The sequence below is a fragment of the Marinibactrum halimedae genome, from assembly GCF_021234875.1.
In the GTDB taxonomy this organism is placed as follows: Bacteria; Pseudomonadota; Gammaproteobacteria; order Pseudomonadales; family Cellvibrionaceae; genus Marinibactrum; species Marinibactrum halimedae.
Genome location: NZ_JAJQVM010000035.1, coordinates 1 through 46,692 on the forward strand (window position 1 = coordinate 1; position 46,692 = coordinate 46,692).

Annotated in this window: 38 protein-coding genes; 23 read left to right on the forward strand and 15 right to left on the reverse strand. The window is 47.8% G+C overall.

From position 1 onward, the window contains the following. Together LU351_RS17160 and LU351_RS17165 are read right to left on the reverse strand one after the other, a co-directional pair. On the reverse strand, window positions 1-305 hold a 305-nt coding region (locus tag LU351_RS17160; RefSeq protein ID WP_232595322.1), incomplete at its 3' end, for a hypothetical protein. Window positions 306-452: 147 nt separating this feature from the next. Next, the gene (locus LU351_RS17165; protein WP_232595323.1) at window positions 453-593 is read right to left on the reverse strand and encodes a hypothetical protein; all 141 of its coding nucleotides are present in this window, start codon (window positions 591-593) and stop codon (window positions 453-455) included. A 120-nt stretch (window positions 594-713) separates the two neighbouring features. Here LU351_RS17165 and LU351_RS17170 point away from each other — a divergent pair, with 120 nt between their 5' ends. Next, complete coding sequence (locus tag LU351_RS17170) at window positions 714-1,802, forward strand: Gfo/Idh/MocA family protein (RefSeq protein WP_232595324.1); 1,089 nt, start codon at window positions 714-716, stop codon at window positions 1,800-1,802. Window positions 1,803-1,994: 192 nt separating this feature from the next. On the opposite strand, the gene LU351_RS17175 is transcribed toward LU351_RS17170, so the two are convergent. After that, the gene (locus LU351_RS17175; RefSeq protein ID WP_232595325.1) at window positions 1,995-3,383 is read right to left on the reverse strand and encodes a glycoside hydrolase family 26 protein; all 1,389 of its coding nucleotides are present in this window, start codon (window positions 3,381-3,383) and stop codon (window positions 1,995-1,997) included. 1,226 nt (window positions 3,384-4,609) lie between these two features. On the opposite strand from LU351_RS17175, the gene nfuA reads away from it, so the two are divergent. Both nfuA and LU351_RS17185 read left to right on the forward strand, forming a co-directional pair. After that, window positions 4,610-5,188, forward strand: a complete 579-nt coding sequence (gene nfuA, locus LU351_RS17180; RefSeq protein WP_232595359.1) for a Fe-S biogenesis protein NfuA — start codon at window positions 4,610-4,612, stop codon at window positions 5,186-5,188. Between the two features lie 178 nt (window positions 5,189-5,366). Next, a complete protein-coding gene (locus tag LU351_RS17185) occupies window positions 5,367-5,720 on the forward strand; it encodes a VOC family protein (protein ID WP_232595326.1) in 354 nt (117 codons plus the stop codon). 40 nt (window positions 5,721-5,760) lie between these two features. Here LU351_RS17185 and LU351_RS17190 read toward each other — a convergent pair whose 3' ends face one another. The 6 genes from LU351_RS17190 to LU351_RS17215 form a co-directional block, all read right to left on the reverse strand. Then, entirely contained in the window at window positions 5,761-6,150 is a 390-nt protein-coding gene (locus LU351_RS17190) for a hypothetical protein (RefSeq protein ID WP_232595327.1), read from the reverse strand. A 486-nt stretch (window positions 6,151-6,636) separates the two neighbouring features. Further along, a complete protein-coding gene (locus LU351_RS17195; protein ID WP_232595328.1) occupies window positions 6,637-7,704 on the reverse strand; it encodes a 3-deoxy-7-phosphoheptulonate synthase in 1,068 nt (355 codons plus the stop codon). Between the two features lie 368 nt (window positions 7,705-8,072). After that, the gene (locus LU351_RS17200) at window positions 8,073-12,113 is read right to left on the reverse strand and encodes a UvrD-helicase domain-containing protein (protein ID WP_232595329.1); all 4,041 of its coding nucleotides are present in this window, start codon (window positions 12,111-12,113) and stop codon (window positions 8,073-8,075) included. Between the two features lie 43 nt (window positions 12,114-12,156). Next, a complete protein-coding gene (locus tag LU351_RS17205; protein WP_232595330.1) occupies window positions 12,157-14,997 on the reverse strand; it encodes a PD-(D/E)XK nuclease family protein in 2,841 nt (946 codons plus the stop codon). 57 nt (window positions 14,998-15,054) lie between these two features. Continuing rightward, on the reverse strand, window positions 15,055-16,026 hold the full coding sequence (gene murI, locus LU351_RS17210) for a glutamate racemase (RefSeq protein ID WP_232595331.1): 972 nt from the start codon (window positions 16,024-16,026) through the stop codon (window positions 15,055-15,057). 287 nt (window positions 16,027-16,313) lie between these two features. Further along, the gene (locus LU351_RS17215) at window positions 16,314-16,748 is read right to left on the reverse strand and encodes a hypothetical protein (RefSeq protein WP_232595332.1); all 435 of its coding nucleotides are present in this window, start codon (window positions 16,746-16,748) and stop codon (window positions 16,314-16,316) included. A 78-nt stretch (window positions 16,749-16,826) separates the two neighbouring features. Between LU351_RS17215 and LU351_RS17220 the strand changes: the two genes are divergently transcribed. From LU351_RS17220 to LU351_RS17230, 3 genes are all read left to right on the forward strand, one after another. Further along, window positions 16,827-18,377 (forward strand): DNA recombination protein RmuC, encoded by a 1,551-nt coding sequence (locus LU351_RS17220; RefSeq protein ID WP_232595333.1) that lies wholly within the window; start codon window positions 16,827-16,829, stop codon window positions 18,375-18,377. Between the two features lie 56 nt (window positions 18,378-18,433). Beyond that, complete coding sequence (locus LU351_RS17225) at window positions 18,434-18,886, forward strand: DUF2489 domain-containing protein (protein WP_232595334.1); 453 nt, start codon at window positions 18,434-18,436, stop codon at window positions 18,884-18,886. Between the two features lie 297 nt (window positions 18,887-19,183). Beyond that, a complete protein-coding gene (locus LU351_RS17230; protein ID WP_232595335.1) occupies window positions 19,184-20,104 on the forward strand; it encodes a hypothetical protein in 921 nt (306 codons plus the stop codon). Window positions 20,105-20,202: 98 nt separating this feature from the next. Here LU351_RS17230 and trmA read toward each other — a convergent pair whose 3' ends face one another. Continuing rightward, the gene (gene trmA / locus LU351_RS17235) at window positions 20,203-21,387 is read right to left on the reverse strand and encodes a tRNA (uridine(54)-C5)-methyltransferase TrmA (RefSeq protein WP_232595336.1); all 1,185 of its coding nucleotides are present in this window, start codon (window positions 21,385-21,387) and stop codon (window positions 20,203-20,205) included. 213 nt (window positions 21,388-21,600) lie between these two features. Between trmA and LU351_RS17240 the strand changes: the two genes are divergently transcribed. The 15 genes from LU351_RS17240 (at window position 21,601) to LU351_RS17310 (ending at window position 40,038) form a co-directional block, all read left to right on the forward strand. Next, a complete protein-coding gene (locus LU351_RS17240; protein WP_232595337.1) occupies window positions 21,601-23,007 on the forward strand; it encodes a DUF2252 family protein in 1,407 nt (468 codons plus the stop codon). A gap of 110 nt (window positions 23,008-23,117) precedes the next feature. Continuing rightward, entirely contained in the window at window positions 23,118-24,071 is a 954-nt protein-coding gene (gene truA, locus LU351_RS17245) for a tRNA pseudouridine(38-40) synthase TruA (protein WP_232595338.1), read from the forward strand. 203 nt (window positions 24,072-24,274) lie between these two features. After that, complete coding sequence (locus LU351_RS17250) at window positions 24,275-24,973, forward strand: phosphoribosylanthranilate isomerase (protein ID WP_232595339.1); 699 nt, start codon at window positions 24,275-24,277, stop codon at window positions 24,971-24,973. Between the two features lie 164 nt (window positions 24,974-25,137). After that, window positions 25,138-26,358 carry a tryptophan synthase subunit beta gene (gene trpB / locus LU351_RS17255; RefSeq protein ID WP_232595340.1) on the forward strand — a complete coding sequence of 407 codons (1,221 nt, stop codon included), beginning with the start codon at window positions 25,138-25,140 and terminating at the stop codon, window positions 26,356-26,358. Between the two features lie 5 nt (window positions 26,359-26,363). After that, the gene (gene trpA / locus LU351_RS17260; protein WP_232595341.1) at window positions 26,364-27,209 is read left to right on the forward strand and encodes a tryptophan synthase subunit alpha; all 846 of its coding nucleotides are present in this window, start codon (window positions 26,364-26,366) and stop codon (window positions 27,207-27,209) included. A gap of 123 nt (window positions 27,210-27,332) precedes the next feature. Then, window positions 27,333-28,196 (forward strand): acetyl-CoA carboxylase, carboxyltransferase subunit beta, encoded by an 864-nt coding sequence (gene accD / locus LU351_RS17265; protein ID WP_232595342.1) that lies wholly within the window; start codon window positions 27,333-27,335, stop codon window positions 28,194-28,196. Between the two features lie 217 nt (window positions 28,197-28,413). Then, entirely contained in the window at window positions 28,414-29,805 is a 1,392-nt protein-coding gene (locus tag LU351_RS17270) for a bifunctional folylpolyglutamate synthase/dihydrofolate synthase (protein ID WP_232595343.1), read from the forward strand. 135 nt (window positions 29,806-29,940) lie between these two features. Further along, window positions 29,941-30,648: an SPOR domain-containing protein gene (locus tag LU351_RS20975; protein ID WP_232595344.1), complete on the forward strand. Its 708-nt coding sequence runs from the start codon at window positions 29,941-29,943 to the stop codon at window positions 30,646-30,648. A 237-nt stretch (window positions 30,649-30,885) separates the two neighbouring features. Further along, window positions 30,886-31,416 carry a CvpA family protein gene (locus LU351_RS17280; protein ID WP_232595345.1) on the forward strand — a complete coding sequence of 177 codons (531 nt, stop codon included), beginning with the start codon at window positions 30,886-30,888 and terminating at the stop codon, window positions 31,414-31,416. Window positions 31,417-31,678: 262 nt separating this feature from the next. Next, a complete protein-coding gene (purF, locus tag LU351_RS17285; protein WP_232595346.1) occupies window positions 31,679-33,214 on the forward strand; it encodes an amidophosphoribosyltransferase in 1,536 nt (511 codons plus the stop codon). A gap of 22 nt (window positions 33,215-33,236) precedes the next feature. Then, window positions 33,237-34,433, forward strand: a complete 1,197-nt coding sequence (locus tag LU351_RS17290; protein WP_232595347.1) for an O-succinylhomoserine sulfhydrylase — start codon at window positions 33,237-33,239, stop codon at window positions 34,431-34,433. Between the two features lie 288 nt (window positions 34,434-34,721). Further along, window positions 34,722-35,642 (forward strand): AAA family ATPase, encoded by a 921-nt coding sequence (locus LU351_RS17295; protein ID WP_232595348.1) that lies wholly within the window; start codon window positions 34,722-34,724, stop codon window positions 35,640-35,642. Then, the gene (locus tag LU351_RS20980; protein WP_232595349.1) at window positions 35,642-36,688 is read left to right on the forward strand and encodes a DUF58 domain-containing protein; all 1,047 of its coding nucleotides are present in this window, start codon (window positions 35,642-35,644) and stop codon (window positions 36,686-36,688) included. Before LU351_RS17295 ends, LU351_RS20980 begins: the two co-directional genes overlap by 1 nt. A gap of 13 nt (window positions 36,689-36,701) precedes the next feature. Further along, window positions 36,702-38,741: a transglutaminase TgpA family protein gene (locus LU351_RS17305; protein WP_232595350.1), complete on the forward strand. Its 2,040-nt coding sequence runs from the start codon at window positions 36,702-36,704 to the stop codon at window positions 38,739-38,741. A gap of 73 nt (window positions 38,742-38,814) precedes the next feature. Continuing rightward, complete coding sequence (locus tag LU351_RS17310) at window positions 38,815-40,038, forward strand: MFS transporter (RefSeq protein WP_232595351.1); 1,224 nt, start codon at window positions 38,815-38,817, stop codon at window positions 40,036-40,038. Window positions 40,039-40,132: 94 nt separating this feature from the next. Here the strand turns inward: LU351_RS17310 and LU351_RS17315 are convergent, their stop codons facing one another. Continuing rightward, window positions 40,133-40,450, reverse strand: a complete 318-nt coding sequence (locus LU351_RS17315; RefSeq protein ID WP_232595352.1) for a PilZ domain-containing protein — start codon at window positions 40,448-40,450, stop codon at window positions 40,133-40,135. Window positions 40,451-40,844: 394 nt separating this feature from the next. On the opposite strand from LU351_RS17315, the gene LU351_RS17320 reads away from it, so the two are divergent. Both LU351_RS17320 and LU351_RS17325 read left to right on the forward strand, forming a co-directional pair. Continuing rightward, window positions 40,845-42,038, forward strand: coding sequence for a response regulator (locus LU351_RS17320; RefSeq protein ID WP_232595353.1), 1,194 nt, complete (start codon window positions 40,845-40,847; stop codon window positions 42,036-42,038). 9 nt (window positions 42,039-42,047) lie between these two features. Continuing rightward, window positions 42,048-42,539 carry an STAS domain-containing protein gene (locus LU351_RS17325; protein WP_232595354.1) on the forward strand — a complete coding sequence of 164 codons (492 nt, stop codon included), beginning with the start codon at window positions 42,048-42,050 and terminating at the stop codon, window positions 42,537-42,539. Between the two features lie 42 nt (window positions 42,540-42,581). Here the strand turns inward: LU351_RS17325 and LU351_RS17330 are convergent, their stop codons facing one another. From LU351_RS17330 to LU351_RS17345, 4 genes are all read right to left on the reverse strand, one after another. After that, window positions 42,582-43,133 (reverse strand): tellurite resistance TerB family protein, encoded by a 552-nt coding sequence (locus LU351_RS17330; RefSeq protein WP_232595355.1) that lies wholly within the window; start codon window positions 43,131-43,133, stop codon window positions 42,582-42,584. Window positions 43,134-43,188: 55 nt separating this feature from the next. After that, window positions 43,189-44,142: a transaldolase gene (tal, locus tag LU351_RS17335; RefSeq protein ID WP_232595356.1), complete on the reverse strand. Its 954-nt coding sequence runs from the start codon at window positions 44,140-44,142 to the stop codon at window positions 43,189-43,191. Window positions 44,143-44,348: 206 nt separating this feature from the next. After that, window positions 44,349-45,356 (reverse strand): tRNA dihydrouridine(20/20a) synthase DusA, encoded by a 1,008-nt coding sequence (dusA, locus tag LU351_RS17340; protein WP_232595357.1) that lies wholly within the window; start codon window positions 45,354-45,356, stop codon window positions 44,349-44,351. Window positions 45,357-45,884: 528 nt separating this feature from the next. After that, a complete protein-coding gene (locus LU351_RS17345) occupies window positions 45,885-46,217 on the reverse strand; it encodes a hypothetical protein (protein ID WP_232595358.1) in 333 nt (110 codons plus the stop codon). Between the last annotated feature and the right edge of the window lie 475 nt (window positions 46,218-46,692).

Here is a 46,692-nt window from a genome sequence, read left to right on the forward strand (position 1 = left end):
TGCCCTCGTATTAAACACTGTATAAAAGCGACCACAACGCCTAATGAGTAGTGACAGTGAGGAATACAATGATCTAGATAAAGGCGTCTGGTATGACCACAGCCGGTTCTTCCATAGCGAGCACTGCATAAGATTCGTTTACCAGTGACTTCATTAAAACGTGATGCCCCTCGTTTGTAGACATAGCCATGAGACACCCACTGATCATTTTTAAGGCAATGTTGGCATGTATCGGCTTTTGGGAGTGTTTTTAGGGATCGAGTGTAGGATTCTAGTGAGGAGAGTGAGGGAAAGAAGCGCCGCATAAAAAACCACTAAGTTGAAAAGGGGGAGATTCTACAGGGAAATTGAGTTTGTCGAATTAGCGTTGTAGGGAGCGGGTTGGATACGATGTTAATTGGGTAGGAATAGGCTGGATCGTTCGATGGTAGTTTGGGAAATTACATGGTAATTCAACTGATTAATCCGTCAAGTGCGGATTTTTTAATGCCTCTAGAAAAGCTATTAGAATCTACCCATGCTAAGTAAGATGCCTCACCTTTGTCTGTAGCCGCAAAAACTTTATCCGCTAATGTGGTACGTTCAGCGGTCATCTAGAATTCTGGTATTAAGAGAACACAGAGCGTACAATTTATTTTAATCGCTGTTGGTGTATAAACGACTATCTTGGTTATAGTCATCATCCATGTGTTCTCAATATAGAAGATCCAGCCGTGAATATAGATCGTCGAGGTTTTATTAAATCATCTTCCGTGTTGCTGGGAGCAACGGTTGCCGGCGGGCTTTGTGCGTCAACGGAATCTTCTAAAAAGCTCGGGGTCGCGCTGGTGGGATTAGGTTACTACAGTACCGATTTATTGGCTCCGGCACTACAGCATACTCAACAGTGCTATTTATCCGCCATTGTGACGGGTACTAAGGCGAAGGAGTCGCAATGGGCATCTCAGTATGGCATTAAAAATTCTAATATATACAATTATGATAATTTTGACGATATTAAAAATAATGCGGATATCGATATTGTGTATGTGGTATTACCCAATTCCATGCATAAAGAATTTACGATACGGGCAGCCCAAGCAGGTAAGCATGTTATTTGCGAAAAGCCGATGGCATTAAATGCAATAGAATGCGAGGAGATGATTCTAGCGTGTAAAAAAAATAATGTTCGGCTCACCATTGGTTACCGTCTGCATTTTGAGCCATACACGCAGCATATTATGTCACTTGGTAAATCGCTCCCTTTTGGTGATATTAAGTATATTCAAGCCGCAGCCGAATTTCGTACACAGCCTGAAGACTTTCCCAATAGTTGGCGCCTGAAAAAATCAATGGGCGGGGGTTGGATGATGGATATGGGAATTTATGCCATTCAGGCCGCGCGTTATTCTAAACAAATGGAGCCTGTTGCGGTGACCGCGCAAACCGCCAATTCTCGGCCTCAGTATTTTAAAGAAGTGACAGAAACAACCACGGCGCAATTGTATTTCCCGGATGGGTCACTTGCTCAGATAACCGGTACGGCTGCGACCTTCGTTGGTAATTTAACAGTGGCCGCAGCAGATGGGCAGTATTATTTATCCCCGTTTTGGACTTATGAGGGTATTCGGGGAGGGACTTTATCCAAACCTTTTGATTTCCCTCTTGTTCATCAGCAGGTCACACAATTGGATGAAATGGCGATTTCTATTCGGGATAATCTACCGATGCGTGTGGAAGCAGAAGAAGGGCTAAAGGATATGAGAGTGATGGATGCAATTTTTCGCTCCATTGCGCTCGGTGGCAAAAAAGTCATTATTTAAATGCATAGTGAGAAAATTTTCAGAATTTTTCTGTATTGTAATCATTAGGATGAAAACGGTCAGCTTATCGAATTCAACCTCTTCAAGCGTCTCGGCTTGGTGTTTACTGTGCTTAAGGGTGAAATTAAAAAACCGACAGTAATACTGCCGGTTTTTGTTGATGAAATTACACTTCTGAATATTGCTGGCTATTTATACCGGACAATTTGCAGAGGCGGCTTGTTCTTCACTATCAAAACACCGGTCACAAGACTCTGAAAAAACAGGATGACTTGCAGGACAATTATTCGGTGTTGGTGTTGGTGTTGGTGTTGGTGTTGGTGTTGGTGTTGGTGTTGGTGTTGGTGTTGGTGTTGGTGTTGGTGTTGGTGTTGGTGTTGGTGTTGGTGTTGGTGTTGGTGTTGGTGTTGGTGTTGGTGTCGGAGTCGGAGTCGGAGTCGGAGTCGGAGTCGGAGTCGGAGTGCCGCCCAATATTTCGAATAAATCAGGTGAGGCATTGAGCCAGTCGCTACCGCTAATTTCATTAACCCAATTATTTTGAATTAATGTGTTGGCTTCGACTCGTGTATCACCCCAATAACCATCGTTGTAAGGCGGTTGCCATAGCCATTGAGTATCCCAGTCGGCATTGATGTAGGCAACGGCTTTAATCACATCGTCATTTTGGTCAATGTAGTTAAAAAACGGTGCGTACCATTTATTCCAAATACCTAAGCCGCCATTAGGAACAGGAATGGCATTGTTGCCGGCAGGCTCTGTGGATTCGGTGAGTTCTTCAATGTCAAAGCGTTGAGAGGCTGACTCAGCAATAAGCACTGGTTTGTTATTCTGACGTGCAAATTGAACAACGTTGTTAACGCCTTCGTGGTCTCGGGTGCAATCATCTTGTCGGAAATAAGAAACCCCAACCCAATCTACGTAGTTGGCACCCGGCCACCACTCGGTGAAAGGCGCATTGTTGTGAGTCAGTACTTCACCGATCACGGCGCCTTTGCTGGCATCATTGTAGCTAGAGCAGTAGCTGGAACTGTGCCAAACCATAATGATGTTGTCTGCGTTTGCGGCTTCTTTTTTGTCGTACATGCGTCGCCAAGCTCGTTTGAATGGGCCAGGATTATAATCATTCCACTCCCCATCAAACTCATAACCCCAACGTACGTAAACCGGCCGCTCCCAACTTTTTAGAATGCGAATAAATTCGTCAAGGTTATCGTCCAGTTGCCCGCTGTTAATTTGCCCGAGCTGTCCTTTCATCCAGACCCCTATGGTGAGCACGCTATTGGGGTAATCGCCAAATAGTCGTCCCATATTGTTGGGGCCGCCGCCGTTGTCTACATCCGTAATTAAACCGCCTAAATCTCCGATATTGATGTAGCCGGTGACGCCTCCGGGCACGATACCGACGCTGTCTGTGTAATTCTCAATACTGACTAAGTCTTGGCCCACAATCATGAGTTTTTTTCCTGCTGGAGGCAGGTAAGGGCCGCTGACTTGTGCGTAGGATGTGGAGATGCTCAGTCCTAATGCCGCTCCAACAATCAATTTGCTGATGGTGGAGCTGAGTTGTTTTGGTTTTATCATTATTATCACCTTTTATTTTGAATAACAAAAAGACACAAATGTAAGAAGTGTTTTTCTACTTTGTTTTATTAACAATAAAGAAAACATCAATACAACATTTGTGATACCACGGGAGTGATATTCTTTTACTTGGTAGTCCCTGGAGATTATCGCTTTGTAATCGTTTACATTTTTATGCGGCTTTAGGGCTAGTCCGATGTTCGGTATTTAGTGTATTCGTTTATGTAATATTTTTAGGTATGTGATTAATAGGCTGCAGCGGATGAGTTTGAATTTATTAATTCTTATTTTTATTGTTAATTTTAATGTGTTTCGGATTTATTAGGTTTTAGGTAATTTGTCGCTTATCTCGATAATTTGTGCTTCTCACATTAAAACTTTGGTGAAAGAAGTTCAACTGTTTTTATAAGGTGGTTTTTGTATGATAAGCCGACGTGAAAATCGTTACATTAAAAGGCTGTGTTTTAGTGGTGTGGTTCATGAGTGAAAATGAAAGAGGTTTATTAAAAACGCTCTTCAAAAATCAAATGGGTTTATTTTTGCAGTTAAGTTGGAGCCAAATGAGATAGTGGTGATAACTATTGTGTGTGGGAGAAGAAAAGGTTGGCGAGAAGTTTTGAATGACGTTTCTATTTGAGAGTGTTAGATAAGATGATTTTTGTGCCATTGGGCGTCAATTTTGAAACATTTTCTAGAAATAAACCAAAAACTGTTAAAAACAGGATAATAGGGTAAATCCAACAACCTAAAAACCAACGTATCTATTCGTAACATCCATCAGTTTGTTACCGTGTTCTTTTGGGTTTGAGCCCTAGGTAGTTTGGGTTTGAGCCCTAGGTAGTGCATGTAACATAGAGGGTTGATAGTCATGTCTGCGAAGCTGGTAAGTACATGTTGAAAGGTAGCCGTTGGAATTTGTGGTAAAGGTGTACGATTGTTAGTCTGATGAATTAGGCTTATCGATGATTTCGTGCTACCTGACCCTGATATGGTTTAAAAACGACCCCCGAGCTGAAGGCAAGTTAAGAGTGAGTGAGAAACGGGCAAATCAATGCCGGTGGCGCTATTGATAATCAACGGATTAATAGCCCTAGTTTTATTGGGGTGGAGTGGTGGCACCTTACGTGGCAAAATTCGTCTTACGAAAAGAAGAGGTTTGCTTATTTGTGTTACCTCAACACCAAAGCAACCTCCTGATGTATTTTGGAAAAAGGCCAACGCTTTATATGGTAACCATTACAGAATCTGCGCAAGAGTATCTTGCTGAATTACTCTCGAAACAAAACGAAGAAGGCATTGGCATTCGGATGTTTGTCTCTAGCCCCGGAACCCCCCAAGCGGAAACCTGCATTGCTTATTGTCGCCCCGGTGAAGAAAATGAGGCTGATGAGGTGGTCGAGTTTGGGGCATTCAAAGCTTATTTCGAAGGGCGCAGCTTGCCTTACTTGGAAGAGGCGAAAGTCGATTATTCACCAGACCGAATGGGAGGGCAGTTGACGATTCGGGCACCGAACTCAAAAATGCCCAAGGTGACTGAAGACAGCCCTTTAGAAGATAAGGTCAATTACGTTCTTTATAATGATGTGAACCCCGGTTTAGCGGCCCACAATGGCAGTGTTGCCTTGAAAGAAATCACGGAAGACAACTTCGCTGTTCTGCAATTTGGGGGTGGTTGCCAAGGGTGTAGCTCGGCGGATATCACCTTAAGGGAAGGGGTGGAAAAGACCCTGAAAGAGAAAGTGCCGGAGCTGGCGGGGGTGCGTGATATGACGGATCACTCTGATCGATCACAGGCGTATTATTAATTGCGTGTTGTGGAGTTAAGAGCGTTGTAATCCAAAAACCCGGTAATAAACCGGGTTTTTTGTGCTTGCTTTCCAGGTTATAGATGTCTTAACGCTTAAGCCCCTTATTATTGGCCACGGCTACCTACACTTCCCATCACTACTTACACTTCTCACAACTGCCTATGGGTATTATTTTATGGCACACACACATCATCACATCAATTACATTGAAATTCCCACAAAAGACTTAGAGTCGACGAAATCTTTTTTTGCGTTGGTGTTTGGGTGGACATTTCAGGACTTTGGGCCGGATTATTCCAGCTTCTTGGCTTGTGGGGTCGATGGCGGCTTTTTTACTTCAGAGCAGTCGGTTTCGACGGTTACGGGGAGTCCGTTGATTGTCATTTACAGTCAAGATTTGGAGGCCACGTTGCAGTCTGTGGAGAGTGCCGGTGGCAAAGTGGTAAAACCTATCTTTTCCTTTCCCGGTGGACGACGCTTCCATTTTGAGGAGCCCAGTGGTAATGAATATGCGGTGTGGTCTGAATAGGGCTCGTTAATGGTTTAATGGCATCAAGGTAATGAATGGTTTAGTGTTTTTTACTTTGATTGCCTAGTTTGGTGCTGTAGGTCAGTAAGACATCTAGGTAGTCTTTCTCGGCCATTAAGTTGGTATTGAGTTTAGGCATGATGTGTATCTTTTTGCCGTCCCAATGCAGCATTAATGGGTGGTAATGATGTTGCCCTGCTGTGTCGTGATAAACCGAGTAAATGGCGGTTTTTAGTGGTTTGAAAGAGAGTGACGCTGCAATTTTCGCAATGGTCTTTGCATTAATGCTTTTTGCGTTCAGTGGTTTTTCACTGATGAGAAACAGGTAGTTTTTACCCTGCATTTGTGTGTATCGAATGGTGGCACTGGGTCGATGTTTAGGCCGACGACTCTGTCCTTGAGCGCGGTTTTTTTGCAATGAGTTGTCCATAGGAACCTCCTAAAATCTCCATCTGCTGAGCCATATTCATATCGAAATTCACACAACTGTCCAGACTGGGGACAACCTAACGACAGGCGATATGACACAGGCGTCAATGAATAAAAAATATGTTGCAACAGGCGAGTGTTACGCTTTTTAAGTTTGTTTTTCATCATTGTTATTGGATATCACGAGCCCATTTCTATTGATGTTGGGTTTTTATTCCGTGATTGCGTTCGAGACTATCCCTGCGTCCGATGGATTACAACGTGGAAGTCGACGTTTTATTGGCATTTTGAGTAGAGGTTTTGATTTTTTAGACCGGAGTCGTCTAACTGAAGAGGTGTAGATTCCAGATAAAATGAGGAGTGTCACGTTTTGTGACCAAATAGAGCGATATATAAACAAAAACAAAAGGTCTCAATAGAGACCTTTTGTTGATGTCAAAACCTTCTTTGCTAGGGGCTATAGCTAGGGTTTAGGGGCTACGCTCCGTTACCAGCGCCCAGGAAGTACCGTTTTTAGTTTGTCGTGCAATGTGCGCAAGCAGCGCTCTGTGGTGTTCCAATCAATACATTTATCGGTAACCGAAACCCCATAGGTTAAGTCTTCTAGGTTTTCAGGAATTGATTGGTTGCCTGGGCCAATGTTGCTTTCAATCATGAGCCCAATAATGGATTTATTGCCCTCAATGATTTGATTCATGGCGTTTTCAATGACCAATGGTTGCAGCTCGTGATTTTTATTGGAATTGGCGTGGCTGCAGTCGATCATGATGTTGGGGGTGATGCCGGCATCGTTCAATTCACGCTCACATACCGACACACTGACGGAATCATAATTGGGTTTGCCGTTCCCACCACGTAATACAACGTGACCGTAAGGGTTACCCCGAGTATGGATAATCGAAACCTGGCCATCGCCGTTAATGCCCAAAAAGCGATGAGGGTTAGCGGTGGATTGCAACGCATTGATTGCCACCGTCAAGCTGCCGTCGGTGCCATTCTTAAAGCCCACCGCTGAAGACAAGCCACTGGCCATTTCTCGGTGAGTTTGTGATTCGGTGGTGCGAGCGCCAATGGCCGACCAGCTGATTAAATCTTGCATGTACTGGGGTGAGATTGGGTCGAGTGCTTCGGTAGCGGTCGGTAAGCCAAGCTCGGCGACATCCAGCAGCAATTGGCGACCAATATGCAATCCTTCTTGAATTTTGAACGAGTCGTTGAGGTAAGGGTCGTTGATTAGGCCTTTCCAGCCAACCGTTGTCCGTGGCTTTTCGAAATACACGCGCATGATGACAAAAATCGTGTCACTGATTTCTTCAGCCAGTGCTTTTAATCGTTCGGCGTAATCTTTCGCGGCCTGGACGTCGTGAATGGAACAGGGGCCGATGACGACCATCAAACGATGATCTTTCCGGTCGAGAATATTCCGAACGGTGGTCCGGCCTTTGGTGACGGTCTGGGCCGCCTTTTCACTGATGGCAATGTCGTTTTTGAGGGTGTCTGGGGTGATCAGGAGTTCCTGAGACACCACATTTAAGTCATCGATTAAGTCGCTCATGGTCTGTTCCATTGTTTAGGCAGTTTTCAGGCCTTATTGTTAGTTTTTCACAGTTTCTTATCGCCGTGATTCCATTCCGACGTTTGCCGCAGTTGGTCTGTTAGCAATTGGTCTGTTGGCAGCTGGACTGTAGTTGGCAGCTGGAGTGTAATAGTAGCCATTACTGATTGGGTTTCGCAATTTTGTCACGCTTGCGTTGGTAAAAACGCGTCGGTAAAAACGAATCGATAAAAACGATTTGGCAAAACGATGGCATTTCCACCAGTTTTCAGGCCGAGTATGACGATCATTACGATTATCCTGATATGAATTACCAATAACAACAAAGAGCCTTATTGCTTAAATTAATAAACCTTATTTGGAGGCATTTACCCGATCAATCGCCGTTGCAGAGGAACGTACTCAAAATGATCGAGGTTGGGAAAGTATAAGCCTGCAATGACAGTGGTATTTTCCATGGCCTGAAATAGTTGTGTGTAGTTGGCCAATTGCGTGCGATAGGTAGTGGCTTCTCGTTCGATAAAGGTTTCTTGGGTTTCTCCTGGTGTGGGTACGGCGCTTTTGTAATCAATAATCCACCGGACTTTTCGTGCTCTGGGCAGGTTCAATGGCAGGTGTTGCCCTGTGAGGTGTTGGGGTATCGCCGCCACGAAGGTTCGATCAATCACAAAATGCCGTTGTTTAACGTTGTGCCACAGCGCCAGTTCTGTGGCGCTGTTTTGGTGAGAGCGATCCAAAATCCATTGCCCAACAGGGGAATGCAGTGCTCGACGTGCGGGAGAGAGCACATCCATCACCGCATCGGGCAGTTGTAATTCACTTACCCCACGTTGTCGCAGTTGGCTTTCTACCCAATGGCGTTTTTGAGAAATGCGTTCATCACTCCAATGCTCGATGCCGTCTTCGGTAATGTTCTGTAACAGTTGATGCAAAATTGTGCCCGTATGACGGGCCAAGCGATTTAATGAGCCCCGTGGTATTGGCCGGTTCAGCTCTGTTTCAATAGAGGTTGCTTCAATAGAGGTTGCTTCAATGGGGGTTGCTTCAATGATAGTTTCTACCGGGCTTTGGTACGTTGGATGGCCGATATTGCCTTCAAAATCAAAGGCTTTGCCCCGATAGCGCGCCAACAAGGATTCTTCCGGCCAACTCGGTGGGGTGTTGTAAATTACCCGGCGAATCTTATGCCAGGCGGCTAAAGGGTTGGTGGCAGCGGCACTTTGTGCTGCAACGGGTAAAGTGTTGAGGTCAACGTGAGATTCATGATGGAAAGCCGCACCCAGTGTAGGGGAGGGCGAAGCAATCCGCATTTGTCCTTGAAATGTTGGCCAAATACTCGATAGCAAACTTGCTTCAGAGGGTTTTTTGTACTCAATGGCATCGGGGTCTGGGGAGTGTTTGGTTGTGGCTTCTTTTACGTGAGCAATGAGATGCAATGTACGAATCGCACGGGTGCAGCCCACATAGAGTAATCGAGTGGCTTCAAAGCGCTGCTTTTTTTCTTTTTCTTGATGAATAAATTCATACAGGGGTGAGTTGCTTTGCCCTCGTTGGCCCAATGAGGCCAGCAATAGCCAGGTTTCACCAGATTGGGTTAGATAGTGTTGCCACTGGAGCAGATCTTTGGTGTTGGCTCGGCTGCCACGATCCAGCCCTGGTAAAATGACGTGATCAAACTCCAACCCTTTGGATTTATGGATGGTCATAATGTGAAGGTTGGGGTCTGCCTCAAGGGAGGGGCGAGCGTAGAGCTTATCCATGGCCCGCTCAAAACTGGCCCAGTCTGAAATCATTCCGCCTTGATCGTGTTCATCCAATAACTTCCAAAAGGGTTGTAAGTTGTCGATGTCCGACGCTTCCAGAGCGATTCCCCCGCCATTTAATGCCAAAAATGCGCCTTCTACCCAGTGTCGTAAACGTTTTCGTCCTCGCTGTTGCCAGGTGTCGTTGATGACGCTTGCTAAGGCCATCAGGCGTTGTTGCCCTGGAATAGAGAGGTTGAGCGCTTCGGCTGTTGGTTGGAGTGTATTGGTTTCTAAGCCCATCGGTTTTTCTAAGACCATAGGCTTTTCTAAGACCATAGGCTCTTCTAAGCCCATGCGTTCTTTTAAGCCTATGTGTTCTTCAATTATGTACCCTTCGTTCTCGTCTTCATAAACAGACAATGGCGGTGCGTCGAAGAGGTCAAATTGAGCGACTTCTGCTGCCGTTGGAGTCTGAGCTTCTAGAGGCGTGGTGGGGGTTAGGGTTTGTATGCCATCCCCCGTGGTAGAAGCCATCGCATCGGCCTTAGGTAAGGCTTCGTGACAGAGCTGAAGCAGACATTCCAGCACTGTCAGGCGTTTGCGGTCTGTGGTCGATTCGGTGTTATGGTGGGGGTGCTCGTGCAAATACGATGAGAGTGACAATAAATCCTGATTATCCAACCCGCACCACGGTGCACGCAGCAGCGCAAACCAGGCGATGTGATCGGTAGGATCGAGCAGAGCGCGGGTTAATGACAGAGCATCCACAATGGGCATACGCTGATTGAGTGGCTCAATTTCAGTGGCATTGGGTTTGAAACCGGCCCTGTCGAGTGTGCGAAAAATTTCCCGTAAGTGGGAGCGGTTGCGCACCAATATGGCAACGCTCTCGTCGGGTTTTGTTTTGCGCAGAGTAGTGACGGCATTGAGGACGGTGTGTGCTTCAGTTTGTCGAGCCTCATCGGTTTGCTCATCGCTAATGACCACTCCGGTGCAAGTGATGTGTTGCGTTATATCCGGGGTTTTCTGATCAAAGGCATTGGCAGGGCTGTACCGCACCGCCCCTCGGGCAATGTCATCTTGCTTGGGAAAGGCATGGGCAAAGGTGTTATTCACCCAATCGACAATGGCCGATTCACTGCGGAAATTCACGGTGAGATCGAGCGGCGTTAATGCCGTATCGCCCACCCCATGGGCACGCACATCCAAAAATAACCCCACATTGGCACCACGAAAGCCATAACACGACTGCATACCGTCGCCCACGACAAATAAGGTGCGCCCATCATTGGCTTCCCAGCCGTGGGTGAGTCGTTGCAATAATTGCAGTTGGGGCAGGGAGGTATCTTGAAATTCGTCTACCAAAATGTGTTTGATGCGATAGTCCAATTTCAGCAAGAGTTCGCTGATCTCTACTGGAGCGGCGTCCACACCGTGTTCATCTAAGGTGGCCGGGCCGCCTAGGGCATCAAGCGCGGCTTGGTTAACTTCGACAAAGTCAGTGGCGCCCCGCTCACCGAACGCCACTTTCAAATGCCCAACTAACAGCGGCAGTACTTCCATTAGGCTTTCTAAAAACGCCCACTCTTCATCCCGGTAATGGGCGTTTGGTAAGTCACGAAGCGTTTTCAATAGATCAAGCAACTCGGGTTGCTCTGCGGATAATTGCCCGATAAGCGCTTGCATAGCTTGCTTGCGAGTGGTCAGTAGCGCTTTGGTTTCTTTGGTATTGCCAGGAGGAAAGCCGATGTTTTTGTTGAGTTGCTTACGCCATCCACCTTGTTTGGTGGTCAACAACTCGGCGATACCTTGCCAATGAAGGACGTGTTCAGGGTCTGTTGTGGGCAGTGCGGTGATGCCAAGCAATTGAGCGATGGGGTTGTCAGGGTCAATCGATTGCAATTGTTCGGCGGCAAAGTCACCCAGTAAGGCTAAGTCACTGGCAACGGGTTGCAGTGCTCTGGCGCATTGAGACAAATGATCTCGGATAACGTGATTGATACCCGCTTCTAACCATTGGCGCTGGTTTCGGCTTTGGATTAGCAACGTGAGCCATTGATCTCTGGTGGCCAGTAACTGGCACAGCAAACTTTGTAATCGAGAGAGATTGCAATCGAGGTGCATTACCAAACGGCTTAAAGGTGCACAGAAGTCGGATTCGGGCTTATCCAGCCAGGTGAGTGTCGCTTTTACCGCGTCTTCATAGGCGCGTTCCGGGTTGTCGAGGGTATCCAGATCGGTCCCTAAACCGCTTTCCAGAGGGAGCTGTTTTGCCAACGAACGACACAGTCCATCGATGGTTTGAATTCTCAAACGGGCTGGATTGTCTGGGAGATGCCAGCCCAGTTGGGCATCCCGTTCCAGTACGGATTTTGCCAAAGTCCAAGTTTGAGCCGCGTGAGGGTCTTGCGGTTTGGGGCCTTGGGCACTGTGCAAGGCTTTGACAATGCGGTGGCGCATTTCGGCGGCCGCCTTGCGGGTAAAGGTAATGCACAACACCTCTTCGGGTGATTGGCAATACGCCAGCAAGACGAGGGTTCGTTGAGTGAGTAGGCCGGTTTTACCAGAACCTGCTGGGGCCGTGACCGCAAAAGAGTGGTCTGCTTGTAAGGCTTTGCGTCTGGCGGCGTGGTCTGCGGGTGCGTGCGTGGAATGCAGGCTCATGGGTTGGGCTCGTCGTGGTTCATGGCGTTTTTTATGGCTTCTTTCATGGTGCTTTTATGAAGCTGTCGGTGGCGGCTTGAGTACCTTGCCACAGGCGCCAGAGGGCGTCTTTTTCGTACCCACGTAACAGTGGCGTGAACGCGGCAAATTGCTGTTGGCTTTGTGGGTGATAATCGTGATTCACCGCCCAGCCCGACAACACTTCATGGGCGATGTGGGTGAGAGTGAGCTGCCATCGGTGGGTAAGATCATCCCATGAGTCGACCGGCTCTTTGGTTTTGTGTGGGGCAATCAACCCCGGTATGGCTTGTAGAGTGTCGTCTGTCGACGGCGCTGCAATGCCTTTGAATTCCACAGTCTCGGCATTGAGAATACCAAAGGCGATGCCCGTGACGGGCTTGGGGTAGACCAAGGCATAGAGGGGCAGTTGAGGGTCAATGGGGCGCTCCCCTAACCAGTGGCTCAAGCTGGGTTTGCCGGTTTTGTAGTCGATGAGCAAGCCTTCTGCGTTTTGGCCGCTACCGTCACCCTTCACATCGTATCGGTCGATGCGAACACGAATTTCTAAGCCGGCAAAGTGGCCATGATAGGCGGTTTCGATGTCTTCTACATGAAATGCGGGGCGCGCTGCATCCAGCGATAACCACCGTGATAACAGCTGGAATTGTCGATCATGCTCCAGTGTGCGCAATGCAGGTGTTAGGGATCGTGTTTGCCCTGTCAAGGTGTGCATGGCTTTCTGGATGCTGATATGCAGTGTGTCTTCTCGGGCTTGGCTGTCCATGGCGGTGAGGTGTTCTTGGTCTTGTACTTTACGCCAAAAGTGGGCGAGCGCATCGTGAGTGAGTGTGCCACGGTCTGCTGCTGACAAGTAATCACTGGCTTCTCTTGGGTCTGGAATGCCCAGTCGGTAGCGCACAAAGGCCCCAAAGGGGTTTAAACATTGGCTTTTGATCAAACTGGCACCGCCGGGTTGTGTGCCAGGGAGTGTGATGGCCGGTGCCCACTCGCAATCCACCCATTCGAGTCTGGCCTGTTCCCATTGGGCTCGATAGAGCCCGGCGAGGGGCGATTGCAATAGATCTGTTGGGTGGTCGGGTTGCATCAGCGTTGCCGGGTCGACCAGTGGAATATCCCGAATCAGCGGGCTGGGGTGAGATTCCTGATCATCGCGGGTGTTGGGTGAGCTGACAACGACGTTGGGGGCGCAGTGTAAATACCGGTCTGTCAGCGCTTTCGCAAAGGTGAGTTCGCGTTCGGCGGTGGCATTCGGGAGGTTGTGTGCTTGCTGTAAGGCGATCGGTAACAACGGGTTGGTGTTGGGGGGGGCTGGCCAAGTCTGATCACTTAATCCAAACACCCAGCAAAAATCAAATTGCAAGCCCGCCCCTTCCAATGCACCGAGCACTTGAATGGGCGAGTCGGGCGTTTGGGCTTGGAAGGGCGTGCGTTGGGTGAGCCCTTGTAGCCGTTGAAGCGCATCATGGTAGGTCAGCGCCGGTGCGGTTAGCCCCAGTGCGGCAAAGGTATCCAACAATCCGTAAAACTGCTCGACTTGCTGGTATTCGTTGCTGTCGAGGCGCCGATAGCCTGGCCAATTCAACAGCATTAATTGCGAAAGAAAGGTCTCCGTCCAGCTGTTCGTGCTTTGTTGGGTGGGCAGTCGGCGAAGTTGGCTGTCCAGTTGCAGCAAACGCTCGCCGGTGTCTGTGGAATCCAGTGCCTGTCGCAATTGTGCCGGCGTAATAAAATCCCGATTTAGGCTTTTCAGTGCCTCAATGGCGGTCCATCGTGCGTGTTGGTCGGCTGCGCTTCCCCAAAAAGGCGAGGTGAGTAAGCCAATAGCTCGGGGCAATGCAAGGCGTGTGCCCTGCAAACTCAGCAAATCAAAGGCAGCTTGTATGATGGGGGCTTGAGACAGAGGTGTCCCGGCGGAAAAGTTAAACGGTAAGGTATAACGCTCATGTTGTGGCGCGAGATAATGTGGCTCGAAAACTTCTAAGAGGTGTTGTTCAATCTGTTCTCGCACTTGCCCCAGTTGCGTTGCAATGATGCCAATACTGGCGTTGGGGTGGGTGCTTAAGGTGTGTTTGGCCCAGAGTGCAACGGCGGTCATTTCTTCCTCGGGTGAAGAAAACGTCAATCGTGCCCGTGTGGGCTCTGTGTTGGTGCGGCTACCAGGTACACCATGGTGATGAGTCGCCGCCTTCTCGAATAGGGTGTGTATCGCCGGAGGAATATCGTCAAACCCCACAAAAACCAAATCTTGCACCGGACTCAATTGCTCGGATTCGAACGCCCTCATTAAGTGGGGCAGGCGTTGTTCTGGTGTCAGCCACTGGTGCTGTTTGAGTCTGTCTAGAAACGTGTGTGCCCAACCTTGGAAGGGAGTAGTGGGGTAGCCGTCGATATCACGTAACGTCAGATTCCAGAGTAAAAGGTGTTTCAGTGCCCGATCGGCATGTTCGGCTAATTTGTCAGGGCGGGCCATGGGGGCGGAGTCCAGTGCGTCCGTAATGATGTCTTCCCACAACCACTGCCGTTGTTCTGTGCCCAGAGTAATCCACCCTGCCGGAAAGGGTATTGCTATGTTGTCGTTATCGCGGTTTTTTGTGGAGTGGTCATGGTTTGCAGTGTGGTCATGGTTTGCAGTGCGGTCATAGGTTGCAGTGTGCTGTTCGACCCACGTATGCCAGGTTAATTCCAGCCATTCGGATTGTGAAAATACCTGAGGCACCGCAGAGACAGTTTCACCCTTCAGGCGGTGGTGTTCCCCTAATGCTTGTAACAATTTGGCTTTTAAGCGGCTATTAGGGGTCAGGATTGTGTGGCCTGCGTCAAGGTGGGCCAGTAATGGGTGTATATCAAATAGGGGTCTGGTCATCAGTGGGAGTATCGCTTGAATGTGTCTGTAAAAGTAGCGCTATTAATGGGCGAAGGCTTATTGAGAGGCCCCATCATCAAGATCTGATTCACGAAAACCGAACTCATTAAAACCGAGTTCACTACAAGCGCTATCGGTACAGGCCAGCTCATTTTCTTTTGGGGGCGCTGTAGAGAAGGGTAAATCTACCAATGACCAAGTGGCGCAAAACCACGTCCCCAATTGAGCCATAAGCGCTTCAGCCTTGAGCGGAGGGGCAGTAAACAACGCTTGGTAATGGGGGGGCGTGGTAATGGACGATTCAACTCGACGGTCTGAAAGAGAGGTTTGAGCTTTCATGACTCGCTGTTCTTCTACCAAAAACTGTACCCGTCGTGCAATGGCATCGCCGGAATCCACCCAGTGCGTAATGTTTGGCAGAACACGCTTAAGGTCAGCCTCCAGAAGAGGAAAGTGGGTACAGGCCAGCACCATGGTGTCCATCTCAGGGAAGCGCGGGTGCGCACTAAAAGGGGCTAATACGGAGGTGAGTTGAGTCAGAGAGGGCGGATTATTGCGCAGCTTTTCCTCCGCAAGTCCTACTAACGCTTTACTGCCTACGGGGATCACCGTGCAGTCATTGGCAAACTCTTGAATTAACCCATCGGTGTATTGACGGTTGACGGTGCCTTGCGTGGCCAAAAGACCAATCACTTTGCTATCTGACAATCGAGCCGCCGGCTTTACGGCGGGTACGACCCCGACCACGGGTTGTGTTAATAATGATCGCAACGTAGGTAGAGCAATGGTACTAGCGCTGTTGCAGCCCACCACAATGATATCGTAATGAGCTCGCTGGCAGAGATGGCCGACCACTGACTCAATGCGTGCAATTAATTCATCTTCTGATTTTTCACCATAGGGGAAAGCGGCGTTGTCGGCGGCAAACGTGATATGAGCCGAAGGAAGCCGCGTTTTGATGTGTTTGACGATACTCAATCCGCCAACGCCGGAATCGAAAACAAGAATACGAGGCTGAAGATTCATCATTTATGGTTAGTAATGGGGGTGCCCGTGTGATTGAAAAAGCCTGCAAGTAAAGCAGATCAGTGTATGGGGCTGACGTATTTATTGACGAGCCGACGTAGTGTTGTATCAATGCACTGTTGTACCAATGCATGTTGTATCAATGTAGCGTTATACAAATGCATGTTGTATCAATGTAGCGTTATACAAATGACGTAGCACTGTATAAATGTAGCGCTGTATAAATAATGCTATACAAATAGCGTTATACAAATGGAAAGCATTAATCATAGTGCAGGCGTTCGAGTTTGCTATGCACTGTGTTCGCCAATGAGATCATTAATGCTGTCTAAATATTGAGCCGGCTGATTGTCAAACATCATTCTGCCCCCCGAATGATAGGCCTTTAATAGCTCTTTACGGGCGTGAGTTAACTCTTGCATTTCGTACAACGCCTGGCCCAATCGTAAATGCACAAAGGGGTTTCCATTGATGTCTGGGCAGTGCAAACATGAGCGCAGCGCATGAACCGCTTGTTGAAATTTACCGCTTCGGTAATAGGTGTCGCCAATGGCGGTTAATACCCAGCCGGCCTCTATCCAATCGGTTTGTGGTTTGGGTAAGAGCAACCAAGCTTGGTAGAATGCTCGCAGAGCGGCCTCAAAGTCCTCAGTATCGTAGTAACGATACCCTTCGGCGCAGAGTTCTTTTAATTGTGTGTTAACGCTTTCGTCGAGTGCAGGCATAGAAAAGCTTTCAATGTCGTGGGCGTTTCAATGTTGAGGTCATAATAGCAAAAGTGCATAAAATGAAAATACCAGCGTATGTTTCCAGAGCTTAGTTCCGTTAATTTCCTTCCTTTTTTTATCAGTGCTGTCAGCGGCGTCGCCTTGAGTGGTCTTATTGCGGCCATCGTCTTGTTGCGGGTTCGGCAGCACTATCAAAACAACCTATTCAGTGTAGAGCAAAAATTTCAAGAAAAGTTGCAACAGCAGTTTCAACAACAGCAGCTTGACGAACAGGAAGCGCAGTTTTCTGTTCAGACCTTAGACAATACGCTGAAACGTTATGAGCAACAGTTGTCTGAAATTAAACACCAGCTTCAAGAGATGACCCATTTACGAGGTGTAGCAGAACAAAAACTCGCCGCCGTGACGGAAAGGGAGCAGCATTTAATTGTTTATAAAAAGACCAGTGAGACGTTGCAACATCAATTGCACGATACCAAAGAAGCACTGGCTCGAGCCCATGAGCAACAACAGGCTCGCGAGACACATTACCAAGAGCAGTTGCAAACCCTCAGTGATGCCAAGAAACAGCTTACACAAGAATTTGAAAATTTGGCGAATCGAATCTTTGAGCGTAAACAGTCTCAGTTTAATGAGGTCAGTCAAACCGCATTGAATACCACCATTGACCCGCTGAAACAGCAATTGCAGGAGTTTCGCAAACGGGTGGACGATGTGTACGACAAAGAGAACGCCGAGCGTAATCGTTTGGTGGGCCATATTCAGCAATTGCAAAAACAAACAGAAAAAATCGGTAACGATGCCATTAATTTGGCAAACGCGTTAAAAGGCGATAATAAACTCCAAGGGAATTGGGGAGAGGTCATACTCGAACGTTTGCTGGAAGACAGCGGTTTGCAAAAAGGTCGAGAATATCTTGTGCAGCCGTCGCTGAAAGACGAGTCGGGGGCGCGGCGCAGCCCGGATGTAATTGTTCGATTGCCCGAAGGCAAAGATATTGTGATCGATTCGAAAGTATCGCTGGCCGATTATGAGCGTTACTTCAGTGCGGAAGAAGAGCATCTTAAAAAAGCCGCTTTGCAAGCCCACGTTAATTCCATGCGTCAACACGTAAAATCGCTCAGCAAGAAAAGTTATCAGCATCTTGAGGGGCTTCGCTCTTTGGATTTTGTGTTTATTTTTGTTCCCATTGAAGCGGCATTTTTGTTAGCGTTGCAAGCTTCTCCAGAATTATTTAAAGAAGCTTATGACCATCATATTGTGTTGGTGAGCCCGACCACACTCTTGGCCACATTACGTACAGTGGAAAATATCTGGCGTTATGAAAAACAAAACACGAACGCAGAAGAAATCGCCAAAAGTGCAGGGGGACTGTACGATCAATTTGTCTTGGTCTTGGAGTCACTGGATTTACTTGGCGTTGCGCTCGAAAAATCTCAGCAGGCCTTTGAACAAACTCATAAACGATTAAGTTCTGGTAGAGGGAATTTATTGCGCCGTGTGGAGGGCTTACAAAAGCTGGGTGCAAAAACCAAAAAACAATTGCCACAGCGTTATCAGGTGAATGATTCTGCCTCACTGGAAGAATCTGAACACACGGTATTCGTTAATGCGGATGATGTGTAAACCAACGCTGTTTGAGCACATCACGCGCACAATTTTAAGTATTCAATGAGGTCTTTATGATTTGGTTAATCGTAGTCGCCATAATGGTCGTCGCGGTGTTGTCAGCCGTGGCGGCGTACTATTTGTGGCGTGTGCGTCAATTACGGAAATCACAACACAAATCCGTAACAGAGCACACCGCTGCCTATGAAAAAGAACGTCAGAAAAGAATAAACAGTATTCATATTTTGGCTCAAGGTGTGTTGGACGACCAATTGACAATGACGGAAGCGGCTATACGTATTGGTGTGCTTTTGGACTCTCTAGGGGTGGATGAATCGGTGCGTGAGCGCTATCGAGTTTTTTATCAGTTGGCTGAAAAAACAGCACATATTCCCATCCTAGAGAACTGGAAAAAACTGAGTAGTAAAGAGCAGAGGCGTTTTACCAAAGAGCGGGAAGTGCTGGAAGCTCAGTTTCACGATTTCATCCGTCAGGCAGCAAAAAACATTCGCTCGGATTCTTTTTAACGTTTTTAGGGGGGTGTTTAAAAATAAGGGGTATTGGGCGCATAAGTGGCGCATAAAAAATAGTCTATAGCAAGAAAAAACGGCTTTACTGACGATAACGCTCTCTAAAACACATTCGACAATCGAAAAATTGAGTAACTGTGGTTTACTGTTAATCTTTGTAAATATGATAAAAAGTGTTCTCGCAAATCCATTGATTTGGCGAGTAACAGGATTAGTGGTACTTGGAACTTATTGTCAATGCGTTATTGTAAGCAAATTTCGAATGGTGAACGGTTGTTTGTCATGGCGCGGCCAATGAGGCGTTGGTCTTTCGTATTATTTTCTTTAATGTTTTTTTTTCAACAGGTGAATGCTCAGTCGACTGCCGTTTCCGTGCCTTGGCTGGTGGTTCCAACGGAAGAAACCACACGTATTCGCGCATTGGTGTATCAAGAGCATTATCAAGTTGTTCAAAATGCATTAACTCAGCAGTCGTGTGAACACATTACCAATTATCGCTTGGGCAATATGATTTTGGTGGAGGCCATTCTGTTTTGTCAGGCTTTAGTCTTCGGGGGCTTACGTCCAGACATCGAGTTAGTGCCGATACCCAATCAGCCGCGTGCGTTGGAGATATTAAAAAAAGGCGGGTCAGATACGGCGGTATTCACGTTTTGGCGTCATGACGCCCAAGGCAAAATGTTGTTTGTCTCTGAAGCTATGGTTGGGGTTGGAGAATATTTTAAGGGGTTGTATACCGCTCGTTCGAATTCCGACATGCTGACGATTAAGAAACCGTCGGACCTTGAGCGTTTTATTGGCGTGGTTGATGAGTCTTGGCGAGTGGATCTTGAGGTATTTAATTGTTTAAAAGCGTCTCACAGTCATATTTCCAGTTACCCTCAGGCACTACGGTTGGTACATGCCAAACGAGTAGATTACATCCTTCATAATTTTGCTTCAAGCCCAGGCTTCTTGCACAACGCCTTTGATACCGAGCTGATCCCGGTACCAGGGGTTAAAGTGCAAATGCCCAGTTCGTTGCATTATTTTGTCAATCAACAGCGAATTAATGGACGTCGTATCGCCTCTGCCTTATCCCGTGGCCTTCGAATAATGCGAGAGCGAGGCATTATTGATCGCGCCTATGAAGATGTGACGGTTTTTGATCATCGTATTGATGACTGGGAGGCATGGGGGTGCCCCTCTGATGGTGTTTTACCCTCCGCGAATTAATCAGCCTGGTTTCGATTAAGACTACTTTTCTATCGGCTTTTCCCCAATGGTTTTTTCCAGTGGTTTCTTCTACTAACTGCTCTGCTTTCGATAATCCGCTATTTTTTAACGAGGCTCACCCCACATTCGATATGGTCTGTGTAAGGGAACTGGTCGAATAGGGCAAATCGCTCAATGCGGTGGGTTTGGCAAATGGTATTAAGGTTTGCCTTGAGTGTTTCGGGGTTACAAGATACGTATAAAATGCGATCAAATTTTTGGGTGATACTCACAGTGTGATCGTCCAAGCCCGCTCTTGGAGGATCCACAAAGACAGTTGAGAAGCGGTAATCGTTTAAATCAATGCCCTCCAGTCGACGAAATTGCCGTACCCCGTCCATGGCTTGAGAAAATTCTTCGCTGGACATGCGTACAATTTTTACATTATTTACATGGTTGGTTTTTAAATTTTCCAAGGCGGCGGCCACCGATGTTTTTGAAATTTCGGTCGCCAATACGTGTCGAAAGTTGCTCGCCAGTGGCAAGGTAAAATTACCGATACCGCAGTAAAGTTCCAATAAATCACCGGAGAACGCTTTGCTTGCCGAGACGGCCCAATCCAACATATGTTCACACACGTTGGCGTTAGGTTGTGTGAAGGCACCTTCCGGTTGTTGATACTGAAATGAACCGTTGTTTAAGGAAAAGGTTTCCATAACATAATCACGGCCAAGACAGCGCTTTTGTTTACGAGAGCGGCCAATAATATCCAGGTGAGTAACGACGTGATGGTGGGCCGTATTTTGAGCGGTTTCTTTACCCACCTCTTTAACAGTATCTTTAAGAGAGCAACAGAGAGTGTCACGCAGATGAGTTTGGAGTAATTCGGCTTGAGTTTGCCATTGATCATCCAAGGGTTTGTGATAAATCATCGTAATTAACACTTCACCACTGAGCGTGGACAAAAACTCCACTTGGAAGAGCTTTCTCTTTAACACTTCATTGTGGTTAATGGCCTCGAGCAGGTGTGGCATGGTCTCGGTGATAACCTGGCTTGCCACCGGAAAATCGTTGATGATAAACGGACGCTTGTACTCACCGCGTTGGTACATGGCATAGTGTGCGGTATTGTTTTCGTGCCAAATTTTAAATTCTGCCCGTTGTCGATAATGCGTTGTGGGTGAGGAGAAAACTTCCAATTCACACTGATTTGGCAATAGATCCGAGAAAAGCGTTGTGATGCGTTGCTGTTTGGTGCCAAGTTGGGCGTCATACTGTTCGGGGTATACTTGGTGAACGTTCATAGGCTTTTCAGTCATAAAATCAGTGTGGTTGTGGTGGTTAGTTGGAAACGGGTTTGCCAAATCAGTTGTGATTGATTCAGTCCTGATAAAATTCAGTCGTGATTCAATCCGGTCGCGATTAAACCCAGTCAATCAGTATGATTGGCAAAAGGCGGCGCAGTATATACGAATCTCTACATACAAGAACAAATTTTAGGTCAGTAAGGGGGTGGAGTGCAGGAAATTCAATTGCCAAAACAGGGACTTAGAATCAAACAGCTCGTCGAAGCGCTTGTGCGTGTGGACGGTGCCGAGCCTGCTTTAGGCATCCCTAAGCATCAGAAAATGGCGTCAGACCCCTTTGTATTCTTACGAGGTAGCGCCTCGCTTTTGTATTCCGATATTGCCTCTGGCTTGATTACTTTCCCCGATGAGCTTGATTATTTACCCCTTACTACCGTTATGGGCGATTGCCATGTCGCCAATTTTGGCTTTATCACTGAAGAAGGCTCCCATGGGGATCGTGTGATTTTCGCGCCCAATGACTTTGATGATGCTTGCATTGGTCGACCTGTGTGGGATGTGTTTCGATTCTTGGTGAGCATGGTGTTAGCGGCGGGCTATGGCGCGAAGCAGTACGGCAGTCAGCAAAGTGAGAATGAACCTGACAATGATGAAAAAGTAAGCGATGGCTCGATAAATACAGGGATATTGTCTGAAGCACACATCGAGCAGGCTATGAAAGATTTTCTTTGGGCTTACCGAAACGCGTGTTCACAATCGGTGCAAGACTCACGTTTTTATCATACAGCACTTGCGTCTTTCGAGAAGCCCCATTGTTTGGCCAAATTTTGGAAAAAAGCGCGAAAGCGGTGCTTTGGTGAAAAAAATTTTATGACCAAAAGTGCTTTGGCCAAAGCTTGCGACTTGGAAAGGCATCCGCTGCAATTTCGCACTGACCCCGCCAAGTTTCAGCGCCTTAATAAAACTGAGTATTGCCATATCGAATCGGCATTTGCACCGTATGTGGACGACGATATTCTGGATATTGTCGAGAGGCTGAATGCCGGTACTGGGTCGGTCAATATGCCACGTTACTATCTTCTGGTTGGCCCTCGGGGCGCTTCAAGCGCCACATCGGACTTACTGGCGCTAAGTCATCTTATTGAGGTCAAGCAACAGCGTCATGCAGCGCCGCTTTTTCATTTTCAATCCTTGTCGCCAAAAAACCGCTTGAATCCGGCACACTTAACTGTGTATTGCCAAAGCAGAATGCAGCGCTCACCGGATTTGGTCTTAGATGAGGTGGTGTGGCAGGGGGCCCATTGGTTGGTGCGCTCTCGGCATCATGCTCGGGTGGGTATTGACCCTGAAGCGGTCACGGTTGGAGAAAACGCAGTAAATGGGGGTTTTTCTGACTATGCTCAGGCGTGTGGGCATGTTTTGGCACTGGCTCATGGGCGTGGAGATCGTCGCTCTACGCAGCTAGAGCAGAGGGTTGTTTCGGTTTTGCCTGATCACATTGAGGGGTTGGTCAGAGGGGCTTTTGCCTATGCTGAGGTGGTCAAGCAAGACTGCGAACTACTCAAGACACTTTTGCCTTCCCACCGCTCCTTTTCGTCTTCTTTTCAACATGCATAAGGCGGCTTCGACCGTTTCACGAGAGCGTAAGGTCTAGCCTGTTGCGGCGGACAGTGTTCTAATGCGCGCCGTTTCCGATATGTTCATCTCTGTTTAGGCGACGTTTCTGTATGCACTCTCAAGATTTATCCAACACCGACTCTCCTCGTGGCCCTCGCCCATATGCTCGTAATGGGGAGATTACCGCTGATACACCGTGGCCTGAAGGAATGCATAGAGTGGCATTGGGGGTGGAGTACAACGGCACCGCTTTTCGAGGGTTTCAGGTGCAATCTCATGATTCCTTGACGGTGCAGGGGTATTTGCACGAAGCATTAAGTCAGGTAGCCGCCGAGCCGATCACGCTGGTATGCGCAGGCCGCACTGACTCTGGTGTGCACGCCACAGGTCAGGTTGTGCACTTTGACACGCTCGCCTCTCGGCCACCCAAGGCGTGGTTTATGGGGGCGAATACCAAATTGCCAGACGGCATTGCCATTCGTTGGGCTCAAGCAGTGATGCCACAGTTTCATGCACGGTTTTCGGCGCAATCACGTACCTATCGTTACTTAATTCACAACGTACCCACTCGCCCGGCGTTGATGGCCAAGCAGGTGACGTGGGATAAGCGAAAACTCAATATTGACGCCATGCGACAAGCCGCATCGGTGTTGGTTGGCGAGCATGATTTTAGTGCGTTTCGGGCGTCTCAGTGTCAGGCGAAGCACCCCGTACGCCGCATTGACTATTTGCATATTGGTGTTCGAGGCGACTTCATTATCGTGGAGATTCGGGCAAATGCTTTTTTGCACCACATGGTTCGAAATATTGTGGGCGTATTGCTGGCGATTGCGGCTGGAGAGGCAGACGTTGGTTGGGCTGAGCAAGTATTGTCCAGTCGTGATCGTACCCAGGGCGGGGTGACGGCTCACCCCTATGGTCTCTATTTGGTCGATGTCGTCTACGACGAGTGCTTCGGATTACCCAAATGCCGGCCCGGGCCCACTTTGTTATCGGAACCTTTAGGGGCGTTTGACCATAGTGCTTCTATGGATGCTTGTATAGGTGGACAGACAGTTCGATAGTCATCCACTTGGTTTCTCTGATAAACTCAGGTGCTTAGCAGTAGTAAGGATATTTTTGCCGTAAATTTGATCATTTTGATTTGATCCTATTGGCATCGACGGTTTATTGGGTGAAGATTGTTCAGCTCTTGCTTGTTCAACTCTTGCATAATAACCGTTAAGAAAACGCCTTACTTTACGATACGACAACCTGTTTTACCCTCATGACACAACCACCGAATCCAATTGATGCGCCGCTCAACCAAGACACTACGTTTCCCTCGGACCACCTTTATCAACCGAGGGTCAAAGTCTGTGGTATTACGCGATTAGACGATGCCCATGCAGCCGTTCAAGCCGGTGTAGATGCCATTGGATTGGTATTTTATGAAAAAAGCACGCGTTTCGTGGAGATTCAAACGGCTCGGGATATTGCCTTGGCGGTTGGCCCATTTGTTTCGGTGACGGCGTTATTCGTGGATGCGGAACCTGACACCATCGAAACTGTTTTGTCGAATGTGCCGGTGCATCTGATACAGTTTCATGGCCAAGAGACCAATGAATTCTGTCAACGTTTTCAACGGCCTTTTCTTAAAGCCGTGCGTATGAAACCCGGTGTCGATATCGACGCATTATTGCAATCTTATCCTGACGCACAAGGTCTGCTTCTGGATACCTATCGTAAAGGTGTTCCAGGCGGCACTGGAGAGCGTTTCGATTGGGCGCTGTTTCCAGAAAAGGCGCCAAGACCATTGGTATTGGCCGGTGGTCTGACCCCTGAAAATGTAGTAGAGGCAATTGCAATGACGAAGCCTTATGGCGTGGATGTAAGCGGCGGTGTTGAGTCCGCCCCTGGTGTGAAGAGTCATCAGAAGATGATTGAATTTGCCACAGCCTGTGGACGATGGCGACGCTCGATCTAGTTTTGTATTTCTAGTTTTGTACTCCTAGTTTTGTACTCCTAGTTCGGTACCATCGTGTGGCATGATCGCGCGCCCTCAATTCGCTAGTGCCATTGTTTGTTTTCTAAGTCGAGTCCATCATCAAACCAAATCGGCGACTCGACTTATTACTCAGGTAAATTCAAATGACAGAAACCGTAACCCAGCCTAATTTCGCCACCTTTCCCGATGAAAAAGGTCATTTTGGCCCTTATGGAGGGCGCTTTGTTTCCGAGACCCTAATCGAGGCTTTGGATGACTTGGATGCCTTGTATCAACGTGTGAAAAGCGATCCGAATTTCCAGCAAGAGTTTGATAAAGACCTTGCTCACTATGTTGGCCGTCCTTCTCCGCTCTATTTTGCCGAACGCTGGACCCAAGCGGTGGGCGGTGCCCAGTTGTATCTGAAGCGTGAAGATTTAAATCACACGGGCGCTCATAAAGTGAATAACACGATTGGTCAGGCGCTGCTAGCAAAGTACAGCGGTAAAAAACGCGTGATTGCTGAGACCGGCGCGGGCCAACATGGTGTGGCGACAGCAACGGTAGCCGCGAGACTGGGCTTGGAGTGCCATGTGTTTATGGGAGCGGAAGACGTAAAGCGTCAGTCGTTGAATGTGTATCGAATGAAACTGCTCGGCGCCAATGTGATCCCGGTGGAGTCAGGTTCGAAGACTCTAAAAGACGCGATGAATGAAGCCATGAGAGACTGGGTGACGAATGTGGATGATACCTTCTACATCATCGGTACGGTGGCAGGGCCGCATCCATACCCACAGTTAGTCCGAGATTTTCAGTGTGTTATCGGGCGTGAAGCTCGTGCTCAGTGTTTAGAGCAAACCGGAAGGCTGCCCGATGCTTTAGTGGCGTGCGTGGGGGGCGGGTCTAACGCCATTGGTTTGTTCCACCCCTTTTTGGAAGACACTTCAGTGCAAATGTATGGTGTGGAAGCCGGCGGGCATGGGGTAGAAACCGGCCGTCATGCGGCACCACTGACTATCGGGGTACCCGGTGTATTGCATGGCAATCGCACTTACTTGATGGAAGACGATGATGGCCAAATCATCGAAACCCACTCTGTTTCAGCTGGTTTGGATTACCCTGGTGTAGGTCCTGAGCATAGCTGGTTGAAAGATTTGGGCAGAGTGAATTACGTGCCCATCAACGATGATGAAGCTTTGGAAGCCTTCCGAACCATCACCCGTGTAGAGGGCATCATGCCAGCGCTGGAAAGTAGCCATGCCGTGGCTTACGCCGAAAAATTAGCGCGTGAGCTGGATAAAGATCAAATCATTGTGGTGAACATGTCAGGCCGTGGCGACAAAGACATTTTAACCATTGCGGATATCGACGGGATTAAGGTGTAACCACGATGAATCAAACCGTTAACCAGACAGTCAATCGAGAACATAATCGACTTAATCAAACATTAAAGGCCCTGAAAGATGAAGGGCGTAAGGCGTTGGTGACCTACATCGTTAATGGCGACCCGACCCGTGATGCCACTGTGCCTACAATGCATGAAATGGTGGCAGCGGGGGCCAATGTCATTGAACTTGGTGTGCCCTTTTCTGACCCGATGGCAGAAGGCCCAACCATACAACGTGGTCATGAGCGGGCGTTGATGCACCGGGTGAGTTTGCGAGATACCTTAGATGTCGTTAAGGCGTTTCGGCAGACCGATAACACCACGCCCATTGTATTGATGGGGTATGCGAACCCTGTAGAGAGAATGGGCTACGATGCTTTTGCGAAAGCAGCGGTAGAGGCAGGCGTTGATGGTCTACTAACGGTAGATTTACCTCCTGAAGAAGCTGAGCCGTTAGATGATCAGCTTAAGGGGGTGGGTTTAGAGACTATTTTCTTAATCTCGCCTACCACTAAGGCAGAGCGCGCGGAGAAAATCCTCTCTTTAGCCAGCGGGTTTGTTTACTACGTTTCTTTAAAAGGTGTCACTGGGGCAGGTCATTTGAATACGGACGAAGTGGAAGCCAAGATGGCGTCCATTCGAACCATGACTGACTTGCCTATTTGCGTTGGATTTGGCATCAAGGATGGCGCTTCAGCCAAAGCGGTGGCTAAAACGGCCGATGGTGCTGTAGTCGGTAGTGTGCTCGTGGATACAATGGGTGCCATGTCGGGTGAACCAGCGCAGGTTATTGCTGAAGCAGTGGGTGCTTTAGTGGCACCAATTCGGCAAGCCTTGGATGAGCTTTGATTGCGTGATTAATGTGTGAAGATTGGAGTCGATCAAAAGCGTAAGCTTTTGGTCGACATTGAAAGATTTATAAGACTGTCTATAAATTACCCACAGAACAGAATAACCAATGAGATGGGCTAAATGAGCTGGCTAGATAAAATTGTTCCTAAATTAACTCGCTCTGACGCTGAGCGAGGCGCAAGTCGTGTGCCGGAAGGTCTTTGGAAGAAGTGTGTGAAATGCGGTGCGGTTCTTTATCGCCCTGAATTAGAGCGCAATAATGATGTGTGTCCTAAGTGTGATCATCATATGCGTATTGGTGCTCGCCGCCGCTTAGATACTTTTTTAGATGAAGATGGCCGTGAAGAAATTGGTTCAGAGGTAGAGCCAATCGATCGCTTAAAATTCAAAGATGTGAAGAAATACAAAGACCGTTTAAGCGATGCTCAAAAGTCCACAGGCGAGAAAGATGCCTTGGTGGCCATGCGCGGTAGCGTGAATGGTTTACCGGTAGTGGCAGTAGCGTTTGAGTTTGCATTCCATGGTGGTTCTATGGGTTATGTGGTGGGCGAGCGCTTTACCCGTGCCGCACAAGTGTCTTTGGCAGAAAATATCCCGCTGGTCTGTTTTTCTGCCACCGGTGGTGCTCGTATGCAGGAAGCGTTGATCTCTCTGATGCAAATGGCAAAGACCAGTGCCGTTATCGAACGATTAAAACAGCAGGGTACGCCTTATATTTCCATTATGACTGACCCCGTTTATGGTGGTGTATCCGCCTCTTTGGCGTTATTGGGGGATATTAATGCTGCCGAGCCGGGTGCCCGTTCTGGTTTTGCAGGTCCTGCGATTATCGAGCAGACCATTCGTCAAAAGTTGCCCAAAGGCTTCCAGCGCAGTGAGTTTTTGTTGGATCATGGAGCGATAGATATGATCATTCACCGCAATGAAATGCGCGATAAAGTGTCAGGGTTATTGTCTAAATTGACGGGCCGCTCTGCTGCGTAAATGTGTTGTATTCCTTATGTCTGTACGGTAGATGATTTACAGAGAGTAGGGCATTTACAAAGACTCGGGTATTTACAGAGGCAGTAAAAAGCACATCGGGCGCATCAACAAACGTCGGCAGGGTAAACCTGCTGGCGTTTTTCTTATAAAAACAGTGTTAAAACAGATCTATTCTGTTGCTAACCACCTTTCACCTTTAGGTTACCTATTCTGATCCATGGCGACACATTCCCACTCCCCTCGTTTTCAAACCCTTGAACAATGGCTGTCTTGGCAAGAAACCTTACACAAAACGGAAATTGATTTAGGGTTAACCCGTGTTCAGCGTGTAGCGGAACGTCTAGGGTTGACCAATGCCTCTATTATTGCGTCTTATGAGTCTGTTGTAGGCAGTGGTGGGGAGAAGCATAAGCCTCCTGCCATTATTACGGTTGCGGGCACCAATGGTAAGGGTTCTTGTGTGGCAGCCTTACAGGCCATGCTGTTAGATCAGGGGCTGAAAACCGGCGCTTATACTTCCCCGCATTTGGTGAGATACAACGAACGTATTCGCCTTAATGGTGAGGAAGCCAGTGACGAAGACATTTGCGAAGCCTTTGCCGCCATTGATGAAGCCCGTGGCGATACAACCGTTACCTACTTTGAATTTGGGACCCTTGCGGCGTTTTATCTGTTTAAAAAGTATCAGGTGGATGCCTGGCTCATGGAAGTAGGATTGGGGGGGCGATTGGATGCAGTGAACGTGGTGGACCCAACCGTGTCTGTTATCACGTCGATTGATTTGGACCATATGGAATGGCTGGGGGATAATCGTGAAGACATCGGTCGTGAAAAAGCCGGTATTTTCCGGGCCAACACACCGGCAATTTGTGCAGATTTGGACCCTCCTCAATCCATTGCTGAGACAGCTTCACAGGTTGAGGCGCTGCGGTTGCAATGGGGGGAGGCATTTGGTGCTCGCCTAGACACCGACAATAATCAGTGGTGTTGGTGGGCAAACCATTTAAATGAATCATGCACAGAAATCCAGCTACCCATTCCGCATTTACCGCATCAAAGTGTGGCTGCTGCACTGATGGCTTTGTTGTGTCTTGATTGGCTACCTTCACCGGAAAGGCTGGTACACATTGTGGGTAACCTGAGTTTGGCCGGTCGTCAGCAGCATTTAACCATGACGCTGACTGGTAGGCAGGATGCTGAACGCCCAAGTACTGCTCCGGTCTTGTTGGATGTCGCCCATAACCCTGCTGCTGGTCGGGCCTTGGCGGATAAATTGTCGTCATTGCGACATGCCAACCCTGATAGGGAAATATGGGTGTTAGTGGCAATGATGGGTAATAAAGATTTGCCTGGTACATTAGGGCCTTTGTTACCGTGGGTAGATCATTGGATTTGCCCGTCCATCGATACACCTCGTGCTTTGCCGGGGGCGGAGATGGCGGATTGTCTTCTAACGTTGGGAGTGAATTCGTCACGAACAAATGTGGTTGCCACAGTGTCTGAAGGGTTGTCATTGTTTGAAGGTGCGCAGGTTGAACGTAAACAATTAATCGTTATGGGGTCTTTTTATACGGTGGGTGAGGCGATGGAAGACCCTCGTATCCGCTAAGTCTGTTATCGTTGCCTATTCAATCATGTATTCATCAATGAACACCGTTCAATAATCAATACATCTCAGTAATTAATACATCTCAAAAATTAATACACCTAAGAATAAAGGGGAGAGGTAAGATGGGAGAAGTCAGTGGATAGTGGTGCCAAGCAGCGGATTATTGGCGCTGGTGTGCTCATTGCGGTCGGAGTGTTATTTTTACCTGTCTTATTCGACCGGCCTGGGCGTGTAGTGGTGGACACAACAACCCAAATTCCGCCACCCCCTGAATTTAAACCTTACCCACATCAGGCTCCTCAAACCCCCGAAGGGTCGGCGCCACCGCCGGATCCAGAAACGCTGTTTTTACCGGGCAACACAGCGCAAGCGGAGGAACCTTCTGACAGTCAGTTGACTACCGTGAAGGCTGAGCCAGAAGTAACGGCAGAGCCGATTCCAGAGCCCGTGTCACGAGCCGTTTCAGCGAGCCGGGATAAGAAACCAGCATTATCTTCTGTAGGGGAGGCCTCTGTACAGGAGCCCTTTGTAAGGGATTCTTCTGCCGGGGAATTATCTCTTGCTGGAAAGGAGCGAGCGGTTGGTTTGGCGGAATCAGGGTTACCGAAGGCCTGGGTGATTCAAGTGGCCAGTTTTTCTGAAGCGAATCGTGCCAACGCAATGGTGAAGAAGTTACAGGCGGATCGATACAAAGCCTATAGTCGTGTCTATTCCACTAATAAAGGCAGTTTGCATCGAGTCTTTGTCGGGCCAAATATTGATAAGCGATCTGCTGAGAAAGTGAAACAAAAGTTGGATAAACAGTTGAGTATTGATGCATTGGTGATGCGTTACCAACCTTAGCCTGCTTGGTTTACCCATCATCATTCCATTCACGATGGCTGATGGGTATAAACGGCATTGAATGGCGTAAAAATGATCAATTTGTCCTCGCTTTTCCTTCATTGACGCAATAATGTTTGCAATTGGCTCTAGTCGGTCGACGTTGAGCTTTGCTAGAATCCGCCGCGCGCTGTGTTGCTCGAACCGTATGGCGCCAATGGCTTGTTCTAATACATTACATGAGGAACACATTCCGGCATGAATTGGGCGGATTGGACCATATTGACCATTTTATTGGTGTCTAGCTTAATCAGTCTTAAGCGAGGCTTTATCAAAGAAGCGCTGTCACTGGCGTGTTGGGTTGCCGCTTTTGTCATCGCCATGTTATTCCGAGAACCGCTCTCTTACCTCCTCACTGATTCTATTTCCACTCCCTCCCTTCGTGATATCGCCGCCTTTGCCATTCTGTTTATTGCCACCTTATTGGTGGGAGGGTTAGTGAATTTTTTATTGGGGGAGTTGGTTAAGTTTACCGGCCTCTCCGGCACCGATCGATTGTTGGGCATGTTATTTGGTGCCCTGCGCGGCTTTATTTTAATCATGGCGATTTTGTTGTTGATTCCTGCCGTGGTACCCATTGATCGAGATCCATGGTGGCAACAGTCGGTATTGATACCCAAGTTTTTACAGTTTGAATCTCTATCCCGTGAAGTGGCTCAGTCGGTTATGGATTTTATCCGTGGCTTATTTTCTTCCATTGAATCGGTGACAGACGCTCAACAGCGTTAATGTATTGAGAAAACGCAGTTATTTTTCAGGTGAGGTAAATCCATCCATAAGATCTCACCTAGACTCTCCACAAGGGAGTTACATCAAAATAGAGTCACAGGTTCGTTGTTAAGGCTGAAATCCAGTCAAAGAGTACAGTAACTTGGTATTAAGAAGCTGGCATTAAGAAACTGGCATGAAGAAGTTTGAGAATTAGGGTGTATAGGGCGATTTATCCAGTCGTCCAAGCTCGTTGCGTCAATTATTTTGAGGTTAAAGCGCTATGTGTGGAATTGTAGGGATCGTAGGTAAGTCAGATGTCAATTTGCAGCTCTACGATGCATTAACCATGTTGCAACACCGTGGTCAGGATGCGGCTGGTATCATGACTTGTCACCAGGGGCGAATTGCACAACAAAAAGCCAATGGTCTAGTGCGCGATGTGTTTCGTTCACGTCATATGCAGCGTTTAGTGGGCAACATGGGTATTGGCCATGTTCGCTATCCTACCGCAGGCAGTTCTGGCCCCGCCTTGGCGCAGCCCTTTTATGTCAATTCACCTTACGGTATTGGTCTGGCGCACAATGGTAATTTAACCAATACCCATGAAATCAGTGAGCATCTTTATCGAACGGATTTACGCCATGTGAATACCGATTCCGATTCCGAAATTTTGTTGAATGTGTTTGCTCATGAATTGCAACTGCTGAAAAAATTAATACCCACGGCTGCGGATGTTTTTCAGGCCGTCAGAGAAGTACATCGCCGTGTGCGTGGCGGTTATGCGGCAGTAGCGTTGGTGGCCGATTATGGCATCGTGGCCTTTCGTGATCCCTATGGCATTCGCCCACTGGTGTATGGTGCGAAAGAAACCCATGAAGGTCGTCAGTACATGGTGGCCTCAGAAAGTGTGGCGCTGGACGTTTTAGGATACACCCTGATTCGGGATGTGGCGCCGGGCGAGGCGCTGTTTATTACGTCCGATGGCCAGCTCCACAGTATGCAGTGTGCGGATAACCCTCAGTTGCGTCCCTGTATTTTCGAGCATGTGTATTTTGCGCGACCCGATTCCATTATGGATGGCGTTTCTGTGTACAAAGCGCGTTTGCGCCAGGGTGAAAAGTTGGCGGCAAAAATCATGCGAGAGCGTCCCGATCACGATATTCATGTGGTGATTCCAATCCCTGATTCCAGCCGTGTCGCGGGGCAAACCGTTGCTCAAAACCTAGGAGTGAAATTTCGAGAAGGCCTGGTAAAAAACCGCTACATTGGCCGTACTTTCATCATGCCTGGCCAGCAACAGCGTAAGAAATCGGTGCGTCAGAAATTAAACCCGATTCAGTTAGAATTCAAAGGCAAGAACGTGTTACTGGTGGATGATTCCATTGTGCGAGGCACCACTTGTCAGCAAATTATCCAAATGGCGCGAGATGCCGGTGCTGCAAAAGTGTACTTTGCGTCGGCTTCACCGGTGGTGAAATACCCCAATGTGTATGGCATCGATATGCCCAGTGCGTGTGAGCTGATTGGCCATGGCCGCTCGGTGGATGATATCAGTGAAGAAATTGGCGCTGATTGGCTCATTTATCAAGATTTGGAAGACTTGTTAGACGCCTCTCGTGAAGGCAACCCTACCGTGAAGGATTTCGATTGCTCTGTTTTTGATGGTCAATACATCACGGGGGATGTGGACAAGCAATATTTGGATGCATTGGATGCGGCCCGTAATGATAAAGTGAAAGCTTCCAGCGTCGTCGACCCGGATGAAAATGCGCTGATTGGCATTCATAACGAAAACGATGTGGCGAATTTAGCCTAACAAAGCGTGTGGTGGAATGGTGATGACCGATTTTGATGATGAGTTAATCGCTCAATGGGGTATTGATACGCTGGCAGTGCGAGCTGGGCAGGTGCGCACCCACGAAGGCGAGCACAGTGAGCCGATTTTTACCACTTCCAGCTACGTTTTCGACTCAGCCGCCGCTGCTGCAGCCCGTTTTAATGGTGATGAACCAGGGAATGTTTATTCTCGCTACACCAATCCAACCGTAGAGGTGTTTCAACAACGCATTGCGGCGCTGGAGGGGGGAGACGCAGCAGTGGCCACGGCGTCGGGTATGGCGGCCATTTTATCGACCTGCATGGCGCTACTCAAAGCGGGAGATCATATTCTCTGTTCACGCAGCGTGTTTGGCACCACTTCGGTACTGTTTACGAAGTTTATGGCGAAATTTGGTGTAACGACGACCTTTGTACAGCCGTTGGATTACGCCGCTTGGGCCTCCGCTATCACACCTGAAACCAAATTGTTTTTTGTGGAAACCCCCTCTAACCCCTTATGCGATGTAGTGGACATTCAGCGCCTGTCTGTATTGGCGAAAACCCATGACTGCAAGCTGGTGGTAGACAACTGTTTTTGTACGCCAGCACTGCAAAAACCATTGGGGTTGGGAGCCGATATTGTGATTCATTCTGCCACCAAGTATTTGGATGGGCAGGGGCGATGTGTGGGCGGCTGTGTTGTTGGCTCTAAAGAGGATATGGCCGAGATTCTTGGTTTTGTGCGTACCTGCGGCCCAACCATGAGTGCGTTTAATGCATGGGTGTTCTTGAAAGGCTTAGAAACCCTGCGTTTGCGTATGGATGCGCATTGTGCCAATGCTCAGGCGTTAGCAGAATGGCTTTCAGACCAGCCTCAGGTGGAGTGGGTGTTCTATGCTGGTTTGCCTGAACACCCGGGTCACGATTTGGCCGCCAAACAACAGCGTGGTTTTGGTGGTGTTTTGTCGTTTAGGGTTAACGGTGGCCGTGAGGAAGCGTGGAAGGTAATTGATGCCACACGAGTGATGTCACTTACTGCTAATTTGGGCGATGCGAAAACCACCATTGTTCATCCCGCCACAACCACTCATGGTCGTTTATCCCCGGGGGAGAAAACCGCAGCCGGTATTACCGAAAATCTGATTCGTATTGCGGTGGGGCTGGAGGATAAGCAAGACCTAATGGATGACTTAGCACGAGGTTTATTGGCCCTATAGAGTCTGACTGGTAGGGTTTGATTGGAAGAGTCTGACTGGAAGAGTCTGACTGGAAGAGCCTTACCGGATTATCAATATCATCAGTATGATCAATGTTAATCGTGTTAGAGCACGAATGGACCGAATTGGACTCATAGATTAATTCGATCTATAGATTTATAAGGTTACTGGTGTAGTTCGATACCGTGAGGCTGCGAGGAAACAATCCTCATCGCACCGAGCAGTTTCAGCGCTAAATAAGAACGAATTACGTAAGAATGCGTTGCGTAAGAACGAAGAGTCCGATTTATGGAAAAAACCGTTGAGCGGTTAGTGGCGGAAATCAGCCGCGTCGTATTGGGTAAAGATACTCAAATTCGTTTGGCTTTGGCCTGCTTGTTCAGTCGTGGTCATTTACTCATTGAAGATCAACCCGGTATGGGTAAAACCACGTTGGCCCAATCGTTGGCAAAAGTGCTGGGGTTGGAGTACAACCGGGTGCAATTTACCAGTGATTTATTGCCGGCAGACATCATTGGTGTCTCCATCTTTGATCGAGACACCAATGGCTTTCGCTTTCATCAAGGGCCGGTATTTTCGCAATTGCTCTTGGCCGATGAAATTAATCGCACTACACCGAAAACACAAAGTGCGTTATTGGAAGCCATGGAAGAGCGTCAAGTTTCCGCAGAAGGGGTCACCCATACGCTGCCTAAACCTTTCTTTGTGATTGCCACTCAAAACCCCTCTACCCAAGACGGTACTTTTGCGTTACCGGAATCTCAGTTAGATCGCTTTTTAATGCGGATCAGTTTGGGGTATCCCGATAATCGTGCGGAGCGAGCCTTACTAGAAGGGCGTGACCCTCGTGAGCGAATCGACCAATTGCAAACGTTGATCACTCCCGATGACTTCGATGACATTATTGAGCAGGCCGAGCAAGTGCAAGCTTCATCCACTTTACTGGATTACTTGCAGAGGCTGATTGCTTACACTCGTAATGCCCCTGAATTTTCCTATGGCTTATCCACACGGGGGGCGTTGTCGTTAATGCGGTGTGCCAAAACTTGGGCGTTAATGCACGGGCGTCATCATGTGATTCCTGAAGACTTACAAGAATTGTTACCCTCGGTGGTGGCCCATCGTGTTCGTGATGCAGCGGACTATTCCGGTCAAAGTGGGTACGGTTTGGTTGAGCGGGTATTGGAGCAAGTGGATGTGGTGGGCTAGTGTCTCTTGTTCGATCTGTATTGACCAAATTGAATGGGCCATTACGATGGTTATCTGGCCCTAAGCGTTATTTCTTACGTCAGTTTGAGCGCATGTTACAGCGCAATATTCCCACCGATCATCGCATTACCCTCAACCGTAAAAAACTGTTTATTTTTCCTACTGCCGCCGGGTTTGGGTATATCGCCACTATTGGTTTGGTATGGCTAGTGGGCACCAATTACGAAAACAATTTAGCCTTGGCCATGGCCTATCTCATGATGTCGCTGTTTGTGGTTGTGATTCACCACACGCACTTTAATTTGAGTGGCTTGAGTATTGCGTTTGTGCAAGCCAAACCCACATTCGAAGGGGAAGACGCAGAAGTATGGCTGGTGGCAGAGCCTGGGCGTCGTGTGCGAGAAAATATGGTATTGCGCTGGCCGCAAGGGTCAGAAACGCTAGTCAGCTTGGAACCTGGTGAGCAGGCCCGTTTTGCGGTGTATGTGAAAGCCCATGAACGTGGGTGGTTTTACCCTGGCCGAATAACGGTGAAAAGTGTCTACCCGTTGGGCATTTTTCGATGTTGGACGCATTTGGATTTGGGGGTTCAGATACTGACGTACCCTAAACCAATTAATGCCGGCCCCATTCCCCCTGCGGTTGGCAATAATGATGAGGGTAAGTTACATAGCTTACATGGCGGAGAAGATTTTGCCGGGTTAAAAACCTATCAATTGGGCGATTCTCTAAGACATGTGGCCTGGAAGCAATATGCTCGTGGGCAAGGGTTACACACCAAAAATTTCAGTGCATTTCTCGACAGCCGGCACTGGTTGGATTGGGATTTGTTGGCGGGTTTGGACACCGAAGCTCGTTTATCCCGGTTAACGTATTGGGCATTGGAGCTTGAGAAAACGGCGTCTGATTATGGCTTGCGCTTACCGGGCGTGGAGATCATCCCTTCTCGCGGTAAACATCATCAAGACGCTGTGTTAAAAGCGCTGGCGTTGTTCGGCAAGTCGGATGAACCGGCGTCATTGACGGTGAAAGGTGAGAAAAGGTGAGAGGTAAGAAAAAATGAGCCTTTCCGAACAAATCCCTCGTAACTGCTTTGCGTGGATGTTACTGGCGTTGGTGGCGATTATTTTGCCCCATGCTACCCACTTACCGGTTTGGGAGCTGGTGGCCTTGACGGTCGCTTTGATATGGCGTGTACAGCTTTACCGAGGTGTATGGCGGTACCCGGGTTTATGGGCAAAAGTGCTGCTGGCGGTACTGTCTATTGCGGGGCTGCGTCTGGCGTATGGGCGATTTCTGGGCCTGGAGCCGATGGTGGCCTTACTGATCATTTCGGTGATTCTTAAGCTATTGGAGATGAATAAACGCCGAGATGCCTTTATGGTGATTTACCTCGGTTTTTTTGTCACCGCCACCCAATTTCTTTTTCATCAAAATATTTTTGCCGCGTTTTACGGGTTCTTCTGTGTGCTGTTATTGATGACCACCTTGATGGCGTTGAGTCGCGGCCCAGGTGTTGATGATTTGCGCAGTGGCATTCCGGTAGCGTTTAAGTTGATGATGCAAAGCTTACCGGTAATGCTGGTGTTGTTTTTATTGTTCCCACGACTGGGTAACCTCTGGGCAGTGCCCATGCCACAACACACTGCGAAAACGGGCGTCAGTGACACCATGTCTCCTGGGGATTTCTCTTCTCTTAGTCGGGGGGGCGGTCGAGCGTTTACCGCTACGTTTGAGGGTGAGGTTCCCTCAGCTCGCGATTTGTATTGGCGCGGCATGGTGATGGACGAATTTGACGGTCGCACTTGGTCGTCTCGTAAATGGGGGTTTTACCCAGATGGCGGTATGGTGGAATGGAACAAAGCTTCCAAGAATGCCACATCACCGACCGCTAACCAGTGGCGAGTGAATGCCGAGCCAATAGGCCGTTCGGTGTCTTATAGCATCATCATGGACCCGACCCATCGTTCATGGTTATTTGCGTTGCACTTGGCCGAGAGCACTCATGAGGATTTGGGTGTGTCTCGAAACTTTACCCTACGTAGCCTTTCCCCAGTCGCGCAGCGATTTCAATTTGATGTCGTATCCTATTTAGATCACAAAGTGGAGTCTGAGCCTCTTCCTCAATGGCGCTATAAACAGGAAACCGCTCTACCGGATGGCTACAACCCTCGCACTCGGGCATTGGCCCAACAATGGCGCGAAGAGGAAAACTCCAGTGAGGCGGTGGTGGACCGCTTTTTAGCGTGGGTAGGATCAGAATTTACTTACACCCTTGAGCCACCGTTACTGGGCCGCAACAGTGTGGATGAGTTTTTGTGGCAAACCCAGCGAGGGTTTTGTGAGCACTTTGCCAGCAGTTTTGTGGTGTTCATGCGCGCGGCAGGCATTCCAGCGCGGGTGGTCTCTGGGTATCAAGGGGGAGAGTTGGTTGAGGGGTTCATTACGGTTTCGCAAGCGGATGCACACGCTTGGGCAGAAGTGTGGTTTGAAGGGCGAGGCTGGGTAAGGGTAGACCCAACCGCCGCAGTGTCGCCTTTACGTATCGAAAGTGGTATCAACAGTGTATTTGAACGCAGTGTGACAAACCCGCTCTCGATGGAAGCCTATCGCCATATTTCCTCCTTAAACTGGATGCGCCTGCAGATGGAGAAGCTGAACTACAACTGGCAGCGTTGGGTGCTTAATTATGATCGAGAGCAGCAGTACGGCATGCTTTCCCGCTGGTTAGGCATCGTTGAAGCGTGGAAAATCGGCGTTCTTATGTTGGCGAGTGTGGCCGGGATTGTTGGCATCATTGCGTTGTGGATGTGGTGGCATGGGCGTCCAGAGCCGCTTTCTCCCGGTTTTCAGGCTTTTCAACGTTTTGCCGTTAAACTCAAAAAAGTGGGTATAGTTCGTGAGCCGGGTGAAGGAATTCGAGATTTTTCTCGTCGTGCCCAAGACTTATTGCCGGATCAGGCACCGGAGATTCAACGTATCGAACGCCTACTGCAATCAGTACTGTACGCAGAGCAATCGGAGTGCTTGGGGCCTTTGCGTGAAGAGGTTGCTCGATTCAAAGTGCGTTCAATATCTGCACCGATAACCTCTCGATAATGAGCGTACACTCATATAGAAATCCCGCCGAAGCGTGTATTCTACGTGTTTGCCCGTCTACGGAGTAACCTGTTTGTTTGTTGGTACACGCATTGATTCCGGTGCAACACGGCCGGAATCTCTTCTGCTTTTCTTTTTGTCTGCCCTTGGTTTCGGTGCGTTTGCGACCGGCGTGCACATCATTATGGTGCCATGGTTGGCGCTTGAGCATCTGCAATTAGGTGCCTCTACCTTTGGGTTGATTCAAGCACTCCTTTTGTTTCCTAATCTGGCTTTTCTCTTACTGGGCGGTGTGGTTGCCGATCGCCGGAATGCCGCCAAATGGTTGATGGCCAGCAGCGCCGGGCTGGCTTTATTGCACAGCGTTGTGTTGTGTTTGACGTTGTTACACCTGCTGAGCTCATGGAGTTTGATGGGGTATGCGCTATTGGTCGGTGGACTGGTTGCGATGGCGCAACCTCTGCGAGAATCCATGGTGCCTACTTTTGCCGTCAGTTCCGTGCAGAGGGCCATTTTGCAGGTCAGTTTTGTGCAGTATTGCGCTCAGAGTGTTGGTGTTTTGTTGGCGGGTGTGAGCACAACAGCGGGGTTGGTTTGGATCCTTGGGGTGCAAATAATGGCATTGAGCATTTCGGGGTGGTGTTATTCTCGTTTATCCCACCGAACCATCCCCACTAGGGCGAATGAGGCCTCTGTGGCAGAAGCTATTCGGCATGGTGTGCGAGAAGTGTGGGGCCATTCCACTCTGCGCCAGTTGGTTTTGCTGGTGGGGTTTAATGGTTTTGTGAACCTGGGTGCTTACGTGGTGCTCATTCCTTTGTTGATTACTCAAGTGTATGGGTTGAGTGCGGCGTATTACGGGTGGGTTCAATTAGCGTTTGTGGTTGGTAATATCATGATGAGTGGCTTGATGTTGTCGGTTCGCATACGTTGGCCTTCTGGGCGCATTGTTTTAATTTGCCTTGCAGTCAGTGGGGGGATTTTGGGGTGTTTGGGGTTGAAATTGCCTCAGTGGACGCTGGTGCCCTTGGTGTTTTCTTGGGGGTGTGCGGTGGCGGTATCATCGTCGATGGGACGGGTTTTATTGCAATCCCAGGTAGAGAAAGCGGTGCGAGGGCGCGTCGTGTCTTTATATCAACTGGCTTTATTTGGTACGGCCCCTTTAGGCGCTGTGAGCGCAGGTTTTCTTGCGGAGATATTGTCAATCAATACGATTTTGCTTGGTGCCGGTGTGATGACGATGGCATTGTTTGTAATATTTGGTCTGCGTTCTGCATTGTGGTCCTGTGTGGATTGACCTTCTGCAAAAATGTTCGATGCCAGTGGGTTGTGCAGGGTAAACATTAGACACTGGCATTGAACCGTTAGCCGTGCTCGAGCATATTACGACATCAACTTTTTATTAACTCTTCGATATTCACTCCGACGCAAGTACGGTCAGACCCTTCTTCAGGGGGCTCTACACGCATGACAATACAACGAGCTTTAATCATCGGGCTATGACCATGGGAAGATTGCACTGTCACAATCAATTCCGTGCCGAGGCTAATCGGTTGTGTCAGTTCGATCAGCATGCCTTTACCACTCAAATCTTTGCACAGACCTTCTTGGTCAATGGACTCTCCTTGTACTTGAACTTTAGCGGGCGTATCAACGCGCATCCGAATGAAATCACGCTTCTCTGAGTAGGCATTATGAAAGCTGTTCATAAACAATTCCCCAATAAATCAATTATTGTAATGTTGAGGGCCCAGAGTGAATCACACATGTGCAATGTTGATGATTTTCAACATCGGGCCTCTCTAAAAGTAATGCAAAAACCGCCAATTGAACAGTGAATGAGGCAAATGAATACTACAAATATGTAGCCTTTTAAGCTAAGGTTCAGCGCCAACAGAGACATTAAAAGCCTTTCCATAGCCAAATACGCTAACGCGCTTCATGACACAATTAAAATTGTCTAAATATAAACACAATGTTTTGTGCGATGAACGCAGTCAAATTCGTTTATGGTGTGATGTTTTCAAAACGAAAACCGACGACAAAATAAGCATCAACGAATAAACAAGAACGAACATAAAACACGACTGATGAGTAATTTTCATGGGTAACGGACAACGAAAACTGTTGTTAATCGATGATGATACCTTGGTACGCGAAAGTTTGGCGGCGTATTTAGAAGACAGTGGTTTTTACGTTATCGAAGCGGATGACGGTGCCAAAGGATTAGCGTTATTTGAAAAGACGTCACCAGACCTTGTATTGTCTGATTTGCGTATGCCCGGCATGGATGGATTGAATGTACTTCAGGAAATTCATAAACGAGACAGTGAAATACCGGTCATTGTGATTTCGGGTGCCGGTGTGATGGGGGATGTGGTAGAGGCACTGCGTTTGGGTGCCAGTGATTATTTAATCAAGCCCATTGTGGATATGGAAGTGCTCGTGCACTCCATTGATAAAACCCTTGAGCGACACGATTTATTATTGGAAAACCAGCGCTATCGTGAAAAGCTGGAAAAGGCCAATCGTAATTTACGGGATCATCTTCGAGTATTAGAGCGCGATCAACGGGCAGGGCGGTTGGTACAAGAGCGTCTATTGCCTATGAGCCCAATGCATCGCCTTCAATATACTGCTGCCCAGCAGATTATTCCTTCTTTGTATTTAAGTGGCGATTTTATCGACTATGCGTTCTTAAGCGAACGCTATTTGGCATTTTATCTCACCGATGTTGCCGGTCATGGCGCGTCTTCGGCCTTTGTCACTGTTTGGCTAAAACATTTAGTGACGCGTATGGTGCGAGATAATGGTTTTTTCTCTGATGAGTCGACCTTTGAAGAGGGGCCAGGGTGGATGATGAGGGAAATAAATGGGGCATTACGAGGTGGCCATTTCGAGACGCATTTAACGTGTTTTATCGGCGTGGTTGACACGCACACTCACCAGATGCGCTATGCTGTAGGTGGGCATTTACCTTTACCAGTTCTAAAAACGGAAACCGAAGTACGTTATTTAGAAGGTAAAGGTAAGCCGGTAGGCATCTTTGGTAATGTGGAATGGCAAGTGTTTTCTGCGGAATTTTCACCAAAGAGCACTCTGGTGGTATTTTCTGATGGCGTCCTAGACACCTTGGCTCCGTCATCGTTAATCGAAAAAGAGCGCGCACTACTCAATGTGGTGGGTGAAACCGATGGCTCTATTGAAAGTTTATCGCGCGTGTTGGGGCTGGAAGAATCTTCAGTCGCCAACATGCCAGATGATGTATCGATTCTGACCATTGCCAGAAATCATTAGGTGGCGTCTATGCAGTCAGGGCAAATATTGGTAGCCGAGCGTAACGGTGTCAATGTTATTAAAATGGTAGGGGATGTACGACTGACGTTGTGTATTTCTTTCGACCAATTTATCGATAAAATGTTTTCCAGCGATAACTTTGCACAAGTGATTTTCGACCTCTCTAATGCCCAAGCCATTGACAGTACAACGCTTGGGTTGATGGCGAAAATCTCTGTCATTTGTCAGGATCAATTTGATTTAATGCCGGTCGTGGTTTCGCCCGATGTCGGTATCAATCGATTGCTTGAGACCATGGGCTTTGAGGATATTTTTGAAATTGTCCGCTCTTCCGATCAAGTGTTTGAGCCAGCGACACCCCTAAGGCCGGATGATGACCATTCTGATGAGGTGACTTATCGCAATAAAGTCATTGAGGCGCACAAAGTATTGATGAGCTTAAACGCAGGCAATCGAGAAGCATTCGAAGATTTAATTCAAAGCTTAGAGCAGGGCCTGTAAATAAATACTTTTTTGCCGGCCTATTTGTTATTTTTCGGTATTTTAATTCTCGGTCGACTTTGCCCGAGCTTGTTGTTTTGCTCGAATAAAATCACTGTGTGAGACGTACAATAATTCCGAAACCCGACGAATAATATATTCTTCGTATTTGTCTAAGCTGCCGTCAGCAAAGGCAATTTCCCACATATTGACAGTCAGTTGGTATTTCTCCAGTGGGTTGAAATGTTGATTAATTAATGCCGTAAATTCATGCAAAGAACTGGCATTATCACGACTCAGTTGGGCTTCCTCCCTAAGGGATTGCAATTCATCTGCCGTGAGAGAAAAATTCTCATCCAAAATTCGCAATAATGCGTTGACTTCTTTTTCATCAAAGTGATTATCAATATTGGCAACCTCCACAAGCAACGCTGCACTGGCAAGCCGGCAGGCATGTTCTGGAAGTGTGTCGGGGTTTTCTTCCTTGTCACCAAAAAAATCTAACAGCTTTTTGATCATTGAAGCTCCATATTGGGTGTTTTGGGGGAAATATGAATGCTTTCCCTCTACAGAAGTGGCCATGGTTCTCTGGGCCATTATTTTTTGCTGGGTCATTACCTTCTGCTGGGTCGTTACCTTCTGTAGAGGAGCAATTTCTTGAGTGGGTTATTTAGACGAACTGTTGCAGTAACGTTTCCAGTTTTTCTTGATCAGCAATAAAGTTGCGAATGCCGTCGGCTAATTTCTCTGTGGCCATCGCATCACTATTAAAGCCTAAGCGGAAGGCTGGCTCATCTAATGCTAACTTTGGTTCGTCTGATTTGGCAGAGTTGGCGTCCAATGCGCGGCTGAGGGTGCCATTGTCGGCTTCCAGTTCCGCTAATAATGCAGGGCTGATGGTCAGTCGATCACAGCCGGCCAAGGCTTCAATCTCGCCTGTGTTACGGAAACTGGCACCCATGACGACGGTTTTATAGCCATGGGTTTTGTAGTAGTTATAAATACCGGTGACCGAGATCACACCAGGGTCTGCAGCACCACTGAAGTCTGCAGCAGGGTCTTTCGCTTTGTGCCAATCTAAAATTCGCCCAACAAAGGGTGAAATTAAGAAAACACCCGCTTCGGCACACGCAACCGCTTGATAAAAGCTAAAGAGGAGTGTGAGGTTACAATGAATGCCCTCTTGCTCTAGTACCTTTGCAGCCTGAATGCCTTCCCAGGTAGAGGCAATTTTAATCAGTACACGCTCTTTAGAGATGCCAGCAGTTTCATACAGGTCAATTAACTGTTTGGCTTTTGCGATGGTTTTCTCTGTATCAAAGCTGAGGCGGGCATCCACTTCGGTGGAAATACGACCAGGGATAAGCTTTAAAATTTCACAACCAATATCTACGGCCAATTTATCCGCAGCAAGGCCAACAAGGTTTTCGTCAGTCGAATTTTCCTGTGCCCACTGTACCGCTGCTTTCAACATGTCTTGATATTGAGGCATTTGCGCGGCTTTGAACAACAGGGAGGGGTTTGTGGTGGCATCCAATGGTTGGTATTGGCCGATGGCGTCAATATCACCGGTATCGGCAACCACATCGGTCATGGCTTTTAGTTGGGAAAGTTTGCTAGACATCTTGGCCTCATCTCTATCGCCCAGAGGCGACCTTTGGTTTCACAGTACACGGTTGGCCGTTGATTCCTAAAGCTGCATAAGCAGCATTCGCAAACAATGGCGTCCGCATGAAATGTTATGGTTAGGATGATACCCCAAGTTTGAAGAGAATGAACAAGGACTTACTGATTTACATATTCGACATGGCCGTTTAATACAACCTCAAACTAGCATTCTTTGGCGACGGTGGAGGAGGCAACAAGCTCAAACGCTTGCCACAAGGTATCCAGTGAAGCGCTGGGCTTGTGGATGTTTTCACTGATGTGGCGTCGAAATTGACGAGCACCTGGCTGCCCTTGAAACAAACCCAACACATGTTTGCTCATATGATGCAATTTAGTCCCTTTCGCGTGTTCACGCGTCATATAAGCCATATAGTGTTGAAAAACGGCGTTTCTAGATGGCGGAGTTGTTTGGGTTTGATACAGTTGAGCGTCCACGGACGCCAAAGCGTATGGGTTGCTGTAAGCCTCTCGCCCTACCATCACACCATCCACGTATTCAAGCTGCTCTGCACACGTACTCATGGTGGTTAACCCGCCGTTGATGATGATTTCCAGTTGGGGAAATTCTTTCTTTAATTGATACACTCGCTCATATTGGAGGGGAGGAATTTCCCGGTTTTCTTTCGGGCTTAATCCTTGTAACCAGGCTTTGCGTGCGTGAACAATAAACGTTTTGCAGCCGGTTTGCGCTACCGTCTCTACAAAGCTCACAAGTCCTTCGTAGTCATCCATGTCGTCAATACCAATACGGTGCTTCACCGTTACGGGAATACTGACGGTGTCTTGCATTGCGCGAATACAATCAGACACCAACTGAGGGTGAGCCATTAAAATAGCGCCAATCATGCCATTTTGAACACGATCACTGGGGCAGCCGCAGTTCAGATTAATTTCATCGTAACCCCAGCGCTCAGCGATTTTGGCACATTGAGCTAGATCGGCTGGGTTACTGCCTCCCAGTTGCAAAGCGAGAGGGTGTTCTTCCTCATTAAAGTTCAAAAAACGCTCACGATCACCCTGAAGAATCGCACCCGTTGTCACCATCTCGGTATACAACAGTGCATGCTGAGAAATGAGTCGCCATAAATAACGGCAATGTTTATCAGACCAGTCCATCATGGGCGCAACGCAAAAGCGGCGATCTAGCTTTTTTTCTTTTAAATCAGTCATTTATATCTAAATTTGTCGCTTGAAATTGTATGTGTTTTTGATGATGTATCCCTTCCATTGGCACTTTTTCATTGTCGATGATACATGTGGGCTACAAAATCAATTTGTAGCCCCGAGTAAAAAATGGCCTCATATACCATTACAAAAAGACCAAAAGCGGCTGGTATCACTCGCTACGTGTGTAATGTTCGTATCAATAAAATGGAAAAGTAGTTTACCGGCAAGCTAGAACTTTCTCAAAAGCAATGGCATCAAGGGTGAGGCAAAAAGCGTCGCTGAAGGTGAGAGATTAAGGAGAGTTGGCGGCTATAATAGAGCGCTCTTATTTGTAAGTATGTGGAAGATCCACAGATGATATATGGTAATACTACATTAAATGTTCTTAAGGTTAACAGGCCCTAGAATCCGGTAAATGATACTGAGTGGGGCCAAGCGCTAAATCAAAGCAGAGCAACCCTAAGCCTTATTGATCGCTCTGTTTATGATTAGGAGCCAATCGTTGAGCTTGGTCTATCTATTCCTATATTTCTATTGAGGTAGACTCACGGCAACAATTTGAGGTCTATCGGATGAACAACCTTGACCATATATTGTTAGCTGAACTGGGCGATTGGCCATAAAGGCACTCAAAAGTAAAGAGCGCGAAATATCAGAAGTTTTTTCCGCCAAATGATATCTATGACCAAAACTGCAATTTGCAGGATTTAAAGGAGAAGTTTCGTCGGTTTTAACCAAAAGGGTTTTCCCTGACACCCAATTAGTAAGACTTACGATTTTCACCTGAGCAGTACTCACATTGTTGGCAAAAGTATTTCCAGTAAAAATTAATAAGCAAATTAAAAATAATAATTTATTTAACATCTGAAGCAATTCCGATAGGTAAAACTCAGCGATCAGCCTCTCCGATCACCACTAAACAGCAAATAATACCACGCTTCCTCCACGAAGTAAGTGATATTTATGATTAGGGAGACTGGTGAGTCAAAGGTGAGGCGCACTTTAGTAGACTAATCTTTTTAGATTCTTGAGCTCAGATAATGCATCGCCTTCATTTTTTAATACCCAAGCCGCCTGAAAGCCGGGACTCGCATTACCTAAGGCTAAAGCTTGATCAATATTTTCGTTATTTCTGACTATTTCTAGTTTTAAATAGCAATACTGTGGACAGTTTTTACTCTCCACTTAAATTTAGAATGGCATTTTGTATCGAATGAAAGTAGTTCAAAAAAGGTAAAATCATAGTACTGGGCCCATGGATAAAAACTGCGATAATGTGGTTTCTGACATCGCATCATCACAGAAATCTATCCATGGAATCATTAGTAAACACCGCTTT

What these genes read in the sequence shown, in the direction of transcription:
- LU351_RS17165 (WP_232595323.1), bottom strand. Translation starts at nt 593, where the DNA reads ATGACCGCTGAACGTACCACATTAGCGGATAAAGTTTTTGCGGCTACA.
- LU351_RS17175 (WP_232595325.1), bottom strand. Translation starts at nt 3,383, where the DNA reads ATGATAAAACCAAAACAACTCAGCTCCACCATCAGCAAATTGATTGTT.
- nfuA (WP_232595359.1), top strand. Translation starts at nt 4,610, where the DNA reads ATGGTAACCATTACAGAATCTGCGCAAGAGTATCTTGCTGAATTACTC.
- LU351_RS17185 (WP_232595326.1), top strand. Translation starts at nt 5,367, where the DNA reads ATGGCACACACACATCATCACATCAATTACATTGAAATTCCCACAAAA.
- LU351_RS17190 (WP_232595327.1), bottom strand. Translation starts at nt 6,150, where the DNA reads ATGGACAACTCATTGCAAAAAAACCGCGCTCAAGGACAGAGTCGTCGG.
- LU351_RS17195 (WP_232595328.1), bottom strand. Translation starts at nt 7,704, where the DNA reads ATGAGCGACTTAATCGATGACTTAAATGTGGTGTCTCAGGAACTCCTG.
- LU351_RS17200 (WP_232595329.1), bottom strand. Translation starts at nt 12,113, where the DNA reads ATGAGCCTGCATTCCACGCACGCACCCGCAGACCACGCCGCCAGACGC.
- LU351_RS17205 (WP_232595330.1), bottom strand. Translation starts at nt 14,997, where the DNA reads ATGACCAGACCCCTATTTGATATACACCCATTACTGGCCCACCTTGAC.
- murI (WP_232595331.1), bottom strand. Translation starts at nt 16,026, where the DNA reads ATGATGAATCTTCAGCCTCGTATTCTTGTTTTCGATTCCGGCGTTGGC.
- LU351_RS17215 (WP_232595332.1), bottom strand. Translation starts at nt 16,748, where the DNA reads ATGCCTGCACTCGACGAAAGCGTTAACACACAATTAAAAGAACTCTGC.
- LU351_RS17220 (WP_232595333.1), top strand. Translation starts at nt 16,827, where the DNA reads ATGTTTCCAGAGCTTAGTTCCGTTAATTTCCTTCCTTTTTTTATCAGT.
- LU351_RS17225 (WP_232595334.1), top strand. Translation starts at nt 18,434, where the DNA reads ATGATTTGGTTAATCGTAGTCGCCATAATGGTCGTCGCGGTGTTGTCA.
- LU351_RS17230 (WP_232595335.1), top strand. Translation starts at nt 19,184, where the DNA reads ATGAGGCGTTGGTCTTTCGTATTATTTTCTTTAATGTTTTTTTTTCAA.
- trmA (WP_232595336.1), bottom strand. Translation starts at nt 21,387, where the DNA reads ATGAACGTTCACCAAGTATACCCCGAACAGTATGACGCCCAACTTGGC.
- truA (WP_232595338.1), top strand. Translation starts at nt 23,118, where the DNA reads ATGCACTCTCAAGATTTATCCAACACCGACTCTCCTCGTGGCCCTCGC.
- LU351_RS17250 (WP_232595339.1), top strand. Translation starts at nt 24,275, where the DNA reads ATGACACAACCACCGAATCCAATTGATGCGCCGCTCAACCAAGACACT.
- trpB (WP_232595340.1), top strand. Translation starts at nt 25,138, where the DNA reads ATGACAGAAACCGTAACCCAGCCTAATTTCGCCACCTTTCCCGATGAA.
- trpA (WP_232595341.1), top strand. Translation starts at nt 26,364, where the DNA reads ATGAATCAAACCGTTAACCAGACAGTCAATCGAGAACATAATCGACTT.
- accD (WP_232595342.1), top strand. Translation starts at nt 27,333, where the DNA reads ATGAGCTGGCTAGATAAAATTGTTCCTAAATTAACTCGCTCTGACGCT.
- LU351_RS17270 (WP_232595343.1), top strand. Translation starts at nt 28,414, where the DNA reads ATGGCGACACATTCCCACTCCCCTCGTTTTCAAACCCTTGAACAATGG.
- LU351_RS17280 (WP_232595345.1), top strand. Translation starts at nt 30,886, where the DNA reads ATGAATTGGGCGGATTGGACCATATTGACCATTTTATTGGTGTCTAGC.
- purF (WP_232595346.1), top strand. Translation starts at nt 31,679, where the DNA reads ATGTGTGGAATTGTAGGGATCGTAGGTAAGTCAGATGTCAATTTGCAG.
- LU351_RS17290 (WP_232595347.1), top strand. Translation starts at nt 33,237, where the DNA reads ATGACCGATTTTGATGATGAGTTAATCGCTCAATGGGGTATTGATACG.
- LU351_RS17295 (WP_232595348.1), top strand. Translation starts at nt 34,722, where the DNA reads ATGGAAAAAACCGTTGAGCGGTTAGTGGCGGAAATCAGCCGCGTCGTA.
- LU351_RS17305 (WP_232595350.1), top strand. Translation starts at nt 36,702, where the DNA reads ATGAGCCTTTCCGAACAAATCCCTCGTAACTGCTTTGCGTGGATGTTA.
- LU351_RS17315 (WP_232595352.1), bottom strand. Translation starts at nt 40,450, where the DNA reads ATGAACAGCTTTCATAATGCCTACTCAGAGAAGCGTGATTTCATTCGG.
- LU351_RS17320 (WP_232595353.1), top strand. Translation starts at nt 40,845, where the DNA reads ATGGGTAACGGACAACGAAAACTGTTGTTAATCGATGATGATACCTTG.
- LU351_RS17325 (WP_232595354.1), top strand. Translation starts at nt 42,048, where the DNA reads ATGCAGTCAGGGCAAATATTGGTAGCCGAGCGTAACGGTGTCAATGTT.
- LU351_RS17330 (WP_232595355.1), bottom strand. Translation starts at nt 43,133, where the DNA reads ATGACCCAGCAAAAAATAATGGCCCAGAGAACCATGGCCACTTCTGTA.
- tal (WP_232595356.1), bottom strand. Translation starts at nt 44,142, where the DNA reads ATGTCTAGCAAACTTTCCCAACTAAAAGCCATGACCGATGTGGTTGCC.
- dusA (WP_232595357.1), bottom strand. Translation starts at nt 45,356, where the DNA reads ATGACTGATTTAAAAGAAAAAAAGCTAGATCGCCGCTTTTGCGTTGCG.
- LU351_RS17345 (WP_232595358.1), bottom strand. Translation starts at nt 46,217, where the DNA reads ATGTTAAATAAATTATTATTTTTAATTTGCTTATTAATTTTTACTGGA.